We start from the raw sequence: 57,671 nt of genomic DNA on the forward strand, positions 1-57,671 counted from the left end.
GACGGGCTGCGCGGCCGTCGCGACCGCCGACCCGCGCATCGAGGTCGACGCGCTCGACGGGCCGTTCGACCCCCTGGCGATCAGTCTGACCGGATTGCGGCCGGGCGCCGAGGTCGCGCTCGTCGCGGAGGCCGAGATCGGCTCGACCGAGTACGGGTCCCGCGCGAGCTTCGTCGTCGACGACTCGGGAACGATCGACCTCGACCGGCAGGCGCCCGCCGACGGCGACTGGACCGCGGCGGCCGCGATGGCGCCGTTCTGGTCTCTCGCGCCGAGCCTCGGCCGTCCCGCACGCTTCGACGCGTACGCCGAGCCGTACGAGGTCGAACTCACGCTGACGGAGCCCGACGGCACCGAGCTCGCAACGACGACCGTCGCGCGCGGTGCCGCGCTCGACGCCGTCACCGTCGACGACGTCGGCGACGACGGACTCGTCGCCGCATACGCCCGACCCGGGGCATCCGGCTCGGCCGAACCGCGAGCGGCGGTGCTCGTGTTCGGCGGCAGCGAGGGCGGCCTCGCGTATGCGCGCATGCTCGCCCGATGGATCGCCGCCGCCGGACACCCCGCCCTCGCCGTGAGCTACTTCGGCTCGCCCGGTCAGCCCGACGAGCTCGCCGAGGTGCCGCTCGAGACCTTCGTGACGGGCGCCGAGTGGCTGCGCGCACGGCCCGAGGTCGACCCCGACCGGGTCACCGCCTTCGGCGTCTCGCGCGGCGGCGAGGTCGCGCTCTGGCTCGCCGCGGAGCATCCCGATCTCGTGCACGGCGCGATCGCACCGGTGGGCGCCGGCGAGCTCTGGTGCGGCTACCCCGACTGGCAGCGGTCGGCCTGGACCCTCGGCGGCGCGCAGGTGCCGTGCACCGACCTCAACGGCGTCGCCGACGCCTCGGTCGTCGACCTCGACGGAGTCGCCGGCCCGCTCGTGCTCGCGTGCGGCGAGGCCGACGAGGTGTGGGACTCGTGCGGTCTCATGGCCCGCACGCGCGAACGCGCGGAGGCGGCCGGGCTCGAGGTCGTCGCCGTCGAGGGCGAGGGGGCGTCGCACTTCATTCCGGTCGACCCCTACCTGCCGGCGATGCCCGGTACGGATGCCGCCGCCGACGCGACCGCACGGGCCGAGTTCTGGCGGGCCGTCGTCGACGCCCTCGGCGCACCGGCCGCCCGCTGACCACGGCGCCACCGCACGGCGGGTCGCGTCGTATACTCGACACGTCCAGGCGCCGCGCGAAGCAGTTCGCGATCGGGCGCCGGTGCTCGAAAAAAGTGCACGAAGCGGGCCCCTGCCGCGAGACACATACGGAATCGATCAGCTCCGTCACCGTCTCGAAAGGCTTCGTCATGCCCGCGACCTCGTCCACCACCGTCTCCGCGCACGTCGCGCACGCCCTCGCCGCCCACGTCGACCACGTCTTCGGCGTCATGGGCAACGGCAACGCCTGGTTCCTCGACGCCCTCGAGAAGGAGACGGATGCCGCATTCACGGCGGTCCGCCACGAGGCGGGCGGCGTCGTGGCCGCCGACGCGCACTATCGCGCGTCGAAGCGGCTCGCGGCGGCGACCTCGACGTACGGGGCGGGCTTCACGAACACGCTGACGTCGCTCGCCGAGGCCGCGCAGGCCCGGGTGCCCCTCGTGCTCGTCGTCGGCGACGAGCCGACCTCCGGGCCGCGCCCGTGGGACGTCGACCAGATCGCGCTCGCGTCGGCCGTGGGGGCGCGCACCTACACCGTCGGCCGCACCGATGCCGCGGCCACGACCGTGATCGCCGTCGAGCACGCCCTCAACTATCGGGTGCCCGTCGTGCTCGCGATCCCCTACGACGTCGCCGCGGCCGAGGCCGGCCCGCTCGTCGAGGCGCCGGCCCCGAGGCATCCCGCACCGCTCGCGCCCGCCGGCGAGTACGCACTCGGCACCATCGCCGACCTCGCGCACGACCTCGCCCGGGCGAAGCGGCCGTTCCTGCTCGCCGGACGCGGTGCCTGGCTCGCCGATGCCGGCGAGGCCCTCGGCGACCTCGCCGCGGCGACGGGCGCCGTGACCGCGTCGACCGCACTCGGCCGCGGCGTCTTCCCCGAGTCGCGCTACGACCTCGGCGTCACGGGCGGCTTCGGCGCCGACGGCGCGATGGCGCTCGTGCACGAGGCCGACGTCGCGGTCGTGTTCGGCGCGTCGCTCAACCAGTTCACGATGCGCTTCGGCGAGCTGTTCGCGCCCGGCACGCGCGTGTACCAGGTCGACGTCGCGCCCGCCGCGACGCACCCGCACGTCGGCGGGTACGTGCGCGGCGACGCGGCGCTCACGGCGCGGGCGATCGTCGACGCCCTCCGCAAGACGCACGGGGCCGATGCGGCGCGGCCGACCTCGACCTGGCGCGAGACGATCGACGCGGCCGCGCTGCGGCGGTACGACGAGGGCGACGCGGCCGCGTCCGACGGCCGGCTCGACCCGCGTTCGACCGCGCGCCGCATCGCCGAGCTCCTGCCCGACGACCGGGTCGTCGTCTCCGACGGCGGGCACTTCATCGGCTGGGCGAACATGTACTGGCCGGTGGCCTCGCCCGACCGCATGATGATGGTCGGCACGGCGTTCCAGTCGATCGGGCAGGGCTTCCCGAGCGTCGCGGGAGCGGCGGCGGCCAAGCCCGAGGCGACGATCGTGCTCACGAGCGGCGACGGCGGCGGGCTCATGGCGCTCGCCGACCTCGAGAGCGCCGTGCGCACGGCGGGCGGCCGGGGCATCGCCGTCATCTGGAACGACGCCGCCTACGGCGCCGAGGTCAACCTCTACGGCCTCAAGGGCCTCGCCGAGGCGCCCATGCGCATCCCCGAGGCCGACTTCGCCGCGGCGGCCGCCGCGTTCGGAGCGCAGGGCGTCGTCGTGCGCACGCTCGCCGACCTCGAGGCGCTCGCGGAGTGGGCGGCCCGACCCGTCGCCGAGCGCCCGTTCCTGCTGCTCGACTGCCGCATCTCGGGCTCGGTCATCGCCCCGTACCAGCACGAGATCATCCGGGTGAACTCGCGCTGAGGCATCCCGGTGCCGCACCGCACCCCTGTGCAGCGGCGACCGGATCGTATACGATCTGTGATGAACGCCCCGACGACGAAGTGGAGCCCGCGTGCTTGACCAATCCGCCATCGAGTCGATCGCCGACGAGCTCGTCGCCGCCGATCGCGACCGCAGCATCGTGCCGCGGCTCACCGCGCGGCACCCCGAGATGACCGTCGACGACGCGTACGCCGTGCAGAAGGTCTGGGCCGACCGGCGCATCGCCGACGGCGCCCGCCTCGTGGGCCGCAAGATCGGCCTCACCTCGAAGGTCATGCAGGTCGCGACCGGCATCACCGAGCCCGACTACGGCGTCATCCTCGACGACATGGTGTTCGAGTCGGGCGCCGAGATCGAGTTCGACCGATTCTCGAACGTGCGCATCGAGGTCGAGCTGGCCTTCGTGCTCGCGAAGCCCCTCACCGGGCCGAACACGACGATCTTCGACGTGCTCGACGCGACCGCCTACGTCGTGCCCGCCCTCGAGGTCCTCAACTCGCACATCGAGCTGCAGGGCCGCACGATCGTCGACACTATCAGCGACAACGCGGCGATGGGCGCGATGGTCGTCGGCGGCCGGCCGGTGAAGGTCGACGAGGTCGACCTGCGCTGGATCGGCGCGCTGCTCTACCGCAACCAGACGATCGAGGAGTCGGGCGTCGCCGCCGCGGTGCTCGGCCACCCCGCGATGGGCGTCGCCTGGCTCGCGAACAAGCTCGCCCAGCACGGCCAGTCGCTCGAGGCGGGCGAGATCATCCTCGCCGGATCGTTCACCCGGCCCATGTGGGTCGAGCGCGGCGACACGGTGCACGCCGACTACGGACAGCTGGGGGCGATCACGTGCCGATTCGCCTGAACCTGCCCGAGACCTTCATCGACCGGGTCGCCGCGGCCGATCGGCCGCAGATCGGCATGTGGGTGTGCTCGGCGAGCCCGCTCGTGGCCGAGATCGCGGCCGGCAGCGGCGTCGACTGGCTGCTCATCGACGCCGAGCACTCCCCCAACGACCTGCAGACGATCCTGCACCAGCTCTACGCCGTCTCGGCGTACCCCGTCGCCCCGGTCGTGCGGCCGCCGATCGGCGACACGGTCGTCGTCAAGCAGTACCTCGACCTCGGCGTGCAGAACCTGCTCGTGCCGATGGTCGACACGGCCGAGCACGCACGAGAGCTCGTGCGCGCCGTGCGGTATCCGGGCACCGCCGCCCACGCCTCCGAGCCGGATGCCACGGGCCATCGCCCCGGCCCGACCGACCACGGCGTGCGCGGCGTCGGCGCCTCGCTCGCCCGCTCGTCGCGGTGGAACCGCGTCGAGGGCTACCTGGGCCGGGCGTCGGCGACCGTGAGCCTCACCGTGCAGGTCGAGTCGGCGACCGCGGTCGCGAACGTCGACGAGATCCTCGCGGTCGACGGCGTCGACGCGATCTTCGTCGGCCCCGCCGACCTCGCCGGGTCCATGGGGCTGCTCGGACAGCCGTCGCACCCCGACGTCGTCGAGGCGGCGCTCACGGCGATCCGCGCCGCGCGGGCGGCCGGCAAGCCCGTCGGCATCAACGCGTTCGTCGCCGAGGACGCCGAGCGCTACCTCGCCGTGGGCGCGTCGTTCGCCGCGGTCGGCGCCGACGTCGCGATCCTCGCGCGCGCCTCCGAGGCGCTCGCCGACCGCTTCATCACCCGACGAACGCCCGATCAGGATGCCTCGGGCACGGCGCCGCGCGCGAGCTACTGACCCCCCCCCCCCCCCCCCCGATCGAGTGGGCAGATATGGTCCAGAAACGCGCGCGCGACGGGCGATATCCGCCCACTCGAGCAGGTCGACGCGAGCCACCCCGATCGAGTGGGCAGATATGGTCCAGAAGCGTGCCCGCGACGGGCGATATCCGCCCACTCGATGAGCGCCTTCACAAGCCCGGCCAGATCGTATATGATTTCTGATATCACGAGACGAGGACGTCAATGACCTTCGGTATCCCGACCCCCGGCAAGATCATCGCCGTGCACCTCAACTATCCGTCGAGGGCCGCGCAGCGGGGTCGCACCCCCGCCCAGCCGAGCTACTTCTTCAAGCCGGCCTCCTCGCTCGCCCCGACCGGCGGCACCATCGAGCGCCCCGCGGGCACCGAACTGCTCGCCTTCGAGGGCGAGATCGCGATCGTCATCGGCGAGCCTGCCCGGTGGGTGTCGCCCGAAGACGGCTGGAAGCACGTCGCCCAGGTCACCGCGGCGAACGACTTCGGCCTCTACGACCTGCGCGCCGCCGACAAGGGCTCGAACGTGCGCAACAAGGGCGGCGACGGCTTCACGCCGATCGGGCCCGCCGCGATCCCCGCGTCGGTCGCCGGCGAAGACGGCTGGCGCGTGCGAACGTGGGTCAACGGCGAGCTCGTGCAGCTCGACACGAGCGACACCCTGCTCTTCCCGTTCGGGCGCCTCGTCGCCGACCTCTCGCAGCACATGACCCTCGAGACGGGCGACGTCATCCTCACGGGCACGCCCGCGGGATCGTCGGTCGTCGTGCCGGGCGACGTCGTCGAGGTCGAGGTCGACGCCCCGCTCGCCCCGGGCGCGCCCACGACCGGCCGCCTCGTCACGACCGTCACGCAGGGCCACGCGCCCTTCGGCGACTTCGGCACGAAGCCCGCGATCGACGACGCCCAGCGCATCGAGGCCTGGGGCTCCGAGGCCGAGCACGCCGCGGCCGTCGCCGCCGGCAAGGCCAGCCCCCTCGACGCACCCGTCACCACGAACGACGCGGATGCCGCGGCGAGTGCCGCTCGTGGTGGTCTCGATACGCCGACTCCGCAGGCTCCGTCGGCTACTCGACCGACCGGCGTGCTCACCGACGAGGTGCGCGAGCTGCTCTCGGGCGCCGCGGTCGCGACGATCTCGGCGGCGCTGCGCAAGCGCGGCTACCACGACGTGTTCATCGAGGGCGTGTTCGCGAACCACCCGCGCGACCGCATCGTCGGCACCGCGAAGACGCTGCGGTTCATTCCGTTCCGCCCCGACCTGTTCAAGGAGTTCGGCGGCGGGTTCAACGCGCAGAAGCGCGCGTTCGACACCGTCGAGGCGGGCGAGGTACTCGTCGTCGAGGCCCGCGGCGAGCGCGGCACCGGCACCGTCGGCGATGTGCTCGCGCTCCGCGCCCAGGTGCGCGGAGCCGCCGGCATCGTGACCGACGGCGGCGTGCGCGACTTCGACGCGGTCGCCGAGTTCGACATCCCCGTGTTCAGCCAGGGGCCGCACCCGAGCGTGCTCGGCCGCCGGCACGTGCCGTGGGAGACCGACGTCACGATCTCGTGCGGCGGCGCGGCCGTGCAGCCGGGCGACGTCATCGTCGGCGACGGCGACGGCGTCCTCGTCATCCCCGCCGCGATCGCCGCCGAGGTCGCGGCCGAGGCCGCCGCGCAGGAGGCGGAGGACGCCTGGGTCGCCGAGCAGGTGGCCGCCGGGGCCTCCGTCGACGGGCTGTTCCCCATGAACGCCGAGTGGCGCTCGCGGTACGAGGCCGAGCGGGCCGCCGCTCCCGCCGGGGAGACGAACGCCGAGGAGTCGCGATGAGCGCCGAGTCCAAGTCGCAGCGGGCGTACCGCTTCATTCGCGAGCGCATCGACGACGGCCGCTACGTGCCCGGCTACCGTCTCGTGCTCGCCCCGATCGCGGCCGAGCTCGACGTGAGCGTCGTGCCCGTGCGGGAGGCGATCCGACGCCTCGAGGCCGAGGGGCTCGTGACCTTCGAGCGCAACGTCGGAGCGCAGGTCGCCCTCATCAAGGAGACCGAGTACCTGCACACCATGCAGACCCTCGCCCTCGTCGAGGGTGCCGCGACCGCCCTCTCCGCGCCGGCGCTGACGCCCGAGCACCTGCGCCGCGCCCGCGAGATCAACGAGCGCATGCGCCGCTCGCTCGACGACTTCGACCCGCACCGGTTCACCGAACTCAACCTCGAGTTCCACGCGGTGCTGTACGAGGAGTGCCCGAACCCGCACATCCTCGACCTCGTGCACCGCGGGTGGAACCGCATGAAGGTGCTGCGCGACTCGTCGTTCAGCTTCGTGCCGGGTCGCGCGCACGAGTCCGTCGACGAGCACGAGCGCATCGTCGACCTCATCGAGCAGGGCGCCGACGCCCTCGAGATCGAACTCGCCGCACGCGCCCATCGCACCGCCACGCTCGACGCCGTGCTCGAGCGCCAGGCCGAGCTGCGGCATCCCGTGCAGACCCCGGCCTGACCGAAGCGGCGGCGCCTGCAGAAGCCGCAGACCCCCTCACCCACACGACGCACCCACGACCGACCACGAAGGTGAGCAACACATGACCGACTACACCGACTACACGCCCGAGGGGCTGCCCGACCGCATCCGCCACTACATCGACGGCGAGTTCGTCGACTCGATCGACGGCGACACCTTCGAGGTGCTGAACCCCGTCACGAACGAGACCTACGTGCACGCCGCCGCCGGCAAGAAGGCCGACGTCGAGCGCGCCGTCGCCGCCGCACGTCGCGCCTTCACCGAGGGGCCCTGGCCCCGGATGCTCCCCCGCGAGCGTTCGCGCGTGCTGCACAGGATCGCCGACATCGTCGAGTCCCGCGACCAGCGCCTCGCCGAGCTCGAGTCGTTCGACTCCGGCCTGCCGATCACCCAGGCGCTGGGCCAGGCCCGCCGCGCCGCCGAGAACTTCCGCTTCTTCGCCGACCTGATCGTCGCCCAGTCCGACGATGCGTTCAAGGTGCCCGGCAAGCAGATGAACTACGTGAACCGCAAGCCGATCGGCGTCGCGGGCCTCATCACGCCGTGGAACACCCCCTTCATGCTCGAGTCGTGGAAGCTCGGCCCCGCCCTCGCGACCGGCAACACCGTCGTGCTGAAGCCCGCCGAGTTCACCCCGCTCTCGGCCTCGCTGTGGGCCGGCATCTTCGAGGAGGCTGGACTGCCCAAGGGCGTCTTCAACCTCGTCAACGGCCTCGGCGAGGACGCGGGCGACGCGCTCGTGAAGCACCCCGACGTGCCGCTGATCTCGTTCACGGGCGAGTCGAGCACCGGCCAGCTGATCTTCGGCAACGCCGCCCCGTACCTCAAGGGCCTCTCGATGGAGCTCGGCGGCAAGAGCCCCGCCGTCGTGTTCGCCGACGCCGACCTCGACGTTGCGATCGACGCGTGCATCTTCGGCGTGTTCTCGCTGAACGGCGAGCGGTGCACCGCGGGCAGCCGCATCCTCGTGCAACGCGACGTCTACGACGAGTTCGTCGAGCGCTACGCCGCGCAGGCGAAGCGCGTCGTCGTGGGCCACCCGCACGACCCGAAGACCGAGGTCGGCGCGCTCGTGCACCCCGAGCACTACGACAAGGTCATGAGCTACGTCGAGCTCGGCAAGGGCGAGGGCCGGCTCGTGGCCGGCGGCGGACGCCCCGAGGGCTTCCCGACCGGCAACTACGTCGCACCGACGGTGTTCGCCGACGTCGCGCCCGACGCCCGCATCTTCCAGGAGGAGATCTTCGGCCCGGTCGTCGCCATCACGCCGTTCGACACCGAGGAGGAGGCGCTCGCCCTCGCGAACAACACGAAGTACGGCCTCGCCGCCTACATCTGGACGAACGACCTCAAGCGCGCGCACAACTTCGCGCAGGCCGTCGAGGCCGGCATGGTGTGGCTCAATTCGAACAACGTGCGCGACCTGCGCACCCCGTTCGGCGGCGTCAAGGCCTCGGGCCTCGGCCACGAGGGCGGCTACCGGTCGATCGACTTCTACACCGACCAGCAGAGCGTGCACATCACGCTCGGCGCGCCCCACAACCCCACCTTCGGCAAGCAGGAGGTCCACGAGGCGACCGACCTCGACGACCCCGACCCCCGCTGAGCCACCGACCCGCCGCACCACCCACGCAAGGACGCTGACATGACCAACCGCGACGACATGACCCTCACCTCCTCGGGCTTCTACGTCTCCCAGGAAGCCCCGATCCACACCGACAACCCGGTGCCGACCCCGTCGGTGCCCGCCCCCGACATCCTGCGCTGCGCGTACATGGAGCTCGTCGTGACCGACCTCGCCGCCTCGCGCGAGTTCTACGTCGACGTGCTCGGCCTGTACGTGACCGAGGAGGACGAGGACACGATCTACCTCCGCTCGACCGAGGAGTTCATCCACCACAACCTGGTGCTGCGCCGCGGCGAGCTCGCGGCGGTCGCCGCGTTCTCGTACCGGGTGCGTTCGAACGACGACCTCGACAAGGCGGTCGCCTTCTACACCGAGCTGGGATGCCGCGTCGAGCGCCGTGCAGAGGGCTTCACGAAGGGCATCGGCGACTCGGTGCGCGTCGAAGACCCGCTCGGGTTCCCGTACGAGTTCTTCTACGAGACCACCCACGTCGAGCGCCTCTCGTGGCGCTACGACCTGCACACGCCGGGCGAGCTCGTGCGTCTCGACCACTTCAACCAGGTCACCCCCGACGTGCCGCGCGCCGTGAACTTCATGCAGTCGCTCGGCTTCCGGGTGACCGAGGACATCCAGGACGAGGAGGGCACGGTCTACGCCGCGTGGATGCGCCGCAAGCCCACCGTGCACGACACCGCCATGACCGGTGGCGACGGCCCGCGCATGCACCACGTCGCGTTCGCGACCCACGAGAAGCACAACATCCTCGCGATCTGCGACAAGCTCGGCGCGCTGCGCCGGTCGGACTCGATCGAGCGCGGCCCGGGCCGCCACGGCGTCTCGAACGCGTTCTACCTGTACCTGCGCGACCCCGACGGCCACCGCGTCGAGATCTACACGCAGGACTACTACACGGGCGACCCCGACAACCCCGTCGTCACGTGGGACGTGCACGACAACCAGCGTCGCGACTGGTGGGGCAACCCGGTCGTGCCGTCGTGGTACACCGAGGCGTCGCTCGTGCTCGACCTCGACGGCAACCCGCAGCCCGTCGTCGCCCGCACCGACTCGTCGGAGATGGCCGTGACGATCGGCGCCGACGGCTTCTCGTACACCCGCAAGGGCGACGAGGAGCACGGCTTCAAACTCGGCAACACGCTGTAGGTCGCCCCGCCGGCCCAGCCGGTCCCCCCGTCGTTCGCGACTCAGGATGCCTCGGACGACACGCCGTTCGGCTCACTCGGGCCACGACGTGTCCGACGAGGCATCCTGCGTTTCGTCGTGACGCACGTCGCGGCCGTGCGGCGACCGGGCAGCCGATCAGCCCGCTCGACCTGCGATCGTCGCCCGAGGGTGAGGGTCAGGATGCCCGCGTCGGCTCGGGTTGCCGAGTCGGACGGTCGCCGGTCACCGGCGGGGCGATCGTCGAACCGCTCGACGACGGCACGAGCAGCCATCGCATCGAGGGCTCGACCACGGGCCGGAACACGGTCGCGACGAATCGCGTCGACAGGATCACCGAGATGACGAACGCCAGCACTCCCGTCACCACGATCGTCAGCCGCGGTGAATCCGCCGAGAGGGCGGCGAACCAGCCCATGCGCACGACGGCGAAGACGATGAAGGTGTGCAGCAGGTAGATGTAGAGCGTCCTCGAACCCCACCCGGTGAAGAACGTCGACCTCCGCGGCACGAGGAGGAACCCGCACAGCACCATCGCGGCGCTCAGCACCAGGAGGCATCCGCGCACGACGATGCCCCACCAGGAATCGACGCCGATCGGGTCGAGCAGCGCCTGGTACGGCAGGTACCCGGCGACCCACGTGCGCGCCCTCACCTGCTCCGCGGCGTCGAGGTAGAGCCATGCGAACGCAGCGAGGGCTGCCAGCACCGCCACCGCGCCGGCACGGAGCGCGGGTCGGGGCTTCTGGAACCAGTCGCCGTCGAGCCAGCCCTTGCGACGAGCCTGCCAGCCGAGGACGAACGCGGGCAGGAAGTAGAGGGTGCGTGAGAGCGACCAATCCGCACCGATCGGCGTGAGCATCCCCGCCGCGAGCGCGAGCAGCACGGCGATGGCGAGTGGCGCGCGCGTGGCGGCGAGCAGCGGCAGGAGCATCATCATGCACGCGAGGGACACCAGGAACCACAGTGTCCACGACGGGATCACGAGGAAGCTCGACCCGGGCGCGTCTCCGAACACCAGCAGGCGGAGGACCGCCCAGATCGCCTCGAAGATCAGCCAGGCGACGAGCAGCCGCCAGACCGAGCGGACGATCTTGCGCAGGTCGGTCGAGGCGAACCATCCGGAGATGAAGATCAGTGCCGGAATGTGCACGGCGTAGATCAGCAGGGTCACCCAGTGCTGCCAGCGGGAAGGAATCGGCAGGTCGTTCAGCAGGTGTCCCCAGACCACGAGGAGCAGCAGGAGCCACCGGGCGTTGTCCCAGAACGGAACCCGCCGAGGGCGCGCCGGGGTCGGTTCGGCTGAAGGCATCTGCCGATCCTACGTCGAGGCCGGCAGGAGCGAAAATTCTCCGAGCCCCCGGCGAGTCGGCCCTTCGGACGGCTCCTCGACCGCGCCCGGTCAGCCCCCGAAGAAGCCGATCGCCGCGTCCTTGAACACGCGCGAGGTGAGCGTCGACACGTGGTCGCGTCCCGGCACCACGACGAGCTCGGCCCCATGGTCGCGCGCGAGACCGGCGACGCCCTCGGGCACCGGGTCGGCCTCGCCGGCGACAAACAGCACCGGAACCCCGTCGGGCACGACGAGCGGCGAGCCGGCGAAACCCGACACCACCGCGAGCAGCACCTCGGGGTCGGCGCCCGCGTCCAGCGCGGGCTTCAGCACCTGCTCGACGACGGGGTCGGCCGACGGCACGCCGTCGATGAGCAGCGCCCGCACCTCGTCGATCCGCCAGGCGGCGAAATGCTCGCGCGGCCCAGCCCCGCCGAGCACGACGCGCCGCACTCGCGCAGGCGCGAGCCCGGCGAACGCGGTCGCCACGCGGCATCCCATCGAGTAGGCGACGACGTCGACCGCCGGCACGTCCGCCGAGTCGAGCACGGCGACGAGGTCGGCGCCCAGCACCGCCGAGCGGTACGCGTCGGCGTCGATGGGCGTGTCGCTCTCGCCGTGTCCGCGCAGGTCGACCGTGATGACGTCGCGCCCGGCGTCGCCGAGCGTCTTCACCCACCCCGTGCCCTGCCAGGTCACCCGGGAGTCGGTCGCGAAGCCGTGCACGAGCAGCACGGGTGGCAGCGCGGGCTCGGCCGCCGCATCGGCCGGGTATCGCCGGTACGCGATGAGCGCACCGTCGTCGGCCTCGGCGTAGAGGGCGGGCGAGCGGCCGGGTGCCGCGCCGATCATTCGGCGGTTCCGGATGCCTCGGTGCCCGCGCCGACCGCCGCCGAGGTCGCGATCACCGCGCCGGCGTGGCCGAGCTCGGCGAGCGCGGCGGCCGACGACTCGGCGGCGACGCCGGCGACGAGGTCGGTGAGCACCCGCACGTGCTGGCCGTGCTCGAGCGCGTCGAGCGCACTCGCCCGCACGCAGTAGTCGGTCGCGATGCCCACGACGTCGACGTCGGTGATGCCGTGGCGCCCGAGCACCTCGCTCACCGTGTCGCCCGCGTCGTCGGTGCCCTCGTAGATCGAGTAGGCGGGAACTCCCTGCCCCTTGCGGATGTGCACGTCGACCTCGTCGACGGTGAGGGCGGGGTGGTACTCGGCGCCGAGCGTGCCCGCCACGCAGTGCGGCGGCCACGTGTCGACGAAGTCGGGCTCGGCGTCGGTCGCGAAGTGCCCGCCGTTGTCGTTGTCGCCCGAGTGCCAGTCGCGCGAGGCGATGACGAGCGAGTACGCGTCGCGGCGGGTCGCGAGCAGGTCGCTGACGCCGGCGGCGACGGCGGCTCCCCCGTCGACGCCGAGTGCACCGCCCTCGGTGAAGTCGTTCTGGACGTCGATGATGAACAGCGCGCGGGTCATGACTCCATTGTCCCTCCGAGCGCGCGGGCGACAACCCCGACTGCCGAGCGCGGCGGGCGGGATGCCGCGACCCGCCTCACTGGTTCGAGAGGTTGTCGCCGCAGAGGTAGAAGCCGGTCGCGAGCGTGTCGATTGCCGTCTTGGCCTCGTCGGTGACGTCGCCGAGCGCGTAGATCGCGAAGGTCAGGTCGGTGCCGTCCTCGGCCCGGATCACGCCCGCGAGGGTGTACCCGGTGTTGATCCAGCCGGTCTTCGCGATGACCCGGCCGTCGGCCACCGCGTTGTCGCCCCAGAACCGGTCGTCGTAGGCGAGCGAGCCCCGCTCGCCCGCGACGGGCAGCGAGTCGAGCAGGTACCCGAGGTTCCCCTCGCGGGCGTTGATCTTGACGAAGAGCCGGGTGAGGTAGGCGGGGGGCACGGCGTTGTCGTCGGAGAGCCCAGAGCCGTCCACGATCGTGATCCCGGCGGTGTCGACCCCGTAGCCGGCGAGGCCCTCGAGCACGCCCGCATTGATCGCGGAGAACGTGTTGCCCGAGCCGGTCTCGATCGCGACGAGCCTCGCGAGCATCTCGGCGACGGTGTTGTCCGAGACGACGAGCGCCTTGTCGACGAGTTCGGCGACGGTCGGCGACAGCACCTGCCCGAGCTGCTGCGCACCGGCCGGCGCGGTGCCCCGCTCGATCGTCGCGACGCCGCCGAGCTCCTCGGCGAACGCGACGCCCGCACGGCTGATCGGGTCGTCGCTGCGGGTCGAGGTGTTCGAGTAGGGGTCGTCGCGGTCGCCGTCGACCATGAGCGCGGTGATGTTCGACATGTAGCCGTCCTCGCGCTCCACGAGGTCCCAGCTGGGCTGCCATTCGTCGCCGCCGAAGTACGACGAGTCGAGGATGAGCTTCGTGATCGGCGGGTTCGCCGGGTCGGCCGCCCACGCCGCCTGCACCTGGGCGGCGAGGTCGTCGAGGTGCGCGGCGCCCGGGTAGGCGGTCTCGTTGCCCGAGGGCGTGCGCGAGAGCGTGACGTCGCCGCCGCCCACGAGCACGATCGAGCCGGGCTCGTCGCCCTTCACGACCGTCGTCGCCGCCCGATGGTCGGGGCCGAGCACCGAGAGGGCGGCGGCCGAGGTCAGCACCTTCATGACGCTCGCCGTGCGCGAGGCGGTCGTGCCGCCGCGGTCGTAGAGCACTTCGCCGGTCTTCGCGTTGAGCACCTGCGCCTGCAGGTTCGCGAGGCGGGCGTCGGCGGCCCGGTCGGCGACCGAGCAGGTGCGGATGCGGCTCACGGGCGCCGCCGTCGGCACGGGCCGCGCCTCGGGGGTCGGGGTCGGCGTCTCGGTCGGGGTCGGCGCGGAGACCGCGGCAGGCTCGGCGACGGTCGCCGCGCCCGCGAACAGGGCCGCGGTGCCGGCGAGCGCGAGCGCGACGACGCCGCCCGCGATCGCGAGCGGCACGCGGTGCCGGCGCACGAGGGCGAAGACGGATGCCTCGCCGCCGGGCGTTTTCGCGTCGTCGGCGTCGCGAGCGGCCGGCGGGTGCGCGACGGGCTCGTGCGGGGTGTCGACGACAGGCTCGTCCGAGGAGTCCGCAACCGGTTCATGCGGGGTTTCGACGACGGGCTCGTCCGACGAGTCCGCGACGGGCTCATGCGAGGCGTCGGCGACCGTCTCGTCCGACGAGTCCGACGGGGGCTCGACCGAACCGTCCGGCGCGGCCGGCTCTGCGGCATCCGCCCCGATCGACGGGTCGCCGTCGGGCGGCGTCGCGCCCGTGGCATCCGTCTCGTCGTTCACCCGGGCATCATACGCGCGGCATGCTGGGAGCGGACGGAACCGCCCGGCTCACTCCCCCGGGTACGCGAGCCCGATCTGCGCCCGGATGCGGTCGAGCGTGCCCATGATCGCGACGCTCTGCCGCGTCGGCAGGATGTCGCCGCCGTCGAGCCGGCCCTCGGCGACGCAGCGCTCGAGCGCCGCAGCCTGGTAGTGCATGCCGCGGCCCTCGACCTGCGAGACGTACTCCTCGACGACGACCCCGTCGGGCCGGACGACGCGGAAGGTCGTCGGCGAGTACCAGACCGAGTCGATGTCGATGCGGGCCTCCGACCCGAGCACGACCGCCGTGTTCGGACCCTGCGTGTTCGACGCCGAGAACGTCGACGCCGTGCGGCCGCCGTCGTAGCGGAACACCGCCGACACCTGCGCGTCGGCGCCCGTCGGCTTGAACGTCGCCGCCGCCGTGATCTCGGCGGGCTCGCCGAACAGGTCCCACGCGAACGAGATCGGGTAGATGCCGAGGTCGAGCAGCGCACCGCCGCCCAGCTCGAGCGAGTTGAGCCGGTGCGCCGGATCCTCCGACAGGAGTTGCGTGTGGTCGGCGATGAGCCCGCGCAGCTCGCCGATCACGCCCGCCGCGATGAGCTCGCGGATGCGCACCATGTGCGGCAGGTACCTCGTCCACATCGCCTCGAGGGCGACCCGGCCGTTGGCCTCGGCCGCCTCGGCGATGCGGCGCGCCTCGGCCTCGTTGAGGGTGAAGGCCTTCTCGACGAGCACGTGCTTGCCGGCCTCGAGCGCACGCACCGCGTTCTCGGCGTGCATCGGATGCGGCGTCGCGACGTAGACGACGTCGACCTCGGGATCGGTGACGAGCGACTCGTAGCTGCCGTGCATGCGGTCGATCTCGAACTCGTCGGCGAATCGGGCCGCGGAGGCCTCGGAGCGCGAGCCGACCGCCCGCACGTCGAAGCCGTGCCGACGGAGGTCGGCCGTGAACAGCCGGGCGATGCCGCCCGTCGCGAGAATGCCCCAGCGCAGAGGTTCGATCATGCGCTCCAGACTATTGCCGCGACGGGCCGGCGTCGTACGTTCAGCCGATCGGGCGTTCGATCGACCTCGCGAACAGGTGGCCGTTCGAGCTCGTCGGCGTTGCCGGGGAAGATCGAGTCGCTCTCCTGCTCGACGTCGACGAATCGCGTCCACCCCCCGCCACCCCCTGATCTGGGAGATGCGGATTCCTCGGCTTCGCTCCTAGCGTTGGTTCATGAACGCGCCTACTTCCCGGGCGACCCGTCGCGGCATCGTCGCCGCAACGCTCGCCTCCGTCCTCCTCGCGATCCCCTTCGGGTTCGCGTCGCCCGCCCAGGCGGCACCCCCGGAGCATCCGATCGCGAAGTACGTCGCCCTCGGCGACTCGATCGCGGCGGGGCAGGGCGCGGGCGTCCCGCTCGACTCGTGCCTGCGCACGGGTGCCGGCTATGCGAGCCTGCTCGACGCGATGCCTCGCATCAGCCTGCTGCGGAACGCCGGGTGCAGCGGCGACACGATCGACGAGGTCGCGGCCACGCAGCTCGGTCAGGTGAACCGCGGCACGACCCTCGTCACGATCACCGCCGGAGCGGGCGACCTCGACATCGGCGCGGTCTACGCGGCCTGCGTGCCCGACCCCACCGTGCCGGCATGCGCCGTGGCCTACGCGAAGGCCGGGCAGACCCTCCAGAGCGGTGTCATCGTGACGCGGATGGCCGGGCTCCTCGTCGCCGTGCACGATCGCGCACCGAACGCGCAGATCCTCGTCACGGGCTACCCGATCCCCTTCGACCATGCGGTTCCGGGCCTGCCGGCCGACGTCGACCAGGCTGTCGAGACGCTCAACCTGCAGGTCGGCACCGCCGTCGCAGGCGCTGCCGCGACCGCCCACATCCCGGTCTCGTGGGTGCCCGTGGCCGACGCGTTCGCCGGCCACGGCGCCGAAGCGGGCCCCGCCGCGTGGCTCGGCGCCGACCCGAGCGACCCGATCACGTTCCTCCACCCCAACGCCGCGGGCTACGCGGCCTACGCCGATGCCGTCCACGACGCCTACCTGGAGGTGGCACCATGATCATCCGCCGCACGCTGGCCGCGGCATCCGCAGCCGTCGTCATCGCCGCCCTCGCCCTCACCGGCGCCGCGCCCGCGTTCGCCGCCGCCGACACCGCCAGAGGGGGTGGCGGCAAGCCCGGCACCAAGGCCGAGCTCACGTACGTCGCCCTCGGCGACTCGTTCGCAGCGGGCCAGGGCGGCGGCAGCTACCTCGATACGAGCTGCTACCGCAGCAGCAACAGCTACCCCAAGCGGCTCGATGCCGAACCGAACCTGAAGCTGACCGCCTTCCCCGCGTGCTCGGGCGCGTCGACGGTCGAGGTCGCGGCCGGCCAGATCCCCGCGATCCCCACCGGCACGAAGCGCGTGACGCTCACCGTGGGCGGCAATGACCTCGGCTTCTCGAGCATCATGCAGAACTGCTTCGTGCTCATCTCGAACACGACGTGCCAGTCGCAGCTGACGACGGCCGAGGCCATGGTCGCCGGCGGCACATCGAGTGCGATCGCGGGCAGGGTCGCCACGGTCATCGCCCAGATCAAGCCTCGGCTCGCGACCGACGGCAAGATCGTCGTCACCGGCTACCCCCGGCTCTTCAACGAGCCATCGAGCTACGCCTACGCGGCCCGGGTCAACGCCGACACGTCGGCCCTGAACGACGTGCTCGAGGCGACCGCCGTGGCCAACGGCGCCGTCTTCGTCGATGTCGAGGGCGTCTTCACCGGCCACGGCATCGGCAGCTCGTCGCCGTGGATCAACAGCTTCAGCTGGTTCAACACGAGCGCGGCGTTCCACCCGAACTCGACCGGCTACGCGAACTACGCCGCCCAGGTGAAGCCCACGATCGGCTGATCTCCCCCATCACTCCTGTGGGAAGCACGAAGGGCCCGGTGACCCCGGGCCCTTCGCGATGCGGGAGACGATCGGTTCGCCCCGGGCGCCCACCCTGCTCGCCCGCACGCTCGCTCGCCCGCCCGCTGGGAACGCCGAAGGCCCCGGATCTCTCCGGGGCCCTCGTGTGGAGCCGCCTGTGGGAATCGAACCCACGACCTTCTCATTACGAGTGAGACGCTCTGCCGACTGAGCTAAGGCGGCGTGACTCACGTTGCGCGAAGCGCACCGCGTGGCACGAGAGTCAATACTAGCGGATGGTTCGGGGTGCGAATGACCACTGTCCGCATTCGACGAGCCGGATGCCGCGGCGCCGGGTGACGGCGCCCGCCGAGCCCGCTGCGGAGCTCAGCACTTCGGGTCGCTCGCCGGCACGGTGCCGTCGATGAAGTACGACTCGACGGCACCGTCGACGCATTCGTTCGACTTGTTGTAGGCCGTGTGGCCCTCGCCCTCGTAGCTCACGAGCACGCCCGAGTCGAGCTGGTCGGCGAGCGCCACCGCCCACTCGTACGGCGTCGCCGGATCGCCCGTGGTGCCGACGACCATGATCGGGTCGGCGCCGGTGGCGTGGATCTCGGCACGCTCGCTCGTCGAAGGGTAGGGCCAATCGAGGCAGCTGAGGTCGCCATAGCCCATGTACGGCCCGATCGTCGGCGCGACCTCGGCCATCTCGGCCGCACGCTCGCGCATCACGTCGACATCGGACTGGTAGGTGTAGTCGAGGCAGTTGACCGCCCGGAACGCCTCCATCTGGTTGTCGGCGTACGTGCCGTCGGCGTCACGCCCGTTGTAGGCGTCGGCGTAGGCCAGTGCCAGATCGCCGTCGCCGAACATGGTCGCCTCGAACAGGTCGTCGAGGTAGCCCCACATGTCGGCGCTGTACAAGGGATAGATGATGGCCGTGACGAGGGTGTCGCCGCCGACCATGCGGCCGTCGCTGCCCCGCAGCGGGCTCGCGTCGACCGAGGCGATGAGGCGCCCGACCTCGTCGCGCGCGTCGTCGACGGTGCCGTCGAACGGGCACTCCTGCCGGCTGAGGCAGTCGGTGAGGTAGGCGTCGAGCGCCTGCTCGAATCCGACCGACTGCGCCTTCGTCACCTCGAAGTCGCTCGCCGCCGGGTCGATCGCGCCGTCGAGCACGAGCCGCCCGACCTTCTCGGGGTAGAGCTCGGCATAGGTCGCGCCGAGGAACGTGCCGTACGAGTAACCGAGGTAGTTGAGCTTCTCGTCGCCGAGCACGGCCCGCAGCAGGTCGAGGTCGCGCGCGGCGCTCTGCGTGTCGACGTTGGCGAGCAGGTCGCCCGTGTTCTCGGCGCACGCGGCGCCGAGGTCGTCGGAGGCCTGCCTGCGCGCCTCGATCCACTCGTCACTGCCGCGCTCGCCCGGCGTGATGCCGTAGAGGTATTCGTCTTTCTGGGCCGCCCCGTAGCACTCGACCGCCGTCGAACGCCCCACACCGCGCGGGTCGAACCCGACGATGTCGTAGCGCTCCTGCAGGGGCCGGCCGACCGCGTAGTCGAGCGAGTCGTGGATGAAGTCGTAGCCGGAGGCCCCCGGCCCGCCGGGGTTCACGAGCAGCGACCCGAGCCGGTCGCCCGTCGCGACGTGACGCACCAGCGCGAGGTCGATGTCGCCGGCCGACGGGTCGCTCCAGTCGAGCGGCGCCTTCGCGGTCGCGCACCCGAGGCCGTCGCCGCATCGCTCCCACTCGAGCACCTGCGTGTAGTAGGGCTCGAGGTCGGCGGCGACGTGCTCCCCGGTCGGGGTGGACGTCGGCGGCGCCTGCTCGAGGAACGACGGCACGCAGCCGCTCAACGCGAGCACCGCCGCGACCGCGGCGGCGAGCCCGCCGCGCATCGCGCGACGCCGGCCGCGAGGCATCCGCAGCTTCAGCGATCGTCGCGTGCCGGCGAGGCCTGAGGTCGTGTCGGTCATGCGGCCCTTCGGGTGTCGGGTCTGCGCACGGCCGAGACCAGCATGGCCTCGAGGGCGAGGGCGGGCTGGACATTGCCCTCGATGCGCGTGCGCGCGGTCTGGATCGCGTCGAGCGTCGCCAGCGTGCGAGCCGGCGTCGCCTGGGCGGCCGCGTGCTCGAGGCGCGGCAGCAGTTCGCGGTTGACCAGTTCGACGTCGGCGCCGAGCTGGAGCAGCAGGATGTCGCGGTAGAGCGAGGCGAGGTCGACCAGGATGCGGTCGATGCCGTCGCGCAGGCTGCGGGTCGCGCGACGCTTCTGATCGTCTTCGAGCGCCTTGAGCTGCGGCCGGAGCGCGGGCGGCACGGCCTGGCCGGGCGCGATGCCGAGCGAGTGCAGCGCGTGCTCGCGCTCTTCGGCGTCGCGGAGCTCGGTGATCGCCTTCGCGTCGTCGCCCGCGATCTCGAGGAATCGGGCCGCCGTGAGCACGGCACCTGCGGTCGAGCGCACGTCGAGCGCGAGCTCGAGGGTCTCTGACCTGCGGCGGCGTGCGTTCTCGTCGGTCGCGAGGCGGTGCGCCATGCCGATGTGGCTCTGCGCCTCGCGGGCGGCCCGTTCGGCGAGCTCGGGGTCGACGCCGTCGCGGCGTACGAGCAGGTCGGCGACGTCGGCGACGCTCGGCACCTGCAGACGCACCGAGCGCACGCGGGAGCGGATCGTGGGGATGAGGTCGGCCTCGCTCGGCGCGCACAGGATCCATACCGTGCGCTCGGGCGGCTCCTCGAGCTCTTTCAGCAGGAAGTTCGACGTCTGCTCGGTCATGCGGTCGGCGTCTTCGACGATGATGACGCGGTGCCGCCCGATCGACGGCGCGTAGTGCGAACGCTTCACGATGTCGCGCACGTCGTCGCGCTTGATGATGACGCCCTCGGTCGCGAGCACGTGCAGGTCGGGGTGGCTGCGTGCGTCGACCTGGATGCGCGTCGCCTCGTCGCCGTCGGCGACTCCCGAGATGAGCGCGGTCGCGAAGGCGTAGGCGAGGTTCGACCGGCCCGATCCGGGCGGGCCGGTGATGAGCCACGAGTGGGTCATCTGCTGCGACGCCGCGGCCGGCGCGCCCGCGTCGATGCCGTCGGTGGATGCCTCGCGCCCGGCGCCGCCCGCGGCCGTGGCGGCCGCGCGGAAGACGGCGATCGCCGCGTCCTGGCCGGTCAGCTCGCTCCACACGCTCACGGGATCAACGCTACCTTCCGCCGCCGACGCGGAGTTCAGCGACCGATCAGGGTCGCGACCCGATCGCGGATCGCGGCGGCGATGGCCTCGACCGGCTGCGCCGCGTCGACGACGAGGAAGCGCGCGGGTTCGGCCGCCGCGAGCGCGAGGTAGGCCGCGCGCACGCGATCGTGGAACTCGGACGCCTCCGCCTCGAGCCGGTCGTAGCGCGTGCGGGCCTCGTCGAGCCGGCCGCGAGCCGCGACGGCGTCGAGGTCGAGCAGGATCGTGAGGTCGGGCATGAGCCCCTCGGTCGCCCACTCCGAGATGCCGCGGACGGCCTCGGGGTCGAGCACGCGGCCGGCGCCCTGGTATGCCACCGACGAGTCGATGTAGCGGTCCTGGATGACGACCTCGCCGCGCGCGAGCGCGGGTCGCACGACCGTCGCGATGTGGTGGGCCCGGTCGGCCGCGTAGAGCAGCGCCTCGGCGCGCGGCGCGATGTCGCCGCGATGGTGCAGCACGATCTCGCGCACCTCGACGCCCACCTCGGTGCCGCCCGGTTCGCGGGTGCGCACGACGGTGCGCCCCTCGGCGGCGAGCCACTCGCGCAGCAGCTCGGCCTGCGTCGTCTTGCCGGAGCCGTCGCCGCCCTCGAGCGTGATGAAGAGGCCCGAGCCGGTCACCGCACCGCTCACCGGGTCGACACCCGTCACTTCTTCGACGCCGTCTTCTTCGCCGCGGGCTTCTTGGCGGGCGCCTTCTTGCGCGGAGCCGCCGGCCCCTTGTCGCGCTTGATCTGCAGCAGCTCGACCGCTCGCTCGAACGTGATGTCCTCGACCGACTCGGCCCGCGGGATCGTCGCGTTCGTCGTGCCGTCGGTGACGTACGGGCCGAACCGGCCGTCCTTCACCTTGATCGGCTTGCCGCTCACGGGATCGTTGTCGAACTCCTTGAGCGCGCTCGACGCGCGGCGGGCGCCGTACTTCGGCTGCGCGAAGAGCTCGAGGGCTCCCGCGAGGTCGATGTCGAAGATCGCATCCTCGCTCGGCAAGGTGCGGGTATCGGCGTCCTTCTTGAGGTAGGGGCCGTATCGGCCGTTCTGGGCCGTGATCTCGGCCCCCGACTCGGGGTCGAGTCCGACCACGCGCGGCAGGTCGAGGAGCTTCAGCGCCGTCGCCAGGTCGACCTCTTCGATCTGCATGCTCTTGAAGAGCGACGCGGTACGCGGCTTCGGAGCCGCCGCCTTCTTGGCGGTGCGCTTCGCCTTCGGCGCCTCGACGACCTCGCCCGTGGCGGGGTCGACGGTCGCCTCGGCCGGCGCCTCGGGCTCGGGTTCGAGCTCCGTCACGTACGGGCCGAACCGGCCGTCCTTCACGACGACCTGCTTGCCGTTCTCGGGGTTCAGGCCGAGCACGCGATCGCCCTGCACGGGCGCCTCGATGAGCTCGCGGGCCTTCGCCTCGGTGAGCTCGTCGGGGGCGAGCCCCTCGGGCAGGTTCACCCGACGGGGTGCGGCATCGGCCGCGGCATCCGCGTCGACCGTCTCGAGGTAGGGGCCGTACTTGCCGATGCGCAGCGTGATGTCGGGGGCGATCGCGACCGAGTTGATCTCGCGCGCGTCGATGTCGCCGAGGTTGTCGACGACCTGGCGGAGGCCCCGATGCTGGTCGGAGCCGAAGTAGAAGCCGTTGAGCCAGTCGACGCGGTCGGCCTCGCCCGAGGCGATGCGGTCGAGGTCGTCCTCCATCTCGGCGGTGAAGTCGTACTCGACGAGTTCGCCGAAGTGCTCCTCGAGCAGTCGCACGACCGAGAACGCGACCCAGCTGGGAACGAGGGCCTGGCCGCGCTGCGTGACGTAGCCGCGGTCGAGGATGGTCGAGATGATCGACGCGAACGTCGACGGACGGCCGATGCCGAGCTCCTCGAGCCGCTTGACGAGGCTCGCCTCGGTGTAGCGCGGCGGCGGGCTCGTCTCGTGGCCCTTGGCCTCGAGCTCGGGCATCGCGAGCGACTGCCCCTCCTTCAGCGGCGGAAGCTTCGCCTCGCCCGGTGCGTCGTCGGCGTTGCGCTCCTCGTCGCGTCCCTCTTCATAGGCGGCGAGGAACCCGCGGAACGTGATCACGGTGCCGCTCGCCGTGAACTCGGCGATCGTGCCCGCGATCGGGACGGTCGCACCGTCGGGCGCGGCCGCGTCGGACTTCGTCGGGCCGACCTCGATCGTGACGGTCGCGGTCTGGCCCTTGGCGTCGGCCATCTGCGAGGCGACGGTGCGCTTCCAGATGAGGTCGTAGAGGTCGAACTCGCGGCCGCGCAGCACGCCCTGCAGCGACGACGGCGTGCGGAAGACCTCGCCCGACGGGCGGATCGCCTCGTGCGCCTCCTGCGCGTTCTTCGACTTGCCGGCGTAGACGCGGGGCTTGTCGGGGATCGAGTCGGCGCCATAGAGCGCCGTGGCCTGCGTGCGCGCCGCCGTGATCGCCTGCTGCGAGAGCGACGACGAGTCGGTACGCATATAGGTGATGTAGCCGTTCTCGTAGAGCGACTGGGCGACCCGCATGGTGTCGCGCGCCGAGAGGCGCAGCTTTCGGGCCGACTCCTGCTGCAGGGTCGACGTCGTGAACGGCGCCGCCGGGCGACGCGAGTACGGCTTCGACTCGACCTTCGAGACGGTGCGGGCGACGCCGTCGGCGCGCAGCGCGGTCACGAGCGCCTGCGCTGCGGCCTCGTCGAGCACGACGGCCTTCGACTTCAGCCTTCCGGTGTCGTCGAAGTCGCGACCGGTCGCGACCCGCTCGCCCCCGAGACGCACGAGCTTCGCCTCGAACGACGACGACGCGGATGCCTCGTCGGCGAAGCGGCCCGCGAGGTCCCAGTAGCCCGCCGCGACGAACGCGAGCCGTTCGCGCTCGCGGTCGACGACGAGGCGGGTCGCGGCCGACTGCACGCGTCCCGCCGAGAGGCCGGGGCCGACCTTGCGCCAGAGCACGGGCGACACCTCGTAGCCGTACAGGCGGTCGAGGATGCGGCGGGTCTCCTGCGCGTCGACGAGCGCCGTGTCGAGTTCGCGGGTGTTGTCCTTCGCCTTCTGGATCGCGTCCTTCGTGATCTCGTGGAAGACCATGCGGCGCACGGGCACCTTGGGCTTCAGCTCCTGCAGCAGGTGCCACGCGATGGCCTCGCCCTCGCGGTCCTCATCGGTGGCGAGCAGGAGTTCGTCGGCGCCCTTGAGCGCGCGCTTGAGTTCGGCGACCGTCTTCTTCTTGGAGTCGGAGACGACGTAGTACGGCTCGAACCCGTTGTCGACGTCGACCGAGAACTTGCCGAGCGGGCCCTTCTTGAGCTCGGCGGGGAGGTTCTTCGGCTCGATCAGGTCGCGGATGTGCCCGACCGACGAGAGCACCTCGTATCCCTCGCCCAGGTACTGGGCGATGGACTTCATCTTGGTCGGCGACTCGACGATCACCAGTTTTTTCGCGCCTGACACCAGACTCCTCTTTATTCCACTTCTGAGACGAGAACGCACATCGAATGCCGCGCCCCCGAGCGGTGTGCCATGGTCGGCGGTACGCTCCGCAGACAGCCACACCTTACACACCCCCGCGGGGAGAGCGCCGCTCCACCGCGTCCAATCCCGGGGCGGGCCCTCGCCGCGCCCCCTTGCCATTCGCCCGGGGCGGAGGAGAATGGCCGCATGGACACGTCATCTCACGGCTCGTACACGGCCAAGCTGATCGACGGCCCGCTCGAGGGAAAGACCGTGGCGACGGCGTTCCTCGAGACGGGCGACCCCAAGCCCCGACTCGAGATCGGCAGCGAGGCGGGCAAGCGCTACATCTACTCCCGCGCCGCCGGGCTGGAGTTCGAGACGCCGGGCGACGACCGCCCGTCGGCGGTCGACTACCGCTTCATCGAGACCGTCTTCGACTGACCCCGGCTCACCCGTCCCACCCGGGCGGGCCGGCCCTCGCCCGGGCCGACACCGCGAATCCGAGCATGCTCGCGCTCACGGAGACGTCGGCGACCGCGCCGTCGAGCGTGCACGCCGCCAGCACCGCGCCGTTCCGCGCGGCGAGTTCGGCGGCGAGCTCGCAGGGCACTCCGGCGACGATGCCGGCCGACGCGTCGGCGGCGGCGAGCGCGGCGGCGTCGGCCGCGTTCGCCGCCCGCTGCGACGTGACGAAGCCGCCGAGCAGCGGTACGACGAGCGCCACGACGAGCGCGACGGCCCCGACGAGGCCCAACGCGACCACCGTCGCGGCGCCCCGCTCGTCGCCGTCTCGGGCCGGCGCCCGGTTCACAGCCCACCCCCGAGGGCACACGATCGGGCCTCGAGCCGCACGGCCGACAGGAGCCCGGCACCGGAGGTGCTGAGCACCGCGCACACGATCTCGCCGTCGCGCTCGACCGTGATCGCGACGTCGCCGGCGACCTGTGCGGCGATCGATCGCGCGCGACCGGCGTCCTCCCCGCGGCCGAGCGCGCGCGCCGCGTCGGCCGCCGCGTCCGTGAGGCGTACCTGCTGTGCGGCGAGCAGCACGGCGCCGAGGCACACGGCGAGCACCAGCGCGATCGCCGGCAGCGCGACGGCGAACTCCGCCGTCACGCTGCCGCGTTCGCGATCAGCCGACCGTGAGCGCATTCCGCACGAGGTCGGTGAGGATGCCGCGCACCTCGTCACCGCGGAGGATGACGACGAGCAGGCCGGCGAAGCCGACCGCCGCCATCGTCGCGACGGCGTACTCGGCGGTGGCGGCACCGCGTTCGCCGGCCAACCGGCGCACGATTCGACGGAACGGGTTCGCCCGCCGGGCGTCGACCGCTGCGATCGGGCCGTCGGGGAACGAGTCGCGAGCGACGGACGCCCTGACCGCGTCGGGCGCGTCGATCGCGTCGGTGGAGGGGTTCTGCATGTCGGTGTTCCCTTCGGTTGCGCCGGCGGGCCGGCGATTGAGCGGCACGAGCCTGCGGCCGTCACGTCGCACCCCCGAGGGTGCCGGTGACGACGGAGATCATGAGCGGCGCGACGCCGAGCAGCACGAAGGCCGGAAGCACGCAGGCGCCGAGCGGCACCATGAGTCGCACGCCGAGCGCCGCGGCCCGTGCCTCGCCGTCGGTGCGGGCGGCACGCCGTACCCGGAACGCCTCCGCCCGAAGCAGCTCGCCGACCGGCGCGCCGGCGCGCTCCGCGAGTCCGACGACCTCGTCGACCGCGGCGCCGTCGCCGCCGACGTCGGGAAGGTGCCGTTGCATCGCGGCGCGGGCGAGCGCTCGGGATCGTGCGACCGACGCGCCGCTCGACATCGCGATGGCGAGCAGCTCGAGTTCGAGCCCGGCATCCGCGCGGGACGCCGAAGCCGACCTTGCGAGGCGACGGTTCCAGCCGGCACCGCCCCAGAGGAAGATCGAGCCGAGCACGAGGCACGCGAGCCCGAGCGGGTTGCCGAGCAGCACCCCCACCGTGTCGAACCCCAGCATCGCGCCGAAGCCGAGCGCGACCACGGGAAGCGCCGAGACGAGCCGGGCGCTCGCGGCGGGCCCGGCGAGCGCCGTGGCGACATCGCGCCGCAACTGCGCCTCGTCGCGCAGCACGAGGGCCAGGGCCCTGAGGCTCGCGGCGAGCGGCGCACCGGCCTCGGCCGCGACGGCCCAGGCCGCGGCGAGCACCGCCCACGTCGGGGCGGCCCCGGGCTGCCCGCACGCCCGCCGGATGGCCTCCGCGACGTCGTCGCCATCGCCGGCCGCCGTCGCCGCCGCGGCCAGCACCCGTTCGTCGGCGGTCGGCTCGGGTGTCGCCGTGCCGGGATTCCGCGCCCCGCGCATCGCGACCCTCGACGCTGCCCCGCCGTGGGCGACCGGTGCGTGCGAACCGCCGACCGCCCGGTCGCCGACGGACACGTAGCGCCAGGCGTTCGCTGCGGGCACCCCGGCCGCGAGCAGCACCGCGAGCCGTTCGACGACGCCGGCGACGGCGTCGACCTCGGCGCCCGGGTCTGCACGGCGGCGCAGCCGCAGCCGGGCTGTCACAGCGCCTCGATCCCGAGTCGACCGCCGTCGACGACGAAGCGTCCGAGCTGGGCGAGCCGGCGTCGGCCGTCGATGCGTTCGAGGTGCAGCACGAGATCGAACGCGCTGGCCGTCTGGCGCGCGACCGCCTCGGCGGTGAGACCGGCCGTCGCGCCGAGCGCCTCGAGCCGCGCGGGCACGTCGGCGAGCGAGTTGGCGTGCAGCGTCCCGGCGCCGCCGTCGTGACCGGTGTTGAGGGCGGCGAGCAGCTCGCGCAGTTCTGCGCCGCGGCATTCGCCGACGACGAGACGGTCGGGTCGCATCCGCAGGGCTTCGCGCAGCAGCGCGTCGAGCCCGATACGGCCGGTGCCCTCGAGGTTCGGCTGACGTGCCTCGAGGGCCACGACGTGGGGGTGGGCGAGCTGCAGCTCTGCGACGTCCTCGATGACGACGATGCGTTCGCGCTCGGGGGCCAGGCTGAGCAGGGCCGCGAGCATGGTGGTCTTGCCGGTGCCGCCGGCGCCCGTGATGAGCAGGTTCTCGCGAGCGGCGACCGCCGCCGCGAGCCGCTCACGCTCGCGCTCGTCGAGCGCGCCGGCGGCCGCGAGGTCGTCGAGCGAGCGCCCCGCAGCCCGCGGGATGCGAACCGAGACGAGCGTGCCCGCGGTCGAGACGGGCGGCAGCACGACGTGCACGCGGATGCCGCGGCCCAGCCGAACATCGACCGCCGGCGTCGCCTCGTCGACATGTCGGCCGCCGCGTGCGATGAGGCGCACCGCGAGCGCGCGCACCTCGGCCTCGTCGGCCGACCAGGCGAGCTCGCGGTGGGCGCCCCGGCCGCGGTCGACCCAGAGGCCCGCCGCGCCGTTGACGAACAGGTCGGTCACCGCGCCGTCGGCCGCGAACGGTTCGAGCGGCCCGAGCTCCGACAGGTCGATCGGCTCGACGCGGCCCCCGGCGACTGCCATGGCCTCGGGCGCGGTCGGCACGAACCTCGCCGCCTCGGCGGATCGGTTCGCCGCTCCGAGCTCAGCGGTCGGTCGAGCGCACCGGTCGACGCCACCAGCTGCGGGGTCGGCCGGGACCATCGTCGGGAGCCGGGCCGTCAGGTCAGCCCGGCCGGGACCGGTCGGCACCATCGGGTCGGACGCCGCGAACGCCTCGGCCGACCGCTCGCCGGCATGGTCGAGTGCGCCGCCGGTCGCACGCCGCGCCGATGCACCCGCACGCGCACCCGCGAGCGACGCCGGCGCGGCGGCGGCTGCGCTCGCACGCCAGGACGGCGTCGCGACGAATGGATGGCTCATGCGGCGAGCGTACGAACGGGCATCGGCGCCGAGGCATCCATCTCGCCCACATGTGGAGAGAGTCCTCCCCCACGACGCTGTGGAGGAGGACTCGCCCGGCTCCGCCGGAGCAGTGACGCTGCACGCGGTGCCTTAAAAGAAGGGGGCGGCACCCATTGGGGGGAACAGGTGCCGCCTCGGCAGCACAAGGATTGGGGGGAATCTCAAGTGCTGCAGGCCTCGAAACGAGTGTTCGGGCGGTACTCAGTGTACGGCCTCAGAAACAATGCGCAAGCATTTTTTGTCCTCATTTGTGCGGACACTCAGAAATCTCTGCGCAAAGGCACAGTAGCGCCTGCAGAACGCGCGCGGAAGAGCAATCGCACGGTGTGTTTCAGCACGCGTGCAACACGGTCTCGGGCGCGGGGTAGTGTGCTGGGTGGGGCAGGCGACCCAACCGATGAAACAGATCGCGAAGGAGCGACCGGAGAACCATGACCGTTCAGATCGATCACGCACTCGAGGAGATCAGGCGCTTCCGTCCGAGCCCCGAGTTCGCCGCCCAAGCCGTCGCCGACGAGCGCCTCTACGAGGCCGCGAAGGCCGACCGCCTCGGATTCTGGGCCGACCAGGCCCGTGAGCTGCTCACCTGGCAGAAGCCGTTCACCCGCACGCTCGACTGGTCGAACCCGCCGTTCGCGAAGTGGTTCGACGACGGCGAGCTCAACGTCGCCGTCAACTGCCTCGACCGTCACGTCGAAGCCGGCCTCGGCGACCGCGTCGCCATCCACTTCGAGGGTGAGCCCGGCGACAGCCGCGACATCACGTACGCCGAGCTGACCGACGAGGTCAAGCGCGCGGCGAACGTGCTCGAGGGCCTCGGCGTGGGTGAGGGGGATCGGGTCGCCATCTACCTGCCGATGATCCCCGAGGCGGTCGTCTCGATGCTCGCCGTCGCCCGCATCGGCGCGATCCACTCGGTCGTGTTCGGCGGCTTCAGCTCCGACAGCCTCGCCTCGCGCATCGACGACGCCGAGGCCAAGGTCGTCATCACCGCCGACGGCGGCTACCGCAAGGGCCGGGTCTTCCCGCTCAAGCCCACGGTCGACGAGGCGATCGCGAAGACCGCGGGCTCGGTCGAGAAGGTGCTCGTCGTCAAGCGCACGGGCAACGACGTCGAGATCGAGGCGGGCCGCGACGCGTGGTGGCACGACACCGTCGCGCAGGCCTCCGGCGAGCACGAGGCCCGGGCGTTCAACGCCGAGCACCCGCTGTTCATCCTCTACACGTCGGGCACCACCGGGAAGCCCAAGGGCGTCGTGCACTCGAGCGGCGGTTACCTCACCCAGGCGGCGTTCACCCACAAGAACGTCTTCGACCTGCACCCCGAGACCGACGTCTACTGGTGCACCGCCGACGTCGGCTGGATCACGGGCCACTCGTACGTCGTCTACGGCCCGCTCGCGAACGCGGCGACGCAGGTGCTCTACGAGGGCACCCCCGACACGCCGCACCCCGGCCGTTGGTGGGAGATCGTCGAGAAATACAAGGTCTCGATCCTCTACACCGCGCCGACCGCGATCCGCTCGTTCATGAAGCTCGGCCGGCAGATCCCGCACCAGTTCAACCTGCGCTCGCTGCGGCTGCTCGGCTCGGTCGGCGAGCCGATCAACCCCGAGGCGTGGATCTGGTACCGCCACGTCATCGGCGGCGGCTCGATCCCCGTGGTCGACACCTGGTGGCAGACCGAGACCGGCGCGATCATGATCTCGGCCCTGCCCGGCATCACCGACCTGAAGCCCGGCTCGGCGCAGGTGGCGATCCCCGGCATCTCGATCGACATCCTGAGCGACGACGGCACGCCCGTCGAGGGCGAGGACGGCGGCCTGCTCGTCATCACCGAGCCGTGGCCGTCGATGCTGCGCGGCATCTGGGGCGACCCCGAGCGGTTCAAGGAGACCTACTGGGAGAAGTTCGGCGACAAGTACTTCGCCGGCGACGGCGCCCGCCGCGATGAAGACGGCGACATCTGGCTGCTCGGCCGGGTCGACGACGTCATGAACGTCTCGGGCCACCGCCTGTCGACCGCCGAGATCGAGTCGTCGCTCGTCGCCCACCCGTGGACGGCCGAGGCCGCCGTCGTCGGCGCGTCCGACGAGACCACGGGCCAGGCGGTCGTCGCGTTCGTCATCCTCAAGCAGAGCCAGGCCGAGCACGGCGACGACCTCGCCGCCGCGTCCGAAGAGCTGCGCAAGCACGTCGCCACGCAGATCGGCGCGATCGCGCGACCGCGCCAGGTGTTCATCGTGAACGAACTGCCGAAGACGCGCTCGGGCAAGATCATGCGACGCCTCCTGCGCGACCTCGCCGAGGGCCGGCAGATCGGCGACACGACGACCCTCGCCGACACCTCGATCATGCAGATCATCAGCGAGCAGGTGAAGTAGCCCCTTCACCCGGCCCAGAACGACGGATGCCTCGGCGGGAACATTCCCGCCGAGGCATCCGTGTTCGCGTCAGTGCCGTCAGGCGAACTCGACGACCAGTTCGAGCTCGACGGGCGAGTCGAGCGGCAGCACCGCGACGCCGACAGCGGAGCGGGCGTGCCGGCCGGCGTCGCCGAAGATCTCGCCGAGCGCCTCGGAGGCGCCGTTGATGACCCCGGGCTGGCCGGTGAACGCGGGGTCGCTCGCGACGAAGCCGACGAGCTTCACGATGCGGGTGACCCGGTCGAGCGAGCCGATCTCGGCGCGCACGGCGGCGAGGGCGTTGAGCACGCACGTGCGCGCGTAGGCCTTGGCGTCGTCGGCGGGCACGAGTCCGTGGCCGTCGCCGACCTTGCCCGTGGCGGGCAGGGCGCCGGCCGTGAACGGCAGCTGGCCCGACGTGTAGACGTACGAACCGGTGACGACGGCGGGCACGTAGGCGGCGACGGGTGCGGCGACCTCGGGGAGCTCGATGCCGAGCTCGGCGAGGCGGGCCTCGTAGCCGGCCATCAGGCGTGCCCCTCGCCCTCGAACTGCTTCGCCGCCTGCGCGGCGGCCGCAGCCCCGGCCTGGGCGGCCGCCGACGACTCGCCGCCCTTCGGGCGCTTCAGGTACGCGACGAGCCCACCCTCGGGACCCTGCACGATCTGCACGAGCTCCCACCCCTCGGAGCCCCAGTTGTTGAGGATCGCGGCGGTGTTGTGGATGAGCAGCGGAGTGGTGATGTACTCCCAGGCCTGCATATGGGCTCCCTCTTCGGATGTCTCGTGCACGATGCGTGCGGGAATCACCGGTCTCGGCGTGTCGTGCCTGATACGGCGCCCAGCGCGCGTAGCGGGATTTGCCAGCCTTCTCCGATACGCTCCACTATATGTCTGCCAAAAAACGTACGATGAGCGATGTCGGCACCGGGATCCTCGGATTCGTCGGCATGAGCGTTGTCGCCGGCGTCCTCGTGACCGCCGCCGTCACCCCCGCCCTCGCCGTGACCGGCATGGCCGCGAACAACAGCATCACGATGTTCGAGAACCTGCCCAGCGCCCTCGAGATCGGGCCGCTGGCGCAGAAGTCGACGATCTACGCGGTGAAGGCCGACGGCAAGCCGTCGGCGATGGCCTTCTTCTACGACGACAACCGCGAAGAGGTCGCGTTCGACTACATCTCGCAGTACCTCAAGGACGCGGCGATCGCCGGCGAGGACCCGCGGTTCTACGACCACGGCGGCATCGACATCGCCGGCACCGTGCGCGGTGCGCTCTCGACGATCAGCGGCGGCGGCACGCAGGGCGGGTCGTCGATCACGCAGCAGTACGTGAAGAACGTGCTCGTCTCCAACGACATGGCCAAGGCCACCACTCCCGAAGAGCGCCAGGAGGCGTGGGAGAAGCACACCAAGACCTCGGTCGACCGCAAGCTCAAGGAGATGCGGTACGCGATCACGGTCGAGAAGCAGTACTCGAAGGACGAGATCCTCGGCGGGTACCTCAACATCGCGGGCTTCGGCGGCCAGATCTACGGCGTGCAGACCGCCGCGCAGTACTACTTCGGCACGAACGCGCACGACCTCACGCTCGCGCAGGCCGCGAGCCTCATCGCGATCGTCAACAGCCCTGAAGAGTTCCGCCTCGACTACCCCGACGACGAGCTGAACGGCGCGAAGACCGTCGTCGACGGCGAGACGGTGCCGTACGCCCGCAACAAGGAGCGTCGCGACTACATCCTCGACAAGATGCTCGAGCAGAAGAAGATCACCCAGGAGGAGCACGACGCGGCGATCGCCGAGCCCGTGGCTCCGAAGATCGTTCCGCCGTCGAGCGGCTGCCAGGCGTCACCCGTCTACGCGTACTTCTGCGACTACGTCACGTGGGAGATCAAGAACAAGTTCGACAACCCCGACACCCCCGACGTCGACGAGGGCGAGGAGATGCTCGAGCGCGGCGGCTACGACATCTACACGACCGTCGACACCGATCTGCAGAACGCCGCGTACTCGGCGGTGCACGACAACGTGCCCGGCTCGATCCCCGAGGCCAACATCGGCAGCTCGGCCATCTCGGTCGAGGTGGGCACCGGCAAGGTGCTCGCGATGGTGCAGAACACGACGTACAACGTCGACCCCGAGGTGACCGGCGACCAGTACGACGCGGTCAACTACAACGCCACCTCCGACTACGGCAGCTCGAGCGGCTTCCAGCCGGGCTCGACGTTCAAGATCTTCACCCTCGGCGAATGGCTCAAGGAGGGCCACTCGGTCAACGAGATGATGGACGCACGTCGTCGCTCGGACTGGGGCACCTTCAAGAGCAGCTGCCCGGTCGACAACACCGGCACGGCCGGGTGGAACCCCGGCAACGACGAGGGCGGCAACGGCGGCTACTGGTCGGCGCTCTTCAACACGATCAACTCCGAGAACACGGGCTACATCGCCATGGCGAAGCAGCTCGACCTCTGCGGCATCAAGAACACCGCGACGGCGCTCATGAGCGGCGGCCGCGCCGACGGCAAGGCACTCGGCGAGGGCATCAACGAAGAGGGCAACCGCATCGCGTTCGGCCCCTCGGCGGTGCTCGGCACGGAGGAGATCGCCCCGATCTCGATGGCGACCGCGTTCGCGGCGGTCGCGGGCGGCGGCAAGTCGTGCACGCCGATCGTGATCGCGAGCATGACCGACGCCAAGGGCGAGCCGGTCGAGGTGCCGAAGTCGGAGTGCACGCAGGCGATCACACCCGATGTCGCCGCGGGCATGGACTACGCGCTGCAGAAGGTCATGACCGAGGGCACCGGTTCGTCGTCGCGGTACAAGATGGACACGTCGGGCACCCCGATGATCGGCAAGACCGGTACGACCGACGACGCCGTCGCCACCTGGATGAGCGGCGCGTCGACCCGAGTCGCGACCGTCGTCGGCGTGTACAACACGACCGGCTTCGTCAACCTGCGCGAGACGTACATCAACGGCGAGCAGGCCGCGGTGCTCCGCCACAACATCTGGCCCCGCATCATGGACGTCGCCAACACGAAGTACCCGGGCGGCGCGTTCCCCGAGCCGAAGTCGCAGTACCTGCAGACCCCGATGGCGAACGTGCCGAGCGTGCTCGGCCTCGCGCCCGAGGCCGCGCAGAAGGCGCTCGAGCAGGCCGGCTTCGGCTGGTCGATGGACGGCGAGGTCGACTCGGCCCAGCCCAAGGGCACGATCGGCAGCCAGTCGGCCACCGGCCAGGCCCCGCGCGGCTCGTCGATCTCGCTGAAGGTCAGCCGCGGCAACCTGAGCGCGGTTCCCGACGTCACGGGCATGCAGGCCGACCAGGCCGAGGCGACGCTCGCCGCGGCCGGCTACCGGGTCGACCGCGACCGACAGGACACCGATGACCAGTCGAAGGACGGCCTCGTCATCTCGCAGTCGCCCGGCGCCGGCGAGAACGCGAAGCCGGGCGACAAGATCACGATCGTGATCGGCCGCTTCACGGGCGGTGGCGACGGCGGCGACGGCGGCACCGACAAGCCCGGCGGCGGCACCGACGGCAACACCGCGGAAGCCGGTTGACCGGCCGCCTGACGCCCGTCGCGCGGATCGCCATGGCGATCGGCGCGGCGGGCGTCGCCGCATTCGCGTGGGGTTCGCTCGTCGAGCGGACCCGCTGGACCCTGCGCCGCGCCGAGGTGCCCGTGCTGCCGGCCGGCGCGCAGCCGATCCGCGTGCTGCACCTCTCCGACCTGCACATGGCGCCCTGGCAGCGCGAGAAGCAGGAATGGGTGCGCGCCCTCGCCGACCTCGAACCCGACCTCATCGTCGACACCGGTGACAACCTCGGCCACGAGCGCGGCCTCGACGGCATCCGCCGGGCGTTCGAGCCCTTCAGCGGCGTCCCCGGCGTGTTCGTGAACGGCTCCAACGACTACTTCGGCCCGACACCGAAGAATCCGTTCGGCTACTTCATGGGCCCGTCACGGCACCGGCCGAAGGCGAAGCGGCTCGACATCGGCGCGCTGCACGCGTTCTTCGCCGAGCTCGGCTGGCAGGATCTCGACAACACGGCCGCGAGCCTCGACCTGCGCGGCACGCACTTCGAGTTCTTCGGCGTCGACGACCCGCACAAGGGCTACGACCGGCTCGACCTCATCACGGGCGCGATCGACGACCTGCGGGCCGACGACCCCCTCGGCGATGAGACCTGGCCCGACGCGGCATCCACCGGCACCACCCGCCCGACCGTGACGATCGGCGTCGCGCACGCGCCGTACCAGCGGGTGCTCAACTCGTTCGTCAACCACGGCGCCCAGCTCATCCTCGCCGGTCACACGCACGGCGGCCAGGTCTGCGTGCCCGGCTACGGCGCCCTCGTCACGAACTGCGACATTCCGCGCAAGCAGGTGAAGGGGCTGAGTGTCTGGCGACACGGCCTCCACTCGGCGTTCCTCAACGTCTCGGCAGGCCTCGGCACCTCGATCTTCGCCCCGGTGCGCTTCGCCTGCCCGCCCGAGGCGACCCTGATCACGCTCGTTCCGGCCGAGTGAGCAATCGGGGATGCCGCGACGCATCTCCGCTACGCTCCCTACTATGTCTGCCGAAAAGCGTTCGGCGAGCGACGTCGGCGTCGGGGTCCTCGGGCTCGTCGCCATGAGCGCGCTCGCCGGAATCCTCGTGACCGCCGCGGTGACCCCGGCCCTCGCCGTGACCGGCATGGCCGCGAACAACAGCATCACGATGTTCGAGAACCTGCCGAGCTCGCTCGAGATCGGCCCGCTGGCGCAGAAGTCGACGATCTACGCGGTGAAGGCCGACGGCAAGCCGTCGGCGATGGCCTACTTCTACGACGACAACCGCGAAGAGGTCGCGTTCGACTACATCTCGCAGTACCTCAAGGACGCGGCGGTCGCGGGTGAGGACCCGCGGTTCTACGACCACGGCGGCATCGACATCGCCGGCACCGTGCGCGGCGCCCTGAAGACGGCGCTCGGCGGCGACACGCAGGGCGGGTCGTCGATCACGCAGCAGTACGTGAAGAACGTGCTCGTCGCGAACGACATGGCCGAGGCGAAATCCGACGAGGAACGCCTCGAGGCCTGGGAGAAGCACACCGCCCCGTCGGTCGACCGCAAGCTCAAGGAGATGCGGTACGCGATCACGGTCGAGAAGCAGTACCCGAAGAACGACATCCTCGGCGGGTACCTCAACATCGCGGGCTTCGGCGGCCAGATCTACGGCGTGCAGACCGCCGCGCAGTACTACTTCGGCACGAACGCGCACGACCTCACGCTCGCGCAGGCCGCGAGCCTCATCGCGATCGTCAACAACCCCGAGAAGTTCCGCCTCGACTACCCCGACGACGAGCTGAACGGCGCGAAGACCGTCGTCGACGGCGAGACCGTGCCCTACGCGGCCAACAAGCAACGTCGCGACTACATCCTCGACAAGATGCTCGAGCAGAAGAAGATCACCCGGGAGCAGTACGACGCGGCGATCGCCGAGCCCGTGGCTCCGAAGATCGTTCCGCCGTCGAGCGGCTGCCAGGCTTCGCCCGTCTACGCGTACTTCTGCGACTACGTGACCTGGGAGATCAAGAACAAGCTCGACGACCCCGAGACCCCCGAGAACGAGGGCGAGGAGCGGCTCGAGCGCGGCGGGCTCGACATCTACACGACCATCGACGTGGACCTGCAGAACGCCGCGTACTCGGCCGTCCACGACAACGTCCCCGCCGCCGTCGACGCCCTCGACATCGGCAGCTCGGCCGTGTCGGTGCAGGTCGGCACCGGCCGCATCCTCGCGATGGCGCAGAACACGACCTACAACGTCGACCCCGAGGTCACGGGCACCGGCTACGACGCGGTCAACTACAACGCCGGCATCGACTACGGCGGCTCCCTCGGCTTCCAGCCCGGGTCGACGTTCAAGCTCTTCACGCTCACCGAGTGGCTCAAGGAGGGGCACGCCCTCAACGAGGGCGTCGACGCCCGCAAGCGCAACAACTGGGGCACCTTCAACGACAGCTGCAACGGACCGGTGAACGCCGACGGCTGGGACCCGCGCAACGACGAGGGCCAGTCCGGCGGCTACTGGACCGCGATCGAGAACACCAGGCGCTCGTACAACACGGGCTTCGTCGCCATGGCGAAGCAGCTCGACCTCTGCGGCATCAAGAAGACGGCTGAGGCGATGATGGGCGCCGGGCGCGCAGACGGAAACCCCTTGGGCACGCCGATCAGCCAGCCCGACTGGACCTTCCAGCCCTCCGCGGTGCTCGGCACCGAGGAGATCGCCCCGATCTCGATGGCCACGGCATTCGCCACCGTCGCCTCGGGCGGACTCCAGTGCGACCCGATCGCCATCGACCGGATCACCGACGGCGAGGGCAAGGACGTCGCGGTCCCGAAGGTCGACTGCAAGCAGGCGCTGACCGCGGATGTCGCGGCCGCCGACGCCTTCGCCCTCCAGCAGGTCATGACCGGCGGCACCGGCGGCACGTCGTACGGCCGCGTGGAGCCGAGGGTGCCGATGATCGGCAAGACCGGAACGACCGACGAGGCCGAGGCGACCTGGATGAGCGGTGCCTCGTCGAAGGTCGCGACCGTCGTCGGCGTCTACAACGTGACCGGCCACGTGAACCTGCGCCAGACGGTCCTCGACAGCGGCCAGGCCTCGGATCTGCGGCACGCCATCTGGCCGAGGATCATGTCGGTCGCGGCGTCGAAGTACGGCGGCGACGGCTTCCCCGAACCCAAGCCGTCGTATCTCAACGCGCCCCAGGTGTCGGTGCCGAACGTGCTCGGGCTCGCGCCCGACGCCGCGCAGAAGGCCCTGCAGCAGGCCGGCTTCGGCTGGACGATCGCGGGCGAGGTCGACTCGGCCCAGCCGAAGGGCACGATCGGCGCGCAGAACCCGTCGGGCTCGGCAGGACGCGGGTCGATCATCACGCTGCACATCAGCCGGGGCAACCTGAGCGCCGTCCCCGACGTGACGGGCATGCAGGCCGACGAGGCCGAGGCGACGCTCGCCGCGGCCGGCTACCGGGTCGACCGCGATCGCCAGGACACCGATGACCAGTCGAAGGACGGCCTCGTCATCTCGCAGTCGCCGGGCGCCGGTGAGAACGCGAAGCAGGGCGCCAGGGTCACGATCGTGATCGGGCGATTCACCGGTGGCGACGGCGGAGGCGGCAAGCCGGGCAGCGGCACCGGCGGAAACACGTCGGAAGGCCGTTGATCGCGCCCTGCCCGCGGGATGCCTCCACCCACGGCCGCTCATACGGGCATCCGGTACGTGGTCAGCGACGGTCGAAATATCGGCTATCCTTGTTGAGGCCCTGACGGGCCACCGGGGTGTGGCGCAGCTTGGTAGCGCGCTTCGTTCGGGACGAAGAGGTCGCAGGTTCAAATCCTGTCACCCCGACCACCATGAGACCCCCTCCGATTCGGAGGGGGTCTCGTCATTTCCCGGCGAGTGTCCGACCCGATTGCTAGCGTGAGTGCCGACCCGACTCGAAAGGTGCTCATGCCCAGAATCCCTTCCCGCACTCCGCTGGCCCTGATCACGGCCCTCGGCGTGTGCCTGACCGCGATCGCGGCTCCGTCGGTCGCGATGGCCGTGCCGGTCGCGCCGACCGCAGACCGTGCGGTCTCCTCGCTCACGACCTCGGGTGAGCTCGTCATCGACGACCTGCCCGCCCCCGAGACGCCGAGCATGGGCGACTACGCCGCCGCCGACTACCTGTCCGCGGCGAGCGCGCTCCCCGATGAGCTCGCGACGGCGATCGAGACCGACCTCGGCATCACGGCCTCCGAGTATCTCGCCGGGGCCGACGCGGCCGTCGACGCCGGCGAGGTGCTCGAGTACCTCTCGACCTTGGGCGTCTCCCCCGACGAGGCCGTCCTCGACGGCACCGAGCTCACCGTCCTCGTCGACGACGCGGCGCAGGCCGAAGCGGTCGCCGCTGCCGGCGCGACGTCGGTCTACGAGCCCGTCGAGGGTATGGACGCCGACTTCTCCGACGTGACTTTCACCCCGGCGGCCGACCTCGTCGGCGGCACCGGCTGGACGTACACTTTCGTCAATCCCGACAATGGCCTCGCGTACGACTCCCTCTGCTCGGTCGGTTTCAACGGGCGCGCGACGGCGAACGGCGCGCACCAGTTCGCGACCGCCGGTCACTGCCTCGACGGCCAGTCGACGGACAGCACCCCGATCTCCGAACTCATCCAGTCGGCGCCGAACGACGCGGGCGCCTCGGTCGGCGCCTTCCTCGGTTACCGCGTCCCCGGCAGCGTCAAGTACGGCTCGAACGTCGACTCCGCGCGTGTTGCCGTGTCGGCCGGCTGGTCGCCGAAGCCGACCGTGTCGACGTGGGGCGGCGGCAAGGGCGCCCCGACGTCGGGAACGCCGGTGACCGTGCGGGGTGCGACCCCCGGCGTCGTCGGCGCCAAGCTCTGCAAGTCGGGCCGCACGACCGGGTGGACCTGCGGTTCCGTGCAGGGCTTCCAGACCGTCCAGGTCGGCGGTCGCGATGTGAACTCGGTCGTGGCGAACGTCTGCGCGATCCCCGGGGACAGCGGCGGTGCCGCGCTCGTCGGCAGCTACGCGGTCGGCATCACGTCTGGGTCGAACGCTTCCTCCACGGCGTGTGCTTCTCAGCCGCTGGCGGCCTTCTTCGCGATGACCTCGTCGCGCGGCCAGGACGTCCTCGAGTTCAACAAGGGCTGGGAGCTCTCAGTCGCAGTGAGCACGCCCAAGGTCAACACGCCCGCCTACGGACGCGCCCTCGCCGGGAGCAGCATCACCGGTTCGGTGCCCGCGGCGCCGGCCGGCACCGTCGTCTCCCTCACGGTCGACGGCGCCGTCGTCTCGTCGGCGAAGCTCACGAAGACCGGCGGCTCGTTCGCGGTGCCCCTCACCGGCGTCGCGGCCGGCGCGCACTCGTGGAAGATCGTGGCGAAGGTCGGCAAGTACTCGTCGTCGGCCGCCGTCACGGGCTCCGTGACCGTGATCGCACCGAAGGTCGATCGCCTGGCGGGAGCCGACCGCTACGCGACGGCGGTCGCGATCTCGAAGGCGGCGTTCCCGACCACGGCGCCGGTCGTCTACGTCGCCGCCGGCGATGGGTTCGCCGACGCGCTCAGCGCCGCGCCTGCAGCGGCGAAGAGTGGCGGGCCGCTGCTGCTCACCCCGAAGACGCAGCCGCCGGCCGTGCTCATCAACGAGCTCAAGCGCCTCAAGCCGAAGAAGATCGTCGTCGTGGGCGGCACGGGCGTGGTCGCATCATCGACGGCGGCGACGTTCGCGAAGATCGCGCCGGTGGGCCGCCTCGGCGGCGCCGACCGCTACGCGACGAGTCGCAAGGTCGTCGACTACGCGTTCCCGGGCACCACGACCGCGGTCTACGTCGCCTCGGGCGCGAACTTCCCCGACGCGCTCGCGGCGAGCGCGGCGAGCGGGCGGTTCGACTCCCCGGTCGTGCTCACGAACGGCATGTCGCTCGACACGGCGACGTCATCGCTCGTGAAGCGCCTCGCGCCCACGAAGATCCGCGTCGCGGGCGGCACCGCCGTCGTGTCGAACACGGTGCTCGGGTCGCTGCAGAAGCTCGCGGCCGACACGAAGCGCGTCGCGGGGGGCGATCGCTTCGCCACGGGTCTCGCCATCAACAAGGACGCGTTCTCGTCGAGCACGCGCGTGTTCGTGGCCAACGGCCTGAACTTCCCCGACGCACTCGCGGGTGCCGCCTTCGCGGGGGCGACCTCGTCGCCGCTCTACCTGAGTCAGCAGAACTGCCTCGCGAGGGGCACGCGCAACGAGTTGCTGCGCCTCGGGGCGACGCACGTGACCCTGCTCGGCGCGACCGGCGTGCTGAGCGACAACGTCGCGCGACTCAGGGAGTGCTGAACCGTCTCGACCGATCGGTGCCCCCGCGTCTTCGGACGCGGGGGCACCGTGCGTTCACCAGGAAGCCGGGGGTCACCGTGCGTTCACCGGACGCGCCCTCGAGCCGCACGTCGCACGGTCCTCGCGTTCAGGGCCGTCCGATTCCCCGCAGCTCCCATCCGGCTCCGCGCCACGCAGCGGCGTCGAGCACATTGCGGGCATCGATGACGCGCCGCCCCGCCACGAGGCGGCCGGCGTCGGCCGGGTCGAGCTCACGGTACTCGGCCCACTCGGTGACGAGCACGACGAGGTCGGCGCCGCGCAGCGCCTCGCGCGTCGACGAGACGTAATCGAGCTGCGGGTGCCTGGCCCGGGCGTTCTCGATGCCCTCGGGGTCGGTCGCGACGACCTCGGCGCCGAGACCCTTGAGCTGCACCGCGACATCCAGCGCCGGCGAGTCGCGCACGTCGTCGGACTCGGGCTTGAACGTCACCCCGAGCACGGCGATGCGCGCGCGGTGCACGCTGCCGCCGAGCGCGTCGACCGCGAGGTCGACGACCCGCTGCCGCTGCCGCAGGTTGATGGCGTCGACCTCGCGCAGGAATGCGAGCGACTCGCCCCGGCCGAGCTCTTCGGCACGGGCGGTGAAGGCCCGGATGTCCTTCGGCAGGCAGCCGCCGCCGAACCCGACGCCCGCATTGAGGAAGCGTCGGCCGATGCGCGCGTCGTGCCCGATCGCATCGGCGAGCGCGACGACGTCGGCGCCGGTGACGTCGGCGATCTCGGCCATCGCGTTGATGAAGCTGATCTTCGTGGCGAGGAAGGCGTTCGCCGCCACCTTCACGAGCTCGGCGGTCGCGTAATCCGTCACGATCCGCGGCGTGCCCGCCTCGATCGCGGCCCGGTAGACCCGGTCGAGCACCGATGCCGCGCGGCCGTCGCCGTGCGGGTCGGCGACGCCGTACACGAGCCGGTCGGGCTCGAGCGTGTCGCGCACCGCGAACCCCTCACGGAGGAACTCTGGGTTCCACGCGAGCTCGGCGTTCGGTGCGAGCACCGCCAGGCGCTCGGCCAGCCCCGCCGCGGTGCCGACCGGCACCGTGCTCTTGCCGACCACGAGGGCACCGTCGGCGAGGTGCGGGGCGAGCGCCTCGAACGCCGCATCGACGTAGCGGAGGTCGGCCGCGTGCGATGCGACCGACTGCGGAGTGCCGACGGCGAGGAAGTGCACCTCGGCGTCGGCGGCGTCGGCGATGTCGGTCGAGAAGCGAAGCCTGCCCGACGCGATGGCCGACGCGAGGATCGCGTGGAGACCCGGTTCGAAGAACGGGGGCCGCCCGGCGGAGAGCTCAGAGACCTTCGCCGCATCGACGTCGATGCCCACGACCTCGTGCCCGAGTTCGGCCATCGCCGAGGCGTGCACCGCCCCGAGGTAGCCGCAGCCGATCACCGAGATGCGCATGGCAGATCCTTTCGCGCCGGACTTCCATTCTCGCGGTCGCGACCGCTGGCCGCGCGCAGCAGCCGTTCGAGCGGTCCTCGGCCGAGCCACCGCCGCCAGCACCAGGCGAACACCATGGAGCCGACGATGAGCCCGATCGTGAGTGCCCACGAGTCGTCGGTGAGGTAGCCGTTCTCGACGCGTTTCGCGGCCGAGATCACGACGAGGTGCAGCGTGTAGACGCTGAGCGGCATCGATCCCATCGCGGTGACCGGCGACAGCACCGCCCCCGCGACCCGGCGCACTGCCGGTCGCGCGAGCGCGGTCAGGGTCACCATCGCGGCGACGATCACGAGCCCCACGCCGACGTTGCCGACCGCCAGGGCGGACGCCGACACGGCGTGCGCGAACACCGGAGCAGTGGCATCCGCCTCTTCGGGCAGCAACCTGGTGAGGGGAAGCATGACGACCGCGGCGATCGCGCCGACCAGCGCGTACCGCGCGACGACCCGTGGCGCCGACGCGCCCGAGCGCGCGAGGCCGAGCCCGATGAGCATGACCGGCACCCAGATGATGACCGGGTACGCGCCCGTGAGCGCCCAGTCGACGAGCAGTCCGGCATCGCCGTCACCCGCGGCGACGATCTCGGGGTTGTACTGGGCCGCGGTCGCGACGCCCGGTGCGATCGCGAGCAGCACCGCCCCGAGCGCGAGCGCGACGCGCGCCGGGAGGAACAGCAGCGGCAGCATGAGGAGGAACGCGACGCCGTAGACGTCGAGGATGATGTAGACGAGCGGCTGCAGCGTCACGGCGATCACCAGCCCGAGCGCGATGAGGATGAGCGCCCGCACCGTGATCTGCCGCCGCAGCACTCCTCGCCCCTCGGCGATCGGACGCGTGCCGCCCGAGATGAAGCCGAGCCCGAAGCCGGCGGTGAGCGCGAAGAGCAGCCGTGGCCGCTCGTCGGCCATCGCGATGAGCTCGGCGGCCTCGGGCGAGGCGACGGCGGGGGCCACGTGCGCGATGAACATGCCGATGAGGGCGATTCCGCGTGCCGCGTCGATGCCGTCGACTCGCGCGGGCGCGGCGGCGCGCGCCCGGACGCGCCCCGTCCGTACGCCCGGCGTGGTGCTCACCGTACGACGATCGTCGGCGCCTCGAGGCGCGAGAGCACCCCGTGGCTGACCGAACCGAGCAGGAACCGCGCGATCGCCCCACGGCCGTGGCTGCCGACGACGAGCATCTCCGCGGCCGCGGCGGCCTCGGCGAGCGCGGTCACGGGGTCACCGGCCTCGACGCGTCGATCGACCTCGAGACCCGGGCGGTCGGCGAGCACGGGGGCCAGTGTGTCGTCGAGCACTTCGCGCGCCGCGTCGGTGAGGTCGTCGACTGCGACCATCGCCGGGCCGTACCCGTACTCGCCGCCGGCCATGAGCGCCATGTCCCACGCGTGCACCGCGACGAGCGGCACGGCGCGGCGTTCGGCCTCGTCGACCGCGAAGGCGAGCGCGCGGGCGCCGACCTCGGAGCCGTCGACCCCGATGACGACGCCGCGACGACCCGAGACGTCGATGTCGGGAACGACCGCCACGGGCGCCTCGCTCGCGGCGGCGATCCGCAGGCTGTGCACTCCTCGGCGGCTCGGGCGCTTGCCCCCGTGCCAGTCGCTGCCGACGACGAGCAGCTCTGCGCCCTTCGACCGGGCGGCGAACACCTCGACGGGTGAGCCCTGTTCGAGATCGGTCGCGACCTCGAGCTGCGGATCGACGTCGAGCGCGACCGTCGCCGCGTCGGCGAGCGATGCCCGTGCCCGATCGAGCGCCGCGAGCAGGAGCTTGGCGTCGCCCGTGGCCTCGACGGCGCTGTCGACGACGTGCACGAGGCGCAGCGACGAGCGATGCGCCGACGCGCGCTCGGCGGCCCAGCGCACGGCCCTGAGGCCGGCGCTCTCGGCGGTGCTGACTCCGACGACGACTTCGCTCATGCGGCGGCCCTCCTGCCTCCATCATCACGCGGATGCCGCGACGGCACCACCCTCGCCGTCGAACGGCCCCGTCCGCCGAGCGGCCCCGGCCGCGGCATCCCCGTCAGTGACGGCCGTTCAGCACGCCGCCCGACTCCTGGAGGTAGCAGACGCCGCACAGCGACTCGTAGGCGACCTCGACGCCGTCGATGGCGACCTGGTCGCCGTCGAAGATGTACCGGCCGTCGACCCGGCGGCCGTTGAAGATCGCCTTGCGGCCGCACCGGCAGATGGTCTTGAGCTCCTCGAGCGAGTGCGAGATCTCGAGCAGGCGCCGACTGCCGGGGAACGCGACGGTCTGGAAGTCGGTACGGATGCCGTACGCGAGCACCGGGATGCCGTCGATGAGCGCGATGCGCAGCAGGTCGTCGACCTGGTCGGACGACAGGAACTGCGCCTCGTCGACGAGCAGGCAGCTCACGTCGCGCCCGGCCTCCTCGATCACGCGCGTTCGATGCCCCTGGAACCGGTCGAGCACCGGCACGCCGGGCTCGATGACGAAGTCGACCTCGCGAACGACCCCGAGCCGCGAGACGATGTCGCGGTCGCCCTTCGTGTCGATCGCGGGCTTCGCGAGCAGCACGCGGTGGCCCCGCTCCTCATAGTTGAACGCCGCCTGGAGCAACGCCGTCGACTTGCCGGAGTTCATCGCCCCATAGCGGAAGTACAGCTTCGCCATCTACTCGAGGAACCCGTCTTCGGCGGCGCGACGGATGAGCTCGGCCTTGCGGCTGGCCGGCTTGCCCACCTTCGCGTACTTCTCGCGCACGCGCCGGAGGTACGTCTTCGCGGTCTCGTAGCCGACGTCCATGCGCTGGCCGACCTCGAGGGTGCTGAGCCCCTGCGCGTAGTAGCGCAGCGCCTTCTCTTCGGCGGGGCTCAGGTGCACGCCCGACATCGTCGTCGTCGGGCTGTGGGTGCCGCCCGAGCCGGTGGAACGGGGATGCCGCGGCAGGCGCTCGCCGCGCATGACGCGCCGCGCGTAGTCGACGAGGGTCTCGGCGGGCAACGTCTTCGACACGAAGCCGGCGGCACCGGCGGCCATGCTGCGCTCGCGCGACTCCTCGTCGTCGAGTGCGGTCACGACGATGACCCGGGCGCCCGCGGCACGGCACGCCCGGATGCGCGACTCGATCGACACGCTGTCGCTGTCGCCGAGCTGCAGGTCCATCAGCACGAGCTCGACCGGGAAGGCGGGGCTGCGCACGAGGTCCATCCACGAGGTCGCCGTGACGACGACCTCGAAGTCGGGCGCGAGGTCGGCGAACCACCGGGCCAGGCTGTCGACGATCAGCCCGTGATCGTCGAGGATCGCGAGTCGATGGCGCGGCGTCGATGCCGGTTCAGTCGATGACATATCTCAGCTCCACCCTCACATTCTCGCGCGTCGAGACCGATTCGGCACCCAACGCCACAGCGCGAGCCACGGCGACGAAGCGATCGAGCTCGCGCTTGGCGGGCGGACGCCCCGCCGGATCGGCGACGATGCGGATCAGTCCGCCCTCGGGCTCTGGCGCGAGGGCCACGCTCACGCGCTCCGAGCGGCCCGTCTCGGCGAGCCAGGTGATGAGCGCGGTGATCGCCGAACGCTGGTCGTCGCCGAGCAGGTCGGCGGCGCCGGCCGGGTCGTCGACGAGCGTCTCGACCCCGCGGCTGGCCCGGAGGTTCGCAGCGAGGTCGTCGAGCCAGGTCGACTCGATGCCCGCACGCAGCGCCCGGCGCAGCTCTTCGGCGAGCTCGCGGGCGCGATCGGCGTCGGCCACCGAGATGCGCTCGGCGGTCATCACGCCGGCCAGGAACGGCAGCACCTCGCGACCGAGCACCGAGACCCGGCTCTGCTGCACCGACCGGGCGATCCCGGCACGGAGCTCGGCGTCGCGCTGGAGCGCCGCCCGGTTGGCTTCGCGCTGCCACGCGAGCGTCTCGGCGATGATCGCGTACGCGTAGCCGGCAGCCGCCGCCGACAGGGCGATGACGGGAGCCGCGTTGACCGCGATGAGCGCGGCCACGGGGGCGTCGGCGAGGACGTAGGCCGAAGCACCCACGACGAGGATCGACAGCACGATCGATGCGAGCACACCGGCGAGGGCGAGCGAGAGCCACGTGCAGAACGGCGCGACCGAGAGGATCAGCATGCCGATCACGACGGGGCCGAAGTCGTCGTAGAGGTACTGGTTCGACCCGACGGTGCTCATGTACTCGGCGATGGCCGCCCCCACCGCCAGGGTCACCACGAGCCACAGCCGTTCGGCGGTGAACGGGGCGCGCGACGGCGACGCCGACACCGCGGCGACCACGCCTGCCGCGGCGACGAGCACGATCGACGCGATCGCGGCGACCGGGGCGACGATCTCGGTGCGATGCACCCAGGTGAGCGCGAGCGAGGTGCCCAGGGCGAGCACGGCGCCGATGACGACGATGGGGGCGGCGGTGATCGCCCCGATCGGGTCGGCCTCCTGCTGGGTCAGTCGCATCGGATCAGGCACCCCCCTCGGGAACGGTCAGCACGATCGTCGTGCCGATGCCCTTCGTCGACCACAGCCTGACCGTGCCCTCCTGCTGCTCGATGCGCGCTCGGATCGAGGTGCGCAGGCCGATGCGGTCGTCGGGCACGGCGGATTCGTCGAAGCCGACGCCGCTGTCCATGACGGCGACCGTCACCTCTCCCCCGCCGAGGCCCAGCGCGAGCTCGGCCTCGTCGACGCCCGCGTGGCGCGCGACGTTGATGAGGCACTGCGCGACGGCGGCGTCGAGTGCCTCGGCCCGCGCCGGGCCGAGCACGTGCAGCACCCCGACGTCGCCCGTGACGCGTACGGTGAGGCCGGCGTGCTCGGCCGCGGTGAACGCCTGCACGAGCCCCGCGGAGCCGTCGTCGGTCGACGTACCGGCGCCCGGGCCTTCCTGCGCGTGCGAGGCGGGGGCGGTCTGCGTCGACGAGCGTCTGGCCGCACCGCGACGCCGGCCGCGGCCGGTGCTGGTCGCGAGCGTGTCGTCGGCGCCGTCGGGGATGCCGCCGGCCGACCCGTTCCCGGCCGCGGCGACCGTCGTGCCCGCGCCGCCGGGTCTCGCGGCCACGGGCGCGGTGGGCCGCGCGGCCGCTCTCGTACCCGTCGTCGGCCCGGCGTGGTCGATGGCCCAGTCACGACCGACGATGAGGCCGAGGTCTTGCCTGATGCCGGCGCGGAGACGCTCGTCGACGGCACCCGAGCCGGCGGCGGCGATCGCGATGAGGTGACTGAGCGCCGTGTCGTGCAGTCGGGCGGTCGCCCGCAACTCGTAGTCGTGGCGGATCGCGAGCTCGCGCGTCTGCTGGCTCGCCCGGTGCAGCCCGGTCTCCTGTCGCGCGTCGGAACGTCGAGAGATGCCGTCGAAGACCCGCACCACGAGGAGGATGCCGAAGGCGGCGGCCGCGGCGGTGTTCGGCTGGTACACGCCGCCGACGATCGCGACGCCGAGGAACATCGCCGCCTCGCCGAGCGCGTATCCGAGGGTCGCCCACACGATCGCGATGAGCGACCCGGTGCCGGCGCCGCCGACGAGCAGCAGCGCGATGCGGGGCAGGGCGAGCAGGGCGTTGTTCGTCGACTCGAAGCCGCCGGGTCGCATGATGATCACGGTGAGCGCGATGACGACGCCGGTGCCGACAGCGAGCGCGAGCACCGTGAGCGTGACCGTGGGGAAGCGCGCGACGGCGGCCAGAGCGAGTGCCATGACCGCGGAGAACGCGGCGCCCGCCCAGCCGCCGGGGGCATCGCCGACGGTCGCGACGATGATGCCGACCGACATCGAGATGGCGAGGCACGCGAAGGCGGCGCAGTGGCCGGCGAAGGCGAGCGCGCGGCTCAGGCTGTCGCGTGCGAGGTGCCCCGGCAACCCCAGGCTCATCGTGAACCTCCACAACTCGCGACGCCGGCCCGATCACGCCATCTGGATCGGGCTCTGCGAATTATCCCAGTTCTGCGCGCTTCCGCGCATCCGGGCAGGTTCGCGATCGTGTTCGCGCACGGTGACGGTCGCTCAGAACAGCATCGCGGGATCGCTCGGCGCCGCGATCTCGAGCGGGAGTTCGGCGCCCGACCGCGGTGCCGACGGACGTGTGCCGCCGCGCAGTGCGGATGACCGGACTCCGCCCGTGACCGGGTCTTCCATGCCGCGGGTGAGGCCGTGCGCACGGATGAGCGGCTGCATGCGCTGCCCGAGCCACCGCCGGTACTCCTTCGGCGCATAGGCGTTGTTGCCGTAGTACATCGACCGGTATTTCGAGACGAGTTCTGGGTGTTCGCGCTCGAGCCACTGCATGAACCACGGCTTCACGGCACCGCGCAGGTGCAGCGCCGTGTACAACACGCTCGAGGCGCCCGCCGCCTTGGCTTGCCGGAGCGCCTCGTCGAGATGCGCCCTGGTGTCGGTGAGGTACGGCAGGATCGGCATGAGGAAGACCGCGCAGTCGAGACCGGCCTCGCGCACCGCGGTGACCGTCGCGAGCCTCGCCTTCGTCGAGGGCGTGCCCGGCTCGATCGACTGCTGCAGCTCGTGGTCGTAGACCGCGATCGACATCGCGACGTCGACGGTCACGTGTTCGGCGGCCGCCGCGATCTTGGGCAGGTCGCGCCGCAGCAGTGTGCCCTTCGTCAGGATGCTGAACGGCGTGCCGCTCGTCGTGAGCTCGTCGATGATGCCCGGCATGAGCTCGTAGCGACCCTCGGCCCGCTGGTACGGATCGGTGTTCGTTCCGAGCGCGACCGACTCGTGCCGCCACGACGGACGCGCGAGCTCGCGCCGCAGCACCTCGGCGACGTTCACCTTCACGATGATCTGCCGATCGAAGTCGTCGCCCGCGTCGAGGTCGAGGTAGCTGTGGGTCGGGCGGGCGAAGCAATAGACGCACGCGTGACTGCACCCCCGATAGGGGTTGATGGTCCACCCGAACGGCATCATCGACTGGCCCGGCACCCGGTTCAGCGCCGACTTCGCGAGGATCTCGTGGAAGGTGATGCCCGCGAACTCGGGCGTCTGCACCGAGCGCACGAGGTTGTTGAGCCGTGCGAGGCCGGGCAGCGCGTCGACCTGGTCGACACCCAGTTCCTGCCCGCTCCACCTCACCGATCCATTCGAACATGTATTCGAATCGTGCGCAACCTGATGTCTGAATTCCTCGAACGACGGGGTGGATGCCTCGGGGCGACGCCGAGGCATCCACCGGGTCAGCCCGTGACCGAGGTCGGCACGGCGGCCCCCGCGTGCAGCTCGAGCCGCTCCCCCGCCCACCGCCGGCGCAGCCAGCGGTCGTGGCTCGCGATGACGACCGCCCCGGGGTAGCCGCCGAGCGCGTCCTCGAGGTCGGTCGCGAGTGCGAGCGAGAGGTGGTTCGTCGGCTCGTCGAGCAGGAACACGTGCGGCGGCCGTGCGATCACGAGCGCGAGCGCGAGGCGTCGCTGCTGCCCGACCGAGAGCGCCCCCACCGGCCGATCGAGGTCGCGCAGGGCGATGAGCCCCAGGCCCGCGAGCGGCACCTGTTCGGCCCGCCGCTCGCCGAGCACCCGCTCGTACAGGGCGCGCGGGGTCGCCGAGGGGTCGGCGAAACGCACGTCCTGCTCGAGCAGCTGCACGCGGAGGCCCTTGCGCCGCCGCAGCGTGCCGCGGTCGGGCGCGAGCTCGCCCGCGAGCACGCCGAGCAGGGTCGACTTGCCCGCGCCGTTCGCACCGGTGACGAGCAGCCGGGCGAGCGGCGCGAGGTTCAGCTCATCGATGCGCAGGCGCCCCTCGACGACGACGTCGCCGAGCTGCACGAGCGAGCCGGCCTCGTCCTCGAGTGCGTGCGACCCCGTCGGGATGCCCGCGAACGCGAGCGGTGCCGGCGGCTTGGGCAGCTGCTCGCGCTCGAGCACCTCGAGGCGCTGCTCGGCGTTGCGCACCCGTCGGGAGACCGTACGGGCGACGTTCTCGCCCTTGAAGTGCCGGATGTACTTGTCGTTGTCGGTCGCGGCCCGCCCGTAGGCGACGTTGCGCGCGGTCTCGGCGACGGCAGCGCGGAGACGCTTCAGCTCCTCCTGCTCGTCGTCGTACTGGTGCTGCCAGCGCGTGCGCTCATCGGCCTTGACCGCGAGGAACTCGCTGAACCCGCCGCCGAACACCGTGCCGCCCGACGCACTCAGCACGTCGCCCCGGTTGACGTTGCGACGGCCCACCCCGTCTCGCCCGATGCCCTCGGCGGCCGCGTGCGCCGCGGCGATCGCGCCCTGCCGGCCCGGGTCGAGGTCGATCAGGCCCGTGGCGGCCCGGTCGAGGAAGGCGCGGTCGTGGCTCGCGAACAGCACGGGCCCCCGCCAGGCGCGAAGCCGAGACTCGAGGAAGTCGGCCGCGTCGTCGTCGAGGTGGTTCGTGGGCTCGTCGAGCAGCAGCCCCTCGGGAGCCGACAGCAGCAGCGCCGCGAGGGCGAACCGCGAGCGCTGCCCGCCCGAGAGCTCGTCGATGCGCCGGTCGAGCGAGAGTCCGGCGACGCCGAGCCCCTCGAGCAGCTCGTCGCGTCGCGACTCGGCCGACCAGACCTCGGCCCGCTCGGCCGCGTCGAGCGCCGCCGAGTACCGGGCCGATGCCGCATCGGCATCGTCGGCGCCGAGCGCGGCGGCCGCGTCGTCGAGCTCGCGCTCGATCGCGCGGACCTCGGCGAGGGCCGCCTCGAGCACGAGCCCGACGCGCTCGTCGGGGGCGAACGGGACCTCCTGTTCGAGGAGCCCCGTGCGGCGCGGCCGCGTCAGCCTGCCCGAGACGGATGCCTCGTCGGGAAGCCCGACGGACGAGGCATCCGTACCCCCGGCGAGCAGCCTGAGGAGCGTCGACTTGCCCGCCCCGTTCTCGCCGATGAGGCCGACCCGCTGGCCGGGTGCCACGGAGAAGCCGAGATCGGTGAAGATGCGCCGATCGGGATAGGAGACCGAGAGTCCGTCGGCCCGGAGATGGTTGGAAGTGGAAAGCTGTACCGGCATGGGAGACCGCCCTTCGCGGGAGGCCTCCGAACGGTCGACGCCCTGGCGGCGACAGGCGGTTCACCCGGCGCACCGGCGACGGGCGACGCTCGCGCGTCGCCCCGCATGCCGGCCGCGGTCGCGGCGACCGTTCGGAGGCGGAGAGTGGAGTCCCGCCGGGCATTGCCGAGATGGGTGCGCACAGCGCCGTCGCGATCAGTGGAGGTTCGTCAACCTCACGAGCACACCCGTTGTCTACGGCGCCTCAGGCGCGGGACGATGGGATGTACTCACTTCATAGCGGGAACGACCGTAGCAGACGGTCGTTCCCGAACGCAAGGGCGGGGTGCTCAGGCCGTGAGGCCGAGCACCTCGGCGGTCGACTTCAGCGACGCCTCGGCGGCCGCCGGGTCGTCGGAGAGGCGCGTGCCGTAGCTCGGGATCATCTCGCGCAGCTTCGGCTCCCACTCGGCGATGCGGTCGGGGAAGCAGCGGCCGAGCAGGTCGAGCATGATCGGCGCGGCCGTCGAGGCGCCCGGCGAGGCGCCGAGCAGGCCCGCGATCGTGCCGTCGGCTCCCGTGATGACCTCGGTGCCGAACTGCAGCACGCCGCCCTTCTTGCCGTCCTTCTTCATCACCTGCACGCGCTGGCCCGCGGTGATGAGCTCCCAGTCGCCGGTCTTGGCCGTGGGCATGAACTCGCGCAGCGCCTTCATCTTCTTCTCGCGGTTCGCCATGAGCTCGCCGACGAGGTACTTGACGAGGTCGAAGTTCTTGAGCCCGACCTGGATCATCGGCCAGATGTTGTGCAGGCGGATCGAGAACGGCAGGTCGAACCACGTGCTCGTCTTCAGGAACTTCGGCGTGAAGCCGGCGTAGGGCCCGAACAGCAGCGCCGTCTCGCCGTCGACGACGCGGGTGTCGAGGTGCGGCACCGACATCGGCGGGGCGCCCACCGCGGCCTTGCCGTAGACCTTGGCCTGGTGCTGGGCGACGATCTTGGGGTCGGTCGTGCGGAGGAACTGGCCTGAGATCGGGAACCCGCCGAAGCCCTTGATCTCGGGGATGCCCGAGTGCTGCAGGAGCGCGAGCGCGCCGCCGCCGGCCCCCACGAACACGAAGCGCGCGCGCACGGTCTTCGGGGTGTTGCCGACGGTGTGGCGCAGCCGCAGCTTCCACGTGCCGTCTTTCTGGCGCTTGAGCCAGGTGACCTGGTGGTTCGTCTGGATCGACGCGCCGCGCCGCTCCATGTCCTCCATGAGGTACTTCGTGAGCGCGCCGAAGTCGACGTCGGTGCCCGCCTCGATGCGGGTCGCGGCGACTCGCGCCTTCGGGTTGCGCTTCTTCGCGAGCAGCGGGGTCCACTCGGCGATGCGCTCGAGGTCTTCGGTGTACTCGAGGTCGGGGAAGAGCGGCTGGTCCTTCAGCGCCGCGACGCGCTTGCGCAGGTACTCGATGTTGGCCGCGCCGCGCACGAAGGTCATGTGCGGGGTGGAGTTGATGAAGTTGTTCGGCTCGGGCAGCGCGCCCTGCGCGACGAGGTAGGCCCAGTACTGGCGGCTCACCTGGAACTGCTCGTTGATCGAGACGGCCTTCGCGGCGCTCACGCTGCCGTCGGGGTTCTCGGGCATGTAGTTGAGCTCGCAGAGGGCGGCGTGACCGGTGCCGGCGTTGTTCCACGCGTTCGAGGACTCCTGCGCCACCTCGCCGAGACGTTCGTAGAGGCGGATCGTCCAATCGGGCTGCAACTGGGAGATCAGGGAGCCGAGCGTCGCGCTCATGATGCCCCCGCCGATCAGCACGACGTCGACGGTTTCCTCTGAATTCACGGATTCCAGTCTAGATGGGCGCAGAGGGTGCCCTTGACCGCGCTACGCTACGCTGCGCGTCAGCCCAGCTGCGGCAGCCCCCGCTCGTCGAGCGGCCAGCCGGGGTTGTGCGCGAGCTCCCACAGGTTGCCGTCGAGGTCGGCGACGTACCCGCTGTAGCCGCCCCACTCGGTCTCGGCCGGCGCCTTCGAGATCGACCCGCCCGCGAGCACCCAGTCGCCGACCGCGTCGTCGACCTCTTCGCGCGACGAGAGGTTGATGGCGAGCGCCACGGCCCGGAACCCGGGGGCATTGGCATGGAACGTGGGCAGCGCCGCATCTTTCGCGAGCTCCGCCGTCTCCCACAGGGCGACGACGCCGCCGGGCGTCGCGAAGAAGGCGATCTCGCCCGGCACCGACGACTTGGCCTCGTGCCAGCCGAGCCGGTGGTAGAACGCGGTCGCCGCCTCGACGTCGGCGACGCCCAGGGTCACGAGTGAGAAGCGCTGCGGGATGCTCATGGGGCGAGCGTACGCCCCGCCGCCGACGCCGTCACGTGCCGCGATCCGCCGACCCGGTCGGTTCAGGCGTCGAGGAGCACCTCGTCCGGGGCGGTCGCGGCCGACACCGCGGCCCGTGCCCGCACGAGCTCGGCGCCGTCGGCGCCCGCGGCGGCGAGGCCGAGCAGCGCCGCGCCGACGATGGGCGCCTCGTCGACGATGCGCACGCGGGCGAGCGGCGCGACCGCCGCGAGATCGGCACGGATGCCGCTGAGCAGGCGCTCATCTCCCGACCGGGCGATGCCGCCGCCGAGCACGACCGGCACCGCGCGGTCGAGCAGCCCGAGTCGGGTGAGGCAGGCCCGGGCGAAGTCCGCGAGCTCGGTCGCCTGACGCTCGACGAGGGCGATCGCGACCGCGTCGCCCGCCGTCGCCGCGGCGAACACGGCCGGGGCGAGGTCGATCAGCTCCGAGGCATCCCGATCGCCGAGATGCAGGCCCTCGATCAACTCGCCGACGGAGCCGACGCCGAGGCGCCGCTCGATCTCGCCGACGAGGGCCGTCGCCGGGCCGCGCCCGTCGACGGCGCGCGCGGCGTGCCACAGCACCTCCTCGCCGAGGCCCGATCCGCCGCCCCAGTCACCCGACAGGTGACCGAGCGAGGGGAATCGCACCTCGGCGCCGTCGGCGCGAAGCCCGATCGCGTTCACGCCCGTGCCGCAGACGATCGCGACGGCGTCGGGTTCGTCGGTTCCGGCGCGCAGGAGGGCGTAGAGGTCGTTGTCGACCGTGAGCGACGCCGCCGCCCAGTCGTGCCCGGCGACGGCCGTCCGGTAGCGAGCGATCTCGATCGGCAGGTCGAGGCCCGAGAGGTACAGGCCCGCGTGCGCGACCCGCCGCTCCCCCGCGACCGCCCGCACGAGCGCGTCGACGACCGCGACCGACGCCTCGAGTCCCTCGAAGTGCGGGCTCGAGCCGGGGCCGCGGCGATGGGCGATGACCGTGCCGTCGAGCTCGAGCGCGACGGCGTCGGTCTTGGACCCGCCGCCGTCGACCGCCACCACGATCGGGGCGTCGGGGGTCACGCCCACTCCAGGAAGCGCGCATTCTCGGCGAGGAGCAGGTCGGTCAACCGTTCGGCGCGATCGTGCTGCAGCACGAGCGGATGGGCCCGCATCGCCCGCAGCACGCGGTCGCGACCGCCGTGCACGGCCGCGTCGAGCGCGAGACGCTCGTAGCCCGCGACCGCGGCGACGAGCCCAGCGAGGTCGTCGGGCAGCGCCGCGACCGGCTCCGCGACGAATCCGCCGTCTCGGAACAGGGCGGGCACCTCGATGACGTGGTCGTCGGGCAGGAACGGGAGCACCCCGTCGTTGCGCAGGTTCACCACTCGGGCGCGATCGGCGCCGCCGCGCATCGCCGCGAGCAGCTCGATCGCCGCCTCCGAGTAGAACGCACCGCCGCGGCCCTCGAGTGCCGCGGGCTTCTCGTACTGCGAGTCGTCGGCGTAGAGCTCGAGCAGCTCCCGCTCGATCGCCTGCACCGCCTCGGCGCGGGTGGGCTCCGCGAGCTGTTCGCGCAGCACCTCGTCGTGCGCGTAGTAATAGCGCAGGTAGTACGAGGGCACGACGCCGAGCTGGGTGAGCAGCTCGGGCGCGAGGTGCACCTCGCCGGCGAGGTCGCCGAGCCGGCCGGCGAGCAGCTCGGGCAGCCGATCGCGACCGTCGATCGTGACGCTGCGCTCCCACGTGAGGTGGTTGAGCCCGACGTGGCCGAGGTGCACGCGGTCGTGCTCGACGCCGTAGAGCGACGCGTACCGGCGCTGGAACCCGATCGCGACGTTGCAGAGTCCGACCGCGCGATGACCCGCCTCGAGGAGGCCCCGGGTCACGATGCCGACGGGGTTCGTGAAGTCGATGATCCACGCGTCGGGCGCGGCGTGCCGGCGCACCGCCTCGGCGATGCGCAGCACGACGGGAACGGTGCGGAGGGCCTTCGCGAGCCCGCCGGGGCCCGTCGTCTCCTGCCCGATGCAGCCGACCTCGTGCGGCCAGGTCTCGTCGGCGTGGCGCGCGTGCTGCCCGCCGACGCGCAGCTGCACGAGCACGGCGTCGGCATCGGCGACCCCCGCGACGAGGTCGGTCGTGGCGACGACCCGGGCCGGGTGGCCGGCGTGCGCCAGCATGCGCCGCGACATCCCGGCGACGAGCGAGAGCCGCGCCTCGTCGGGATCGACGAGGCGCACCTCCTCGAGCGGGAGAGTCTCGCGCAGGCGCGCGAAGCCGTCGATGAGCTCGGGCGTATAGGTCGAACCTCCGCCGATGATGGCGAGCCTCATGGTCACCCCTTCACTCCGGTCATGGTGATGCCCTCGACGAAGACGCGCTGGGCGAAGAAGAAGACGAGCACGACGGGCACCGTGACGAGCAGCGTCATCGCCATCGTGAGGCCCCAGTCGGTGCCGTGGATGCCCCGGAACGAGGCGAGGCCGTACGCGACCGGCCACGCCGACGAGTTCTCGGACGTGTACAGGAGCGGACCGTAGTAGTCGTTCCAGGAGTGGAAGAACATGAAGATCGCGGTCGCGGCGATGCCGGGCTTCGCCATCGGCACCATCACTCGCGTGAGCACGCCCCACTCGCCGTTGCCGTCGATGCGCGCGGAGTCCGCGTACTCGGCGGGAATGGTGAGGAAGAACTGCCGCAGCAGGAAGATCGAGAACGCGTCGCCGAGCAGGTTCGGCAGGATGAGCGGCCACAGCGTGCCGGTGAGGCCGAGCTGCGACCACATGACGTAGATCGGGATCGCCGTCACCTGCGGCGGCAGGAGCATCGCGATGATGATGGCCGTGAAGACCAGGTTCGCGCCGCGGAAGCGGATCTTCGCGAGGACGTAGGCGGCCGGAACGCTCGAGACCAGCATGAACGCCGTGGCGAGGACGGCGTAGAACGTCGAGTTGCCGAACCACAGCGCGAGCGGCACCTCGGTGAACGCCTTCGTGTAGTTCGACCACTGGAACGGGTCGGGCCAGAACGAGGCCGTGAGCGTCTGCTCACTGGACATGAGCGACGTGAGCCCGACGAAGACGATCGGGGCGACGAAGAGGATCGCGAGCGCGACGAGGAGCGCGTTCTCGGCGATCCAGGCGAGGGTCGAGCGGATTCTCATGCGGCGTTCTCCGGGGTGAAGGCCTTGAACCGTCGCAGCAGGAGCACGAGCAGCACGCTCGCCACGACGAACAGGATGACCGCGAGCGCCGACGCGTATCCGAGCTGGTAGTTCGCGAAGCCGCGCACGTACAGCCACTGCGTGTAGGTGAGCAGGGAGTTGTCGGGGTAGCCGAGCGCCGAGCCGGTGCCCTCGCCGACGACCGCCTTGCCATTGGCGACCGTCGAGGCGACGGCCGCCTCGGTGAAGTACTGGAGTGCCGCGATGACGCCCGTGATGACCGCGAACAGCAGCACGGGGCGGATGTTCGGCAGCGTCACGTAGCGGACCTGCTGGAACCCGTTGGCACCGTCGAGCGAGGCGGCCTCGTACTGCTCGCGCGGAACGTCGAGCAGCGAGGCCAGGAAGATGATCATGATGTCGCCCATCACCCAGATGCCGAGGATCACGAGGGACGGCTTCGACCAGGCCGGGTCGTTGAACCACAGCGGTCCGGGGATGCCGAAGAGCTTCAGCACCTGGTTGACGGGACCAGTGCCCGGGTTGAACAGGAACACGAATGCGACGACCGAGGCGACGGGCGGCACGAGCGCGGGCAGGTAGAAGATCGTGCGCCAGACGCCGGCGACGCGCTTCGCCCGCACGAGGAGCCCGGCGATGCCCAGGGCGAAGATGATCTTGATCGGCACGAGGAAGACCACGAACCAGAGGGTGTTGAGGGTCGCGACCCAGACCTTCGGGTCCTGCGTGAACAGGTAGGTGTAGTTGCGGAGTCCGATCCACTCGGGCGGCGACACGAGGTCGTAGCGCGTGAACGAGTAGTAGACCGAGGCCACGAGCGGGTAGACGAAGAAGATCGCGAGGCCGAGCAGGGCGGGCGCGAGCATCGACAGGACGACGAGGTTGCGCCGTCGGCGAGGCCCGCGGGGGCGGGCGACGGTCGCCGTCGCCCGCCCCCGGGCAGTGCGTACTGCAGTGGTCACCGGACTACGGACCGGTCACGAGGGCGAGCTGGTCGTTGATCGCCGTGTCGACGTCGTCGAGGCCCGCCTGCAGGTCGTCGACCGAGCCGTCCTGGTAGGTGTTCCAGAAGTCCTGGAACGTCTGCTGGTATCCGGCGCCGAGCGGGCTCGGCGGCGTCGTCGACGAGTTCGGGTCCTTCATGATGTCGAGGAAGGTCGTGAACTGGTCGGGCAGGTCGAGGTCGGGGCTCGCGAGCGCGTCGGCCGTCGTCGGCACGTTCTTCAGCCCGTTCGCGAGCTTCACGATCGCATCGGTGTCGGTGGTCAGGTACTTCAGCAGCGCCCAGGCGAGCTCGGGCTGCTTCGACCCCTTCGAGATGCCGGCGATGT

At 71.6% G+C, this 57,671-nt stretch carries 48 protein-coding genes and 2 tRNA genes (2 of these 50 running past the window's edge); 17 read left to right on the top strand and 33 right to left on the bottom strand.

Annotated elements, in window-relative coordinates:
• The 8 genes from AC3RJ6_RS16840 to hpaD all read left to right on the top strand — a co-directional run.
• Positions 1-1,171, top strand: partial view of an acyl-CoA thioesterase/BAAT N-terminal domain-containing protein gene (locus tag AC3RJ6_RS16840; protein ID WP_491428259.1) — the 3' portion only. Its footprint begins 83 nt before the window's first position; the window shows 1,171 of its 1,254 coding nt (coding positions 84-1,254); its start codon lies off the left edge, out of view; the stop codon is at positions 1,169-1,171.
• 170 nt (positions 1,172-1,341) lie between these two features.
• On the top strand, positions 1,342-3,027 hold the full coding sequence (locus AC3RJ6_RS16845) for a thiamine pyrophosphate-binding protein (protein ID WP_491428260.1): 1,686 nt from the start codon (positions 1,342-1,344) through the stop codon (positions 3,025-3,027).
• 91 nt (positions 3,028-3,118) lie between these two features.
• A complete protein-coding gene (hpaH, locus tag AC3RJ6_RS16850) occupies positions 3,119-3,904 on the top strand; it encodes a 2-oxo-hept-4-ene-1,7-dioate hydratase (RefSeq protein WP_491428262.1) in 786 nt (261 codons plus the stop codon).
• Positions 3,889-4,776 (top strand): aldolase/citrate lyase family protein, encoded by an 888-nt coding sequence (locus AC3RJ6_RS16855; protein ID WP_491428263.1) that lies wholly within the window; start codon positions 3,889-3,891, stop codon positions 4,774-4,776. The genes hpaH and AC3RJ6_RS16855 overlap by 16 nt, the downstream gene beginning before the upstream one ends.
• A 227-nt stretch (positions 4,777-5,003) precedes the next feature.
• Positions 5,004-6,608, top strand: a complete 1,605-nt coding sequence (locus tag AC3RJ6_RS16860) for a fumarylacetoacetate hydrolase family protein (RefSeq protein WP_491428264.1) — start codon at positions 5,004-5,006, stop codon at positions 6,606-6,608.
• The gene (locus AC3RJ6_RS16865; RefSeq protein WP_491428265.1) at positions 6,605-7,279 is read left to right on the top strand and encodes a GntR family transcriptional regulator; all 675 of its coding nucleotides are present in this window, start codon (positions 6,605-6,607) and stop codon (positions 7,277-7,279) included. The genes AC3RJ6_RS16860 and AC3RJ6_RS16865 overlap by 4 nt, the downstream gene beginning before the upstream one ends.
• An 82-nt stretch (positions 7,280-7,361) precedes the next feature.
• Complete coding sequence (hpaE, locus tag AC3RJ6_RS16870) at positions 7,362-8,906, top strand: 5-carboxymethyl-2-hydroxymuconate semialdehyde dehydrogenase (RefSeq protein ID WP_491428266.1); 1,545 nt, start codon at positions 7,362-7,364, stop codon at positions 8,904-8,906.
• Between the two features lie 39 nt (positions 8,907-8,945).
• Positions 8,946-10,088, top strand: a complete 1,143-nt coding sequence (hpaD, locus tag AC3RJ6_RS16875; protein WP_491428267.1) for a 3,4-dihydroxyphenylacetate 2,3-dioxygenase — start codon at positions 8,946-8,948, stop codon at positions 10,086-10,088.
• Between the two features lie 196 nt (positions 10,089-10,284).
• On the opposite strand, the gene AC3RJ6_RS16880 is transcribed toward hpaD, so the two are convergent.
• From AC3RJ6_RS16880 to AC3RJ6_RS16900, 5 genes are all read right to left on the bottom strand, one after another.
• On the bottom strand, positions 10,285-11,418 hold the full coding sequence (locus tag AC3RJ6_RS16880) for an acyltransferase family protein (RefSeq protein ID WP_491428268.1): 1,134 nt from the start codon (positions 11,416-11,418) through the stop codon (positions 10,285-10,287).
• Positions 11,419-11,508: 90 nt separating this feature from the next.
• Positions 11,509-12,291, bottom strand: a complete 783-nt coding sequence (locus AC3RJ6_RS16885) for an alpha/beta fold hydrolase (protein WP_491428269.1) — start codon at positions 12,289-12,291, stop codon at positions 11,509-11,511.
• Positions 12,288-12,908 carry an isochorismatase family protein gene (locus AC3RJ6_RS16890; RefSeq protein WP_491428270.1) on the bottom strand — a complete coding sequence of 207 codons (621 nt, stop codon included), beginning with the start codon at positions 12,906-12,908 and terminating at the stop codon, positions 12,288-12,290. Before AC3RJ6_RS16890 ends, AC3RJ6_RS16885 begins: the two co-directional genes overlap by 4 nt.
• A gap of 76 nt (positions 12,909-12,984) precedes the next feature.
• A complete protein-coding gene (locus AC3RJ6_RS16895) occupies positions 12,985-14,694 on the bottom strand; it encodes a D-alanyl-D-alanine carboxypeptidase/D-alanyl-D-alanine-endopeptidase (protein WP_491428271.1) in 1,710 nt (569 codons plus the stop codon).
• Between the two features lie 48 nt (positions 14,695-14,742).
• On the bottom strand, positions 14,743-15,729 hold the full coding sequence (locus AC3RJ6_RS16900) for a Gfo/Idh/MocA family protein (protein WP_491428272.1): 987 nt from the start codon (positions 15,727-15,729) through the stop codon (positions 14,743-14,745).
• Positions 15,730-15,943: 214 nt separating this feature from the next.
• Between AC3RJ6_RS16900 and AC3RJ6_RS16905 the strand changes: the two genes are divergently transcribed.
• Together AC3RJ6_RS16905 and AC3RJ6_RS16910 are read left to right on the top strand one after the other, a co-directional pair.
• Positions 15,944-16,780: a GDSL-type esterase/lipase family protein gene (locus AC3RJ6_RS16905; protein ID WP_491428273.1), complete on the top strand. Its 837-nt coding sequence runs from the start codon at positions 15,944-15,946 to the stop codon at positions 16,778-16,780.
• Positions 16,777-17,613, top strand: coding sequence for an SGNH/GDSL hydrolase family protein (locus tag AC3RJ6_RS16910; protein WP_491428274.1), 837 nt, complete (start codon positions 16,777-16,779; stop codon positions 17,611-17,613). The genes AC3RJ6_RS16905 and AC3RJ6_RS16910 overlap by 4 nt, the downstream gene beginning before the upstream one ends.
• A gap of 167 nt (positions 17,614-17,780) precedes the next feature.
• Here AC3RJ6_RS16910 and AC3RJ6_RS16915 read toward each other — a convergent pair.
• The 5 genes from AC3RJ6_RS16915 to topA all read right to left on the bottom strand — a co-directional run bounded on the left by AC3RJ6_RS16915 (position 17,781) and on the right by topA (position 24,267).
• A tRNA-Thr gene (locus AC3RJ6_RS16915) sits at positions 17,781-17,856 on the bottom strand.
• 144 nt (positions 17,857-18,000) lie between these two features.
• Positions 18,001-19,590 (bottom strand): alpha/beta hydrolase, encoded by a 1,590-nt coding sequence (locus tag AC3RJ6_RS16920; protein ID WP_491428275.1) that lies wholly within the window; start codon positions 19,588-19,590, stop codon positions 18,001-18,003.
• On the bottom strand, positions 19,587-20,801 hold the full coding sequence (locus AC3RJ6_RS16925) for a DNA polymerase III subunit delta' (RefSeq protein WP_491428276.1): 1,215 nt from the start codon (positions 20,799-20,801) through the stop codon (positions 19,587-19,589). The genes AC3RJ6_RS16920 and AC3RJ6_RS16925 overlap by 4 nt, the downstream gene beginning before the upstream one ends.
• Positions 20,802-20,836: 35 nt before the next feature.
• The gene (gene tmk / locus AC3RJ6_RS16930) at positions 20,837-21,496 is read right to left on the bottom strand and encodes a dTMP kinase (RefSeq protein WP_491428277.1); all 660 of its coding nucleotides are present in this window, start codon (positions 21,494-21,496) and stop codon (positions 20,837-20,839) included.
• Positions 21,493-24,267, bottom strand: coding sequence for a type I DNA topoisomerase (topA, locus tag AC3RJ6_RS16935; protein ID WP_491428278.1), 2,775 nt, complete (start codon positions 24,265-24,267; stop codon positions 21,493-21,495). Before topA ends, tmk begins: the two co-directional genes overlap by 4 nt.
• A 207-nt stretch (positions 24,268-24,474) precedes the next feature.
• On the opposite strand from topA, the gene AC3RJ6_RS16940 reads away from it, so the two are divergent.
• Positions 24,475-24,711, top strand: a complete 237-nt coding sequence (locus tag AC3RJ6_RS16940) for a hypothetical protein (protein WP_491428279.1) — start codon at positions 24,475-24,477, stop codon at positions 24,709-24,711.
• Positions 24,712-24,718: 7 nt separating this feature from the next.
• Here AC3RJ6_RS16940 and AC3RJ6_RS16945 read toward each other — a convergent pair whose 3' ends face one another.
• From AC3RJ6_RS16945 to AC3RJ6_RS16965, 5 genes are all read right to left on the bottom strand, one after another.
• Positions 24,719-25,081, bottom strand: a complete 363-nt coding sequence (locus AC3RJ6_RS16945) for an Rv3654c family TadE-like protein (protein ID WP_491428280.1) — start codon at positions 25,079-25,081, stop codon at positions 24,719-24,721.
• Positions 25,078-25,386 (bottom strand): TadE family type IV pilus minor pilin, encoded by a 309-nt coding sequence (locus tag AC3RJ6_RS16950; RefSeq protein WP_491428281.1) that lies wholly within the window; start codon positions 25,384-25,386, stop codon positions 25,078-25,080. The genes AC3RJ6_RS16945 and AC3RJ6_RS16950 overlap by 4 nt, the downstream gene beginning before the upstream one ends.
• Before the next feature lie 16 nt (positions 25,387-25,402).
• A complete protein-coding gene (locus tag AC3RJ6_RS16955) occupies positions 25,403-25,693 on the bottom strand; it encodes a DUF4244 domain-containing protein (RefSeq protein WP_491428282.1) in 291 nt (96 codons plus the stop codon).
• A gap of 61 nt (positions 25,694-25,754) precedes the next feature.
• On the bottom strand, positions 25,755-26,807 hold the full coding sequence (locus AC3RJ6_RS16960) for a type II secretion system F family protein (RefSeq protein ID WP_491428283.1): 1,053 nt from the start codon (positions 26,805-26,807) through the stop codon (positions 25,755-25,757).
• Positions 26,804-28,093: a TadA family conjugal transfer-associated ATPase gene (locus tag AC3RJ6_RS16965; protein ID WP_491428284.1), complete on the bottom strand. Its 1,290-nt coding sequence runs from the start codon at positions 28,091-28,093 to the stop codon at positions 26,804-26,806. Before AC3RJ6_RS16965 ends, AC3RJ6_RS16960 begins: the two co-directional genes overlap by 4 nt.
• 473 nt (positions 28,094-28,566) lie before the next feature.
• Here AC3RJ6_RS16965 and acs point away from each other — a divergent pair, with 473 nt between their 5' ends.
• Complete coding sequence (gene acs, locus AC3RJ6_RS16970) at positions 28,567-30,519, top strand: acetate--CoA ligase (protein WP_491428285.1); 1,953 nt, start codon at positions 28,567-28,569, stop codon at positions 30,517-30,519.
• A 78-nt stretch (positions 30,520-30,597) separates the two neighbouring features.
• On the opposite strand, the gene AC3RJ6_RS16975 is transcribed toward acs, so the two are convergent.
• On the bottom strand, positions 30,598-31,068 hold the full coding sequence (locus AC3RJ6_RS16975) for a RidA family protein (protein WP_491428286.1): 471 nt from the start codon (positions 31,066-31,068) through the stop codon (positions 30,598-30,600).
• Positions 31,068-31,301, bottom strand: a complete 234-nt coding sequence (sp36, locus tag AC3RJ6_RS16980; protein WP_491428287.1) for a Sp36 family protein — start codon at positions 31,299-31,301, stop codon at positions 31,068-31,070. The genes AC3RJ6_RS16975 and sp36 overlap by 1 nt, the downstream gene beginning before the upstream one ends.
• 149 nt (positions 31,302-31,450) lie before the next feature.
• Here sp36 and AC3RJ6_RS16985 point away from each other — a divergent pair, with 149 nt between their 5' ends.
• The 5 genes from AC3RJ6_RS16985 (at position 31,451) to AC3RJ6_RS17005 (ending at position 40,435) form a co-directional block, all read left to right on the top strand.
• On the top strand, positions 31,451-34,102 hold the full coding sequence (locus AC3RJ6_RS16985) for a transglycosylase domain-containing protein (RefSeq protein ID WP_491428288.1): 2,652 nt from the start codon (positions 31,451-31,453) through the stop codon (positions 34,100-34,102).
• 32 nt (positions 34,103-34,134) lie between these two features.
• Positions 34,135-35,073 carry a metallophosphoesterase gene (locus AC3RJ6_RS16990; protein ID WP_491428354.1) on the top strand — a complete coding sequence of 313 codons (939 nt, stop codon included), beginning with the start codon at positions 34,135-34,137 and terminating at the stop codon, positions 35,071-35,073.
• 43 nt (positions 35,074-35,116) lie between these two features.
• Positions 35,117-37,762, top strand: a complete 2,646-nt coding sequence (locus tag AC3RJ6_RS16995; protein WP_491428289.1) for a transglycosylase domain-containing protein — start codon at positions 35,117-35,119, stop codon at positions 37,760-37,762.
• A gap of 112 nt (positions 37,763-37,874) precedes the next feature.
• A tRNA-Pro gene (locus tag AC3RJ6_RS17000) sits at positions 37,875-37,951 on the top strand.
• A gap of 99 nt (positions 37,952-38,050) precedes the next feature.
• Entirely contained in the window at positions 38,051-40,435 is a 2,385-nt protein-coding gene (locus AC3RJ6_RS17005) for a cell wall-binding repeat-containing protein (protein WP_491428290.1), read from the top strand.
• A gap of 127 nt (positions 40,436-40,562) precedes the next feature.
• Here AC3RJ6_RS17005 and AC3RJ6_RS17010 read toward each other — a convergent pair whose 3' ends face one another.
• The 16 genes from AC3RJ6_RS17010 to AC3RJ6_RS17085 all read right to left on the bottom strand — a co-directional run.
• A complete protein-coding gene (locus tag AC3RJ6_RS17010; protein WP_491428291.1) occupies positions 40,563-41,876 on the bottom strand; it encodes a UDP-glucose dehydrogenase family protein in 1,314 nt (437 codons plus the stop codon).
• Positions 41,861-42,991 (bottom strand): heparan-alpha-glucosaminide N-acetyltransferase domain-containing protein, encoded by a 1,131-nt coding sequence (locus AC3RJ6_RS17015; RefSeq protein ID WP_491428292.1) that lies wholly within the window; start codon positions 42,989-42,991, stop codon positions 41,861-41,863. Before AC3RJ6_RS17015 ends, AC3RJ6_RS17010 begins: the two co-directional genes overlap by 16 nt.
• Entirely contained in the window at positions 42,988-43,839 is an 852-nt protein-coding gene (locus tag AC3RJ6_RS17020; RefSeq protein WP_491428293.1) for a universal stress protein, read from the bottom strand. Before AC3RJ6_RS17020 ends, AC3RJ6_RS17015 begins: the two co-directional genes overlap by 4 nt.
• 103 nt (positions 43,840-43,942) lie before the next feature.
• Complete coding sequence (locus AC3RJ6_RS17025; protein WP_491428294.1) at positions 43,943-44,557, bottom strand: thymidine kinase; 615 nt, start codon at positions 44,555-44,557, stop codon at positions 43,943-43,945.
• Positions 44,558-45,235, bottom strand: a complete 678-nt coding sequence (locus tag AC3RJ6_RS17030) for a response regulator transcription factor (RefSeq protein WP_491428295.1) — start codon at positions 45,233-45,235, stop codon at positions 44,558-44,560.
• The gene (locus tag AC3RJ6_RS17035) at positions 45,222-46,352 is read right to left on the bottom strand and encodes a hypothetical protein (protein ID WP_491428296.1); all 1,131 of its coding nucleotides are present in this window, start codon (positions 46,350-46,352) and stop codon (positions 45,222-45,224) included. The genes AC3RJ6_RS17030 and AC3RJ6_RS17035 overlap by 14 nt, the downstream gene beginning before the upstream one ends.
• Before the next feature lie 4 nt (positions 46,353-46,356).
• Entirely contained in the window at positions 46,357-47,763 is a 1,407-nt protein-coding gene (locus AC3RJ6_RS17040) for a sensor histidine kinase (RefSeq protein WP_491428297.1), read from the bottom strand.
• Between the two features lie 132 nt (positions 47,764-47,895).
• The gene (locus AC3RJ6_RS17045; protein ID WP_491428298.1) at positions 47,896-48,981 is read right to left on the bottom strand and encodes an Rv2578c family radical SAM protein; all 1,086 of its coding nucleotides are present in this window, start codon (positions 48,979-48,981) and stop codon (positions 47,896-47,898) included.
• Positions 48,982-49,082: 101 nt separating this feature from the next.
• Positions 49,083-50,864, bottom strand: a complete 1,782-nt coding sequence (locus AC3RJ6_RS17050) for an ABC-F family ATP-binding cassette domain-containing protein (RefSeq protein ID WP_491428299.1) — start codon at positions 50,862-50,864, stop codon at positions 49,083-49,085.
• A 329-nt stretch (positions 50,865-51,193) separates the two neighbouring features.
• Positions 51,194-52,672, bottom strand: coding sequence for a malate:quinone oxidoreductase (locus tag AC3RJ6_RS17055; RefSeq protein WP_491428300.1), 1,479 nt, complete (start codon positions 52,670-52,672; stop codon positions 51,194-51,196).
• A 59-nt stretch (positions 52,673-52,731) separates the two neighbouring features.
• Positions 52,732-53,172, bottom strand: coding sequence for a VOC family protein (locus AC3RJ6_RS17060; protein ID WP_491428301.1), 441 nt, complete (start codon positions 53,170-53,172; stop codon positions 52,732-52,734).
• A 62-nt stretch (positions 53,173-53,234) separates the two neighbouring features.
• The gene (locus AC3RJ6_RS17065; RefSeq protein ID WP_491428302.1) at positions 53,235-54,236 is read right to left on the bottom strand and encodes an N-acetylglucosamine kinase; all 1,002 of its coding nucleotides are present in this window, start codon (positions 54,234-54,236) and stop codon (positions 53,235-53,237) included.
• Positions 54,233-55,489 carry a family 4 glycosyl hydrolase gene (locus AC3RJ6_RS17070; protein WP_491428303.1) on the bottom strand — a complete coding sequence of 419 codons (1,257 nt, stop codon included), beginning with the start codon at positions 55,487-55,489 and terminating at the stop codon, positions 54,233-54,235. Before AC3RJ6_RS17070 ends, AC3RJ6_RS17065 begins: the two co-directional genes overlap by 4 nt.
• 2 nt (positions 55,490-55,491) lie before the next feature.
• Positions 55,492-56,319 (bottom strand): carbohydrate ABC transporter permease, encoded by an 828-nt coding sequence (locus tag AC3RJ6_RS17075; RefSeq protein WP_491428304.1) that lies wholly within the window; start codon positions 56,317-56,319, stop codon positions 55,492-55,494.
• Positions 56,316-57,302, bottom strand: a complete 987-nt coding sequence (locus AC3RJ6_RS17080; RefSeq protein WP_491428305.1) for a carbohydrate ABC transporter permease — start codon at positions 57,300-57,302, stop codon at positions 56,316-56,318. Before AC3RJ6_RS17080 ends, AC3RJ6_RS17075 begins: the two co-directional genes overlap by 4 nt.
• Positions 57,303-57,306: 4 nt before the next feature.
• Positions 57,307-57,671: the final stretch of an extracellular solute-binding protein gene (locus tag AC3RJ6_RS17085; protein WP_491428306.1), read on the bottom strand. The gene runs 982 nt beyond the window's last position; the window shows 365 of its 1,347 coding nt (coding positions 983-1,347); its start codon lies beyond the right edge, outside the window — the gene reads right to left on this strand; it ends in the stop codon at positions 57,307-57,309.

This window comes from Agromyces cucurbitae, assembly GCF_058349945.1.

Coding starts and splice junctions, on each gene's coding strand:
- AC3RJ6_RS16845 (WP_491428260.1), top strand. CDS start 1,342: ATGCCCGCGACCTCGTCCACCACCGTCTCCGCGCACGTCGCGCACGCC.
- AC3RJ6_RS16860 (WP_491428264.1), top strand. CDS start 5,004: ATGACCTTCGGTATCCCGACCCCCGGCAAGATCATCGCCGTGCACCTC.
- AC3RJ6_RS16865 (WP_491428265.1), top strand. CDS start 6,605: ATGAGCGCCGAGTCCAAGTCGCAGCGGGCGTACCGCTTCATTCGCGAG.
- hpaE (WP_491428266.1), top strand. CDS start 7,362: ATGACCGACTACACCGACTACACGCCCGAGGGGCTGCCCGACCGCATC.
- hpaD (WP_491428267.1), top strand. CDS start 8,946: ATGACCAACCGCGACGACATGACCCTCACCTCCTCGGGCTTCTACGTC.
- AC3RJ6_RS16880 (WP_491428268.1), bottom strand. CDS start 11,418: ATGCCTTCAGCCGAACCGACCCCGGCGCGCCCTCGGCGGGTTCCGTTC.
- AC3RJ6_RS16885 (WP_491428269.1), bottom strand. CDS start 12,291: ATGATCGGCGCGGCACCCGGCCGCTCGCCCGCCCTCTACGCCGAGGCC.
- AC3RJ6_RS16890 (WP_491428270.1), bottom strand. CDS start 12,908: ATGACCCGCGCGCTGTTCATCATCGACGTCCAGAACGACTTCACCGAG.
- AC3RJ6_RS16900 (WP_491428272.1), bottom strand. CDS start 15,729: ATGATCGAACCTCTGCGCTGGGGCATTCTCGCGACGGGCGGCATCGCC.
- AC3RJ6_RS16905 (WP_491428273.1), top strand. CDS start 15,944: ATGAACGCGCCTACTTCCCGGGCGACCCGTCGCGGCATCGTCGCCGCA.
- AC3RJ6_RS16910 (WP_491428274.1), top strand. CDS start 16,777: ATGATCATCCGCCGCACGCTGGCCGCGGCATCCGCAGCCGTCGTCATC.
- AC3RJ6_RS16920 (WP_491428275.1), bottom strand. CDS start 19,590: ATGACCGACACGACCTCAGGCCTCGCCGGCACGCGACGATCGCTGAAG.
- AC3RJ6_RS16940 (WP_491428279.1), top strand. CDS start 24,475: ATGGACACGTCATCTCACGGCTCGTACACGGCCAAGCTGATCGACGGC.
- AC3RJ6_RS16955 (WP_491428282.1), bottom strand. CDS start 25,693: ATGCAGAACCCCTCCACCGACGCGATCGACGCGCCCGACGCGGTCAGG.
- AC3RJ6_RS16965 (WP_491428284.1), bottom strand. CDS start 28,093: ATGAGCCATCCATTCGTCGCGACGCCGTCCTGGCGTGCGAGCGCAGCC.
- acs (WP_491428285.1), top strand. CDS start 28,567: ATGACCGTTCAGATCGATCACGCACTCGAGGAGATCAGGCGCTTCCGT.
- AC3RJ6_RS16975 (WP_491428286.1), bottom strand. CDS start 31,068: ATGGCCGGCTACGAGGCCCGCCTCGCCGAGCTCGGCATCGAGCTCCCC.
- sp36 (WP_491428287.1), bottom strand. CDS start 31,301: ATGCAGGCCTGGGAGTACATCACCACTCCGCTGCTCATCCACAACACC.
- AC3RJ6_RS16985 (WP_491428288.1), top strand. CDS start 31,451: ATGAGCGATGTCGGCACCGGGATCCTCGGATTCGTCGGCATGAGCGTT.
- AC3RJ6_RS16990 (WP_491428354.1), top strand. CDS start 34,135: ATGGCGATCGGCGCGGCGGGCGTCGCCGCATTCGCGTGGGGTTCGCTC.
- AC3RJ6_RS16995 (WP_491428289.1), top strand. CDS start 35,117: ATGTCTGCCGAAAAGCGTTCGGCGAGCGACGTCGGCGTCGGGGTCCTC.
- AC3RJ6_RS17005 (WP_491428290.1), top strand. CDS start 38,051: ATGCCCAGAATCCCTTCCCGCACTCCGCTGGCCCTGATCACGGCCCTC.
- AC3RJ6_RS17010 (WP_491428291.1), bottom strand. CDS start 41,876: ATGCGCATCTCGGTGATCGGCTGCGGCTACCTCGGGGCGGTGCACGCC.
- AC3RJ6_RS17020 (WP_491428293.1), bottom strand. CDS start 43,839: ATGAGCGAAGTCGTCGTCGGAGTCAGCACCGCCGAGAGCGCCGGCCTC.
- AC3RJ6_RS17025 (WP_491428294.1), bottom strand. CDS start 44,557: ATGGCGAAGCTGTACTTCCGCTATGGGGCGATGAACTCCGGCAAGTCG.
- AC3RJ6_RS17030 (WP_491428295.1), bottom strand. CDS start 45,235: ATGTCATCGACTGAACCGGCATCGACGCCGCGCCATCGACTCGCGATC.
- AC3RJ6_RS17035 (WP_491428296.1), bottom strand. CDS start 46,352: ATGCGACTGACCCAGCAGGAGGCCGACCCGATCGGGGCGATCACCGCC.
- AC3RJ6_RS17040 (WP_491428297.1), bottom strand. CDS start 47,763: ATGAGCCTGGGGTTGCCGGGGCACCTCGCACGCGACAGCCTGAGCCGC.
- AC3RJ6_RS17050 (WP_491428299.1), bottom strand. CDS start 50,864: ATGCCGGTACAGCTTTCCACTTCCAACCATCTCCGGGCCGACGGACTC.
- AC3RJ6_RS17060 (WP_491428301.1), bottom strand. CDS start 53,172: ATGAGCATCCCGCAGCGCTTCTCACTCGTGACCCTGGGCGTCGCCGAC.
- AC3RJ6_RS17070 (WP_491428303.1), bottom strand. CDS start 55,489: ATGAGGCTCGCCATCATCGGCGGAGGTTCGACCTATACGCCCGAGCTC.
- AC3RJ6_RS17075 (WP_491428304.1), bottom strand. CDS start 56,319: ATGAGAATCCGCTCGACCCTCGCCTGGATCGCCGAGAACGCGCTCCTC.